54 protein-coding genes, 1 tRNA gene and 2 pseudogenes are annotated in these 56426 nt (G+C 37.4%); 19 read left to right on the top strand and 38 right to left on the bottom strand.

Annotated elements, in window-relative coordinates:
- Positions 1-389 precede the first annotated feature (389 nt).
- The 12 genes from AN486_RS08785 to AN486_RS08730 all read right to left on the bottom strand — a co-directional run bounded on the left by AN486_RS08785 (position 390) and on the right by AN486_RS08730 (position 13424).
- Positions 390-1058, bottom strand: coding sequence for a dienelactone hydrolase family protein (locus AN486_RS08785; protein WP_053539991.1), 669 nt, complete (start codon positions 1056-1058; stop codon positions 390-392).
- Positions 1059-1210: 152 nt separating this feature from the next.
- Positions 1211-1864 carry a phosphoribosyltransferase gene (locus tag AN486_RS08780; protein ID WP_053539992.1) on the bottom strand — a complete coding sequence of 218 codons (654 nt, stop codon included), beginning with the start codon at positions 1862-1864 and terminating at the stop codon, positions 1211-1213.
- A 16-nt stretch (positions 1865-1880) separates the two neighbouring features.
- The gene (locus AN486_RS08775; RefSeq protein ID WP_027404129.1) at positions 1881-2819 is read right to left on the bottom strand and encodes a ribose-phosphate pyrophosphokinase; all 939 of its coding nucleotides are present in this window, start codon (positions 2817-2819) and stop codon (positions 1881-1883) included.
- Between the two features lie 10 nt (positions 2820-2829).
- On the bottom strand, positions 2830-3582 hold the full coding sequence (locus tag AN486_RS08770; protein WP_290600201.1) for a photosystem reaction center subunit H: 753 nt from the start codon (positions 3580-3582) through the stop codon (positions 2830-2832).
- 562 nt (positions 3583-4144) lie between these two features.
- A complete protein-coding gene (locus tag AN486_RS08765; RefSeq protein ID WP_290600199.1) occupies positions 4145-6745 on the bottom strand; it encodes a tetratricopeptide repeat protein in 2601 nt (866 codons plus the stop codon).
- 114 nt (positions 6746-6859) lie between these two features.
- Positions 6860-7300: a hypothetical protein gene (locus AN486_RS08760; protein ID WP_290600197.1), complete on the bottom strand. Its 441-nt coding sequence runs from the start codon at positions 7298-7300 to the stop codon at positions 6860-6862.
- A 656-nt stretch (positions 7301-7956) separates the two neighbouring features.
- Positions 7957-8121 carry a hypothetical protein gene (locus AN486_RS08755; protein WP_290600195.1) on the bottom strand — a complete coding sequence of 55 codons (165 nt, stop codon included), beginning with the start codon at positions 8119-8121 and terminating at the stop codon, positions 7957-7959.
- A 248-nt stretch (positions 8122-8369) separates the two neighbouring features.
- Positions 8370-10052, bottom strand: a complete 1683-nt coding sequence (locus AN486_RS08750) for an NAD+ synthase (protein WP_290600193.1) — start codon at positions 10050-10052, stop codon at positions 8370-8372.
- Between the two features lie 65 nt (positions 10053-10117).
- Positions 10118-10480 (bottom strand): four helix bundle protein, encoded by a 363-nt coding sequence (locus tag AN486_RS08745; protein ID WP_039200180.1) that lies wholly within the window; start codon positions 10478-10480, stop codon positions 10118-10120.
- Positions 10481-10649: 169 nt separating this feature from the next.
- The gene (locus tag AN486_RS08740; RefSeq protein WP_290600191.1) at positions 10650-11396 is read right to left on the bottom strand and encodes an NUDIX domain-containing protein; all 747 of its coding nucleotides are present in this window, start codon (positions 11394-11396) and stop codon (positions 10650-10652) included.
- On the bottom strand, positions 11366-11956 hold the full coding sequence (locus tag AN486_RS08735) for a nicotinate-nucleotide adenylyltransferase (protein WP_190383783.1): 591 nt from the start codon (positions 11954-11956) through the stop codon (positions 11366-11368). The genes AN486_RS08740 and AN486_RS08735 overlap by 31 nt, the downstream gene beginning before the upstream one ends.
- A gap of 82 nt (positions 11957-12038) precedes the next feature.
- Positions 12039-13424, bottom strand: coding sequence for a nicotinate phosphoribosyltransferase (locus tag AN486_RS08730; RefSeq protein WP_168467325.1), 1386 nt, complete (start codon positions 13422-13424; stop codon positions 12039-12041).
- Positions 13425-13876: 452 nt separating this feature from the next.
- On the opposite strand from AN486_RS08730, the gene AN486_RS08725 reads away from it, so the two are divergent.
- Positions 13877-14164 (top strand): hypothetical protein, encoded by a 288-nt coding sequence (locus tag AN486_RS08725; protein ID WP_053540000.1) that lies wholly within the window; start codon positions 13877-13879, stop codon positions 14162-14164.
- A 2-nt stretch (positions 14165-14166) separates the two neighbouring features.
- Positions 14167-14583 carry a PIN domain-containing protein gene (locus AN486_RS08720; RefSeq protein WP_053540001.1) on the top strand — a complete coding sequence of 139 codons (417 nt, stop codon included), beginning with the start codon at positions 14167-14169 and terminating at the stop codon, positions 14581-14583.
- A gap of 55 nt (positions 14584-14638) precedes the next feature.
- Here the strand turns inward: AN486_RS08720 and AN486_RS08715 are convergent, their stop codons facing one another.
- Positions 14639-16048 carry an aspartate ammonia-lyase gene (locus AN486_RS08715; RefSeq protein WP_290600187.1) on the bottom strand — a complete coding sequence of 470 codons (1410 nt, stop codon included), beginning with the start codon at positions 16046-16048 and terminating at the stop codon, positions 14639-14641.
- A gap of 1173 nt (positions 16049-17221) precedes the next feature.
- On the opposite strand from AN486_RS08715, the gene AN486_RS08710 reads away from it, so the two are divergent.
- Together AN486_RS08710 and AN486_RS08705 are read left to right on the top strand one after the other, a co-directional pair.
- Positions 17222-18610 (top strand): HAMP domain-containing sensor histidine kinase, encoded by a 1389-nt coding sequence (locus tag AN486_RS08710; protein ID WP_290600185.1) that lies wholly within the window; start codon positions 17222-17224, stop codon positions 18608-18610.
- Positions 18611-18949: 339 nt separating this feature from the next.
- A tRNA-Lys gene (locus tag AN486_RS08705) sits at positions 18950-19021 on the top strand.
- 100 nt (positions 19022-19121) lie between these two features.
- Here AN486_RS08705 and AN486_RS08700 read toward each other — a convergent pair.
- From AN486_RS08700 to AN486_RS08610, 19 genes and pseudogenes are all read right to left on the bottom strand, one after another.
- Positions 19122-20195 (bottom strand): glycosyltransferase family 1 protein, encoded by a 1074-nt coding sequence (locus tag AN486_RS08700; protein WP_290600183.1) that lies wholly within the window; start codon positions 20193-20195, stop codon positions 19122-19124.
- 102 nt (positions 20196-20297) lie between these two features.
- Positions 20298-20837 carry a PIN domain-containing protein gene (locus AN486_RS08695; protein WP_053540006.1) on the bottom strand — a complete coding sequence of 180 codons (540 nt, stop codon included), beginning with the start codon at positions 20835-20837 and terminating at the stop codon, positions 20298-20300.
- Positions 20830-21177: a hypothetical protein gene (locus AN486_RS08690; RefSeq protein WP_039201226.1), complete on the bottom strand. Its 348-nt coding sequence runs from the start codon at positions 21175-21177 to the stop codon at positions 20830-20832. Before AN486_RS08690 ends, AN486_RS08695 begins: the two co-directional genes overlap by 8 nt.
- Positions 21174-21437, bottom strand: coding sequence for a hypothetical protein (locus AN486_RS08685; protein WP_039201225.1), 264 nt, complete (start codon positions 21435-21437; stop codon positions 21174-21176). Before AN486_RS08685 ends, AN486_RS08690 begins: the two co-directional genes overlap by 4 nt.
- Positions 21438-21461: 24 nt before the next feature.
- A complete protein-coding gene (locus AN486_RS08680) occupies positions 21462-21797 on the bottom strand; it encodes a XisI protein (RefSeq protein ID WP_137909152.1) in 336 nt (111 codons plus the stop codon).
- Positions 21785-21961 (bottom strand): XisH family protein, encoded by a 177-nt coding sequence (locus AN486_RS08675; RefSeq protein WP_242032361.1) that lies wholly within the window; start codon positions 21959-21961, stop codon positions 21785-21787. The genes AN486_RS08680 and AN486_RS08675 overlap by 13 nt, the downstream gene beginning before the upstream one ends.
- A 365-nt stretch (positions 21962-22326) precedes the next feature.
- On the bottom strand, positions 22327-23220 hold the full coding sequence (locus AN486_RS08670; protein ID WP_290600181.1) for a glycosyltransferase family 2 protein: 894 nt from the start codon (positions 23218-23220) through the stop codon (positions 22327-22329).
- Between the two features lie 183 nt (positions 23221-23403).
- Positions 23404-24660: a glycoside hydrolase family 99-like domain-containing protein gene (locus AN486_RS08665; RefSeq protein ID WP_190383791.1), complete on the bottom strand. Its 1257-nt coding sequence runs from the start codon at positions 24658-24660 to the stop codon at positions 23404-23406.
- Positions 24653-25528 (bottom strand): class I SAM-dependent methyltransferase, encoded by an 876-nt coding sequence (locus AN486_RS08660; RefSeq protein ID WP_277875732.1) that lies wholly within the window; start codon positions 25526-25528, stop codon positions 24653-24655. The genes AN486_RS08665 and AN486_RS08660 overlap by 8 nt, the downstream gene beginning before the upstream one ends.
- A gap of 256 nt (positions 25529-25784) precedes the next feature.
- Entirely contained in the window at positions 25785-26150 is a 366-nt protein-coding gene (locus tag AN486_RS08655) for a hypothetical protein (RefSeq protein ID WP_290600180.1), read from the bottom strand.
- Positions 26117-26980 carry an acyltransferase gene (locus AN486_RS08650; protein WP_290600179.1) on the bottom strand — a complete coding sequence of 288 codons (864 nt, stop codon included), beginning with the start codon at positions 26978-26980 and terminating at the stop codon, positions 26117-26119. Before AN486_RS08650 ends, AN486_RS08655 begins: the two co-directional genes overlap by 34 nt.
- Before the next feature lie 9 nt (positions 26981-26989).
- Entirely contained in the window at positions 26990-27823 is an 834-nt protein-coding gene (locus AN486_RS08645) for a class I SAM-dependent methyltransferase (RefSeq protein ID WP_190383795.1), read from the bottom strand.
- Positions 27824-27925: 102 nt separating this feature from the next.
- The gene (locus AN486_RS08640) at positions 27926-28777 is read right to left on the bottom strand and encodes a methyltransferase domain-containing protein (RefSeq protein ID WP_190383796.1); all 852 of its coding nucleotides are present in this window, start codon (positions 28775-28777) and stop codon (positions 27926-27928) included.
- A gap of 212 nt (positions 28778-28989) precedes the next feature.
- Positions 28990-30330, bottom strand: coding sequence for an ABC transporter ATP-binding protein (locus AN486_RS08635; RefSeq protein ID WP_190383797.1), 1341 nt, complete (start codon positions 30328-30330; stop codon positions 28990-28992).
- Between the two features lie 58 nt (positions 30331-30388).
- A complete protein-coding gene (locus AN486_RS08630; protein WP_290600204.1) occupies positions 30389-31228 on the bottom strand; it encodes an ABC transporter permease in 840 nt (279 codons plus the stop codon).
- A gap of 403 nt (positions 31229-31631) precedes the next feature.
- Positions 31632-32399 carry a Uma2 family endonuclease gene (locus AN486_RS08625; RefSeq protein WP_053540013.1) on the bottom strand — a complete coding sequence of 256 codons (768 nt, stop codon included), beginning with the start codon at positions 32397-32399 and terminating at the stop codon, positions 31632-31634.
- Between the two features lie 680 nt (positions 32400-33079).
- Positions 33080-33886, bottom strand: a complete 807-nt coding sequence (locus AN486_RS08620) for an ABC transporter permease (RefSeq protein ID WP_290600178.1) — start codon at positions 33884-33886, stop codon at positions 33080-33082.
- Between the two features lie 117 nt (positions 33887-34003).
- Positions 34004-34675 (bottom strand): Uma2 family endonuclease, encoded by a 672-nt coding sequence (locus AN486_RS08615; RefSeq protein WP_053540015.1) that lies wholly within the window; start codon positions 34673-34675, stop codon positions 34004-34006.
- 342 nt (positions 34676-35017) lie between these two features.
- Positions 35018-35161: pseudogene (locus tag AN486_RS08610) on the bottom strand (Uma2 family endonuclease); the annotation flags it as partial.
- Between the two features lie 108 nt (positions 35162-35269).
- On the opposite strand from AN486_RS08610, the gene AN486_RS08605 reads away from it, so the two are divergent.
- The 5 genes from AN486_RS08605 (at position 35270) to AN486_RS08585 (ending at position 38360) form a co-directional block, all read left to right on the top strand.
- A complete protein-coding gene (locus AN486_RS08605) occupies positions 35270-35461 on the top strand; it encodes a DUF2862 domain-containing protein (RefSeq protein WP_053540016.1) in 192 nt (63 codons plus the stop codon).
- Positions 35462-35546: 85 nt separating this feature from the next.
- Positions 35547-36647: an ArsA family ATPase gene (locus tag AN486_RS08600; RefSeq protein ID WP_290600177.1), complete on the top strand. Its 1101-nt coding sequence runs from the start codon at positions 35547-35549 to the stop codon at positions 36645-36647.
- Between the two features lie 92 nt (positions 36648-36739).
- Positions 36740-37774, top strand: coding sequence for a chlorophyll synthase ChlG (gene chlG / locus AN486_RS08595; RefSeq protein ID WP_290600176.1), 1035 nt, complete (start codon positions 36740-36742; stop codon positions 37772-37774).
- Positions 37775-37977: 203 nt separating this feature from the next.
- Positions 37978-38193, top strand: coding sequence for a hypothetical protein (locus AN486_RS08590; protein WP_168636546.1), 216 nt, complete (start codon positions 37978-37980; stop codon positions 38191-38193).
- Between the two features lie 17 nt (positions 38194-38210).
- Entirely contained in the window at positions 38211-38360 is a 150-nt protein-coding gene (locus AN486_RS08585) for a hypothetical protein (protein WP_233455532.1), read from the top strand.
- Positions 38361-38902: 542 nt separating this feature from the next.
- Here AN486_RS08585 and AN486_RS08580 read toward each other — a convergent pair.
- From AN486_RS08580 to AN486_RS26650, 3 genes and pseudogenes are all read right to left on the bottom strand, one after another.
- Positions 38903-39535, bottom strand: a complete 633-nt coding sequence (locus AN486_RS08580; RefSeq protein WP_190383806.1) for a bifunctional 4-hydroxy-2-oxoglutarate aldolase/2-dehydro-3-deoxy-phosphogluconate aldolase — start codon at positions 39533-39535, stop codon at positions 38903-38905.
- Positions 39536-39561: 26 nt separating this feature from the next.
- Positions 39562-39666: pseudogene (locus tag AN486_RS08575) on the bottom strand (ATP-sensitive inward rectifier potassium channel 10); the annotation flags it as partial.
- A 523-nt stretch (positions 39667-40189) separates the two neighbouring features.
- Complete coding sequence (locus AN486_RS26650; RefSeq protein ID WP_199924287.1) at positions 40190-40333, bottom strand: hypothetical protein; 144 nt, start codon at positions 40331-40333, stop codon at positions 40190-40192.
- 155 nt (positions 40334-40488) lie between these two features.
- On the opposite strand from AN486_RS26650, the gene AN486_RS08565 reads away from it, so the two are divergent.
- The 5 genes from AN486_RS08565 (at position 40489) to panD (ending at position 44893) form a co-directional block, all read left to right on the top strand.
- Entirely contained in the window at positions 40489-41667 is a 1179-nt protein-coding gene (locus AN486_RS08565) for an MFS transporter (RefSeq protein WP_053540021.1), read from the top strand.
- A gap of 159 nt (positions 41668-41826) precedes the next feature.
- Positions 41827-42618, top strand: a complete 792-nt coding sequence (locus tag AN486_RS08560) for a DUF4231 domain-containing protein (protein ID WP_290600174.1) — start codon at positions 41827-41829, stop codon at positions 42616-42618.
- Positions 42619-42821: 203 nt separating this feature from the next.
- The gene (locus AN486_RS08555; RefSeq protein ID WP_053540023.1) at positions 42822-43010 is read left to right on the top strand and encodes a hypothetical protein; all 189 of its coding nucleotides are present in this window, start codon (positions 42822-42824) and stop codon (positions 43008-43010) included.
- A 717-nt stretch (positions 43011-43727) separates the two neighbouring features.
- Positions 43728-44246, top strand: a complete 519-nt coding sequence (locus AN486_RS08550) for an inorganic diphosphatase (RefSeq protein ID WP_027404163.1) — start codon at positions 43728-43730, stop codon at positions 44244-44246.
- A 257-nt stretch (positions 44247-44503) separates the two neighbouring features.
- Positions 44504-44893 (top strand): aspartate 1-decarboxylase, encoded by a 390-nt coding sequence (panD, locus tag AN486_RS08545; protein ID WP_027404164.1) that lies wholly within the window; start codon positions 44504-44506, stop codon positions 44891-44893.
- A 52-nt stretch (positions 44894-44945) separates the two neighbouring features.
- Here the strand turns inward: panD and AN486_RS08540 are convergent, their stop codons facing one another.
- The 3 genes from AN486_RS08540 to AN486_RS08530 all read right to left on the bottom strand — a co-directional run bounded on the left by AN486_RS08540 (position 44946) and on the right by AN486_RS08530 (position 47850).
- Positions 44946-45983 carry an anthranilate phosphoribosyltransferase family protein gene (locus AN486_RS08540; protein WP_053540024.1) on the bottom strand — a complete coding sequence of 346 codons (1038 nt, stop codon included), beginning with the start codon at positions 45981-45983 and terminating at the stop codon, positions 44946-44948.
- Between the two features lie 109 nt (positions 45984-46092).
- The gene (locus AN486_RS08535) at positions 46093-47022 is read right to left on the bottom strand and encodes a LysR family transcriptional regulator (protein WP_168636551.1); all 930 of its coding nucleotides are present in this window, start codon (positions 47020-47022) and stop codon (positions 46093-46095) included.
- Between the two features lie 387 nt (positions 47023-47409).
- Positions 47410-47850 (bottom strand): ubiquinol-cytochrome c reductase iron-sulfur subunit, encoded by a 441-nt coding sequence (locus AN486_RS08530; RefSeq protein WP_168636552.1) that lies wholly within the window; start codon positions 47848-47850, stop codon positions 47410-47412.
- Positions 47851-48722: 872 nt separating this feature from the next.
- Here AN486_RS08530 and AN486_RS08525 point away from each other — a divergent pair.
- The 5 genes from AN486_RS08525 to AN486_RS08505 all read left to right on the top strand — a co-directional run bounded on the left by AN486_RS08525 (position 48723) and on the right by AN486_RS08505 (position 55916).
- Positions 48723-50096: a CmpA/NrtA family ABC transporter substrate-binding protein gene (locus AN486_RS08525; protein ID WP_168636553.1), complete on the top strand. Its 1374-nt coding sequence runs from the start codon at positions 48723-48725 to the stop codon at positions 50094-50096.
- Positions 50097-50361: 265 nt separating this feature from the next.
- Positions 50362-51201 (top strand): nitrate ABC transporter permease, encoded by an 840-nt coding sequence (gene ntrB, locus AN486_RS08520; RefSeq protein ID WP_053540027.1) that lies wholly within the window; start codon positions 50362-50364, stop codon positions 51199-51201.
- Between the two features lie 427 nt (positions 51202-51628).
- Positions 51629-53635: a nitrate ABC transporter ATP-binding protein gene (locus tag AN486_RS08515; protein ID WP_053540028.1), complete on the top strand. Its 2007-nt coding sequence runs from the start codon at positions 51629-51631 to the stop codon at positions 53633-53635.
- Positions 53636-53925: 290 nt separating this feature from the next.
- Entirely contained in the window at positions 53926-54768 is an 843-nt protein-coding gene (locus tag AN486_RS08510; RefSeq protein ID WP_039200832.1) for a nitrate ABC transporter ATP-binding protein, read from the top strand.
- 566 nt (positions 54769-55334) lie between these two features.
- A complete protein-coding gene (locus tag AN486_RS08505) occupies positions 55335-55916 on the top strand; it encodes a Uma2 family endonuclease (RefSeq protein WP_290600169.1) in 582 nt (193 codons plus the stop codon).
- The last annotated feature ends 510 nt before the right edge of the window (positions 55917-56426 follow it).

Genomic DNA, 56426 nt, shown 5'->3' with positions numbered 1-56426 from the left:
ACTCTTGCCTCTTGCCTCTTGCCTTTTGCCTTGCCATAACGACAATTTTCAACGCTCACCTACTTAGACTGGGAATTCATTCCCAGGCGGGCTATGGGTTTTACGTTAATGCTATTAGGGACTTCCAAGAAATAAATTATCCTGATTAACGAACCACAGAGGCGCAGAGGACACAGAGGAATAAGGGTTTGAGAGATTTTTGCGTTAGGTGGTTGAGTATTTTTTTATTTGGAAGTCCCTTAGACTGGGAATTCATTCCCAGGCGGGCTATGGGTTTTACGTTAAGTTGACACCAATGAAGCTCTTGCTTTACCCCTACGTTTAGAATCAAACAATCAAGCCGTTTTGAGTATAGTATAGCAACTTACGTTAATAGAGGATTTAATCTTTTACCTGAGGTAGTGCGTAAACCATTCACTCGCCAGTTGTGCTACTGCTGCTAATTTACCTGGTTCTTCAAATAAATGGGTGGCTCTAGGAATAATCTCCAGCCGTTTTACTGAGTGCAACTGTGCCAGTGCATCCTCATTCATTGCTATGACGGGCGTATCGTAACCGCCAACAATGAGCAGTGTTGGTGCTTTGACATGAGATAATGCTGAACCCGCTAAATCAGGTCGTCCACCACGGGAAACAATAGCTTGTACTGCCTCTGGACATTCTGCGGCAGCAACCAGGGCTGCACCTGCTCCTGTACTAGCACCAAAGTAACCTACTTTGAGGTTACAAGTATCTGGGTTCTGTTGTAACCAATCCGTAGCCCCAACTAACCGCGATGCTAACAACCCAATATCAAAGCGTAAGTGTCTGGTTCGCAAATCAATTTCTTCTTCTTCAGCAGTGAGCAAATCAATTAATAAAGTTGCTAGTCCCGCCTGTTGTAAGACTCCGGCAACATAGCGATTACGAGGGCTGTGCCGGCTGCTACCACTGCCATGAGCAAACAATACTACACCCATAGCACCATTTGGAATCATCAAATTCCCCTCTAAGTTAACCTTACCTGCTGTCACTGACACCAGATGTTCTTGGGGGTGCTGTGTTAATGTTCTATCCATCACCTCAACCTCCATTTACGAATTATTAGCTACTAAGTAGGTGAACACAATAAAACCAAACTGTGTAAAGAAATGTAAAATCGCCCAAACCCTCTTCACTCTTGCCTCTTGCCTCTTGCCTTTTGCCTTGCCATAACGACAATTTTCAACGCTCACCTACTTAGTAATTTTTGCCTTGTCAACAGTTCACATACCTCTGTGTCGGTTGTTTGCTGAAAATCTTCGTACCAAATACCGATGGCACACAAATCTTCTGGCATCATTACGCACACAACCTGATCTACTTCTGCTTGCAGTTCTTCACAGGTAGATGCTGCTGCAACTGGAACTGCAACCACCAGTTTACCGGGCTGTTGCTTTTTCAATGTAGCGATCGCTGCTCGGATAGTAGCACCCGTAGCAATGCCATCATCAACTAGAATAATAGTATGATTTTTGACTTTCAGTAGGGGGCGATTACCCCGATAGGTATGGCTACGGCGGTCTAATTCCCGCATTTCGATAGCTGCTACTTGATTAATAGTTTCTGGGGAAATCCGCAACCAATCAACGACATTCTCATTAATTACACGCACCCCTCCGGTGGCGATCGCACCCATGGCAAGTTCTTTGTGTCCAGGTACACCGAGTTTCCGCACCAAGCAGACATCTAATGGGGCATCAAGTTCCTTTGCTACCTCATAAGCCACAGGCACACCGCCACGGGGAAGCCCCAATACTAAAACATCTGCACGATTGGCATACTCTGTTAACTGGGCAGCTAACAGTTTACCGGCTTGCGTCCGATTACGAAATCTTTGCAACATATTTTATACCTCTTTATTAAAATAAATCACTAATGGAGTCCGGAGATTTGATCGTAAATCGTTGAATAGCATTAGCAATTAAAGGCGCAACTGAGACAATTTTTAATTGCTGCCAGTCGGTTTCTTTTGGTGTTACGGTGTCTGTGACAAAAACAGCCTTGATGCTGGGGTGACTTAATTTCGCCCGTGCATCCTGGACAAATAGCCCGTGAGTAGCAGCAATAATTATTTCTGGACGGGCTTGGGCTGTGAGTAGTGCTTCAATACTCCTAGCAAGCGTGCCGCCTGTGGAAATCATGTCATCAATTATTAAACAGGAACAATCTTTTACATCCCCGACAACACGAGTTACTGCTGTTTCCGTGCCACTTTTGCGGTGTTTGTGTAGCACCACTACCTCACTATTCAGCCATTGAGCATACTGGGTTGCCATTTGGACGCGCCCCGTGTCTGGCGATACAACTACAAAGTTAGGGGGCAAATGATGGCGGATAGCTTCACAAAAAATGGGTACAGCCGTCAGACTATCTACAGGAATCCGAAAGAAACCTTCAATTTGTGGGGTGTGTAAATCCAGTGTGACAACATGATTAACCCCGACAGCTTGTAATACTTCAGCTACCATACTGGAAGTAATTGGCTCTCGTCGTCCTTGGCGTTTATCTGCACGGGCATAGCCAAAGTAAGGGATAATTGCCGTAATTTGAGCGGCAGCAGCCCGCCGACAAGCATCTGTAAAAGCTAAAAGTTCTACTAGATGGTCATTGACAGGTGGGGCTGTGGACTGAAGGATAAAAACAGCCTTTTGGCGTACCGACTCCAGGAGTTGTACATTTACCTCACCATCTGGAAAGCGTTCGACTACAGATTTACCTAAGGGGATATTGAGTTTTTGAGCAACTGCGGCGGCTAAATCAGGGTTAGCTGTGCCTGCAAAAAGGATAAAATTGTCCATAATCACGACGTTATTTGGTGATTTGCCGCCAAGCAGCATCTAAAGCCGATTTTGTGCGCTCAGTCCCACGGGAAATACTCTGTTGCAAACTATGCCATTGTTCTTGCAAAAACTCCGTAGCCTCTTCTAAGGCGTGATGTGGATGATCAGTAGAAGCTGCCACTTCGTCGCTAACTTCTTTAATTTTGACGCGGACAACTTCGGGTTTATCGTTGGGGGAAATGAGATGATGTAGGCGATCGCCTATAATATGTACAAGATGTTGTACTTGTTGAGATTTCTCACTAAGGAAACCCTGCAATCCTTCTGATTCTCCTTGAAGTTGGTCTTGAACACCTTCGCGGATAATTAGTTTATTGGTGCTAATTTCCTCGATATCTTCGGGATACAGAACTGCACGTCCACCAAAAGGAACTGCAATTTCTCCAGCCACAATATAAGCGGCGATTTCTCCAGTTTGCCAATCAAATAAAAAATCTTCCACCCAACCTTGAGTTTCACCCAGCGCAGATTCAACCGTAATTTGATGCAAGCGGTGAAGATTGTCTGGAATGTCTGGCACTGGATGATAATAAATTGACACCGCACCCATACCTATTCCAGCAATTCCCTGTACTGGTAAATAAGCTTCCTCACCCGAAAAATAGGCAATACGCCCGGAATCATCCAGCCAGACTTCTTCTAACTCAGCAAAACGAGCAGATGTCGAGCTATCTATGGCTATTGAACCGATAATTTGACTACGACGCACAACATTGAGCATATTTCCCCTCCCATACTCCCTATTTCTGAGGAGTTTGATTAATACAACACAGCGGCTGATCTTTTGCCACCTTGTTGTTTGGAACTTGAACTCTACTTTGAGGGTAGCAAGAAAATCGGAGAAATTGTTCCATCAATTTGTAGAAAAAATGTAGAAGGAATTAATCCCAGGAGAACAAACTTAGTTATTAAGCAATAAGTAGTGAGACAGAATTAATTACACAATGTCATTGCGTTAGCGTAGCGTGGCGTTAGCCATATGGAACGAAGTGAAATGAAGCAATCGCAACGGTTGTGATTGCTTCTCTTCGCTCGCAATGACTGTAAATATTTTTGTCCAATTACTTAACATTCCTTAATTACAAAAAAAGGGAACAGGGGACAGATAAGAAACAAAAGTTACTGAGTTCAAAGCTCAGTCAAGAAAAAGATGTGAAATATTCGCATATTACAAAATGAAGTGCGGAATATGGGAAATTTAACTGTTAAATAAAAATTTATCTTTGTAATGCAATACAATAAAACTGTATAGTGATACTTTATTAAAGTTGAGTAAGCTGTTGTTAATGTCGGAACAAACGCCAGGAAAAGATAATAATACGTTTAATTAATAGCTGTACACGATGCAATAGTAAGGTTAACACAACTGATAGGTTATTCAACAAACGTATATAAAAGGGAAGAGGTATGAGTTGCTGTTGTAAAATTTGCAAATTGTTCCGAACGGTTATTGTAGTGGGGTGATTAGTTTCTAGCACTCGTTCAGACATAGCTAAAGCTTCAAGGTAGAGAGGTTCTGCTTCACTGTATCTTCCTTGGCTATTGTAAAAAAATGCTAAATTGTTTAAGCTAGTAGCAACATAAGGATGGTCGCCTGTAAATAGCCGCTTTATCATTTCTAAAGCTTCAAGGAAGAGAGGTTCTGCTTCACTGTATCTTCCTTGGTTATGGTAAAGATTTGCTAAATTGTTTAAGCTAGAAGCAACATCAGGATGATCGCCTGTAAATAGCCGCTTTGTCATTTCTAAAGCATCAAGATAGAGAGGTTCAGCTTCACTGTATTTTCCTTGATTACAGTAAAAATTTGCTAAATTGTTTAAGCTAGAAGCAACATCAGGATGATCGCCTGTAAATAGCCGCTTTGTCATTTCTAAAGCATCAAGATAGAGAGGTTCTGCTTCACTGTATTTTCCTTGATTACAGTAAAAATTTGCTAAATTGTTTAAGCTATTAGCAACATCAGGATGATCGCCTGTAAATAGCCGCTTTCTCATTTCTAAAGCATCAAGGTAGAGAGGTTCTGCTTCACTGTATTTTCCTTGGTTATGGTAAAAAAGTGCTAAATTGTTGAAGCTAGTAGCAACATAAGGATGATCCTCTGTAAATAGCCGCTTTGTCATTTCTAAACCATTAAGGTAGAGAGGTTCAGCTTCACTGTATTTTCCTTGGCTATAGTAAAGACTTGCTAAATTGTTCAAGCTAGTTGCAACATCAGGATGGTCGCCTGTAAATAGCCGCTTTGTCATTTCTAAACCATTAAGGTAGAGAGGTTCAGCTTCACTGTATTTTCCTTGGCTATAGTAAAGACTTGCTAAATTGTTTAAGCTAGTAGCAACATAAGGATGATCCCCTGTAAATAGCCGCTTTGTCATTTCTAAACCATCAAGGTAGAGAGGTTCAGCTTCACTGTATTTTCCTTGATTACGGTAAAGACCTGCTAAATTGTTTAAGCTAGTAGCAACATAAGGATGATCCCCTGTAAATAGCCGCTTTGTCATTTCTAAACCATCAAGGTAGAGAGGTTCAGCTTCACTGTATTTTCCTTGATTACGGTAAAGACCTGCTAAATTGTTTAAGCTAGTAGCAACATAAGGATGATCATTTGTAAATACAATTTGACAAACTTTTACTAATTGCTGATACCAAAATTCTGCTACTTGATATAATCCTTGTCCTTGATAAAATCTTCCTAACCCTTCAAATACCCAACAGATTTCATCAGCAACCATAGATACTGGTAAATTATTCTCTGCTACTGTTTCTTGGTTAATTTCATCTATTAACCGTTTTCCTAAATCTTCCCAATGAACAACAACTAACTGGAAAATTTCAATATCTTGAGAAGTGGGTGATTGAGGAAGTCCTTTAGCAAAGGCTATCATAGGAGTAATAAAAGTTCTTTCGAGAATTGGCTGCTTTTCTCCAACTTCTGCTAACTGTTCTTGCAAAAACAACCGCACTAAATTATGAATTGTATAAGCTTCTGGTGATTCTTGTCCTGTTTGTAAAAAGTTAACTTGATAAAGTCTTTTTTTAGAGGTAGTTAATTCTTCTTCTGTCCAAATTAGTTGTTTTTCCTCATTCTTTACTTCAAACTCAATCACCCAAACTACCAAATCCCAAAGAATAAACTGAGGAGAAAATAAACTTAAAAATGCTCCCAGATATTGAGTTTGAGTATCCAGTGTTTCCCAAGTTAAATTAAAAGCGGCTTTAATTCCTAATTGATTTTTATTGATAGTTTCTCTCTTTTGTAAAGCTGTTTCCGCTAACTTACGTTTTTGCAATCGTTCTAACATTTGAGCTAGAGAAAGTCCCAAATCTTTTGTTAAATAACTTCCGACTAAAATTATCCCCAAAGGTAAATTTCCCAAAAACTCACATATTTCTGTAGCGGTTTCTAGTTCATCGTCAAATCGCTGATGATTTTTTCCCAATTGCTTTTGTAAAAGTTTTAATGCTGCTTCTTGTGATAGAACCTCTAAAGGTAGTTCTTGAATATAATTAGGGTCTAAATGTTGTTGTCGAGTAGTTATCAAAACCCGAAAGCGTTTTTCTTTGGGAACAACTTCTCGTAACTGTGTTAAATCAGTTAAATCATCAACGACAATTAAAACAGGTTTTTGTGTTTTTGGATATTGTAACCAACACCAATCTACCTGTTGTTTGAGAGTTAGCGGCTTTTCTCCCTGAGTTTGGGGAATTTCTAGACCGAATTTTAATGTAAAAAGTTCAAATACTTCTGCTGCGAGAATACGTTGTCTAGCATTAAACCAAATTATGCCATCATAATGATCTTGATATTGTCTAGCGTATTGAGTAACTAATTCAGTTTTACCCAAACCACCCATTCCGGTTATTGCTACATAATTTCCCCATAGCAAATCTTCATGGATAGTTGTCAGTTCTGTTTCTCGTCCAACAAAATGAACAGAACCAGGATAGGGTATATCTTTAGTGGGGGTTAACTTTGTCCGTTTCCCGTCGGACGAGTGCTGTCAAATATTAATCGTGCTTCCGCTTTGGTCAATTGTCTGATTTTGCGCTACGTTCATAGCTTTTTGGAACTTTTGATTAAAAATTGTCCCTTGGGGTTGTTGAGAATTTGCAAAAGCTGCTTGAATCTCTTTAAGAAATTTTTCTAAATCTTTAGGTGGGTTAGTTTCTGCTAACTGGGTTAATTCCTGAATAACTTGACTAATATTAGGGTCTGCTTTCGCTGCGGTTTCTATTTCCATTACAGCTTGATTATAATTAAGGAGTTGTTCTGGTGCTTGTTCAATAGCTGCGAAAGTTCCAGGTAGTCGCTGTTTCAACACTTCCAAAAACTGCTGAGTTTTGTGAGATAAAGTGTCTCCAATGTTTTCGCCAACTTTTTCCAATGCTTTAGTAGCAAGTACCGTCGCAACAGCAATACCACCAGTTGTTAATGGTTCCATTTGTAATATTGGTTAAAGTATCATTTTGAGATAGTATAGCATTTATACACGACCTGGTAATTCTGCTTTACAAAAATAAATTTTAATTTTTAAATAGATATCTTCAAAAAAGAATGTAGAGACAATTCATAAGTTGTCCCTACAAGAGTTTAAGTCATTGAAACCTTTATAAAAACCCACTTTCCGCACTTCATTTTGTAATACGCGAATATTTCCATAATTTTATTTTTTATCGTTTAATAAAACACATATTTTATCCATCATTTTAGGTATTAATATTGAACAATTTAACCCTTGTTAGGAATAATTCTTGAAAAGATGGATACTACATTGTGAAGTGCGGAATATGGGTAAAAACGTTCCATAAGGTGTAGAGACGTTCCATGGAACGTCTCTACAATCTTTACCAAAAAAGTCTAATGAGATACAAAATTATCTGCGTTCATCTGCGTTCATCTGCGTTCCACTCTAACCCGTAGTACATCACATCTCTAAAGCTTACCATACATAATTTTTGTTAAATAAAATTATAAATCTGTTATTTAATCCAATAAAACTGTAAAACTATACATTGCTTTTGTATAGTTATACATTAATTTTGTATAGCAATACAATCTTAATGTTAAAAGAAACAAAAATTAAAGATAGTAGTCTATTTAATTAGTAGCTGTGTTAGCTATAATATTTTCCCGCCGTTTATCTGCATCACACACAGCAATGAAAATCTGTAACATACCAATTCTAGCTTCAGGAAAAACTAACAACCTCAAATAAATTTGTTTATTTGCGTTGATAATAGAGTGATTAGTTAAATTATTCATTAAATTAAATTTTCTAACTTTAACTATTGAATTATCAAAAGATGTAAATCATACCAACTTTTAGTATTTTATAGCTATACTTAAACAAAAAAATTCTTTTTTAGGCAAATAGTAGCTAAAACAAAGATTGTCACCTTTCCTAAATCAAATACAACCACCCCATAAATATATACTTATCCTCCTTTTTCTTCCTCTGTGAACTCTGTGCCTCTGTGGTTCGTTAAAAAAACTCCAGTAAAAATAAAGTCCTATATATTCCGCAACACAGACCAACTACTAGCAATAGGCATTCTCCAACCAGTCCCAAAAGCACGGTCAGTGATTTTTAATCCCGGTGCAGCTTGTCGGCGTTTAAACTCTGCACGGGATAATAATTGTAATACCCTATCTACAATTGCCGATTCATGACCTGCGGTAATAATTTCTGCTGCTGATTGATGTTGATGAATCAAACGGTCGAGAATATCATCTAAAATTTCATAAGGTGGTAGGGAATCTTGGTCAACTTGACCCGGTTTAAGTTCCGCGCTGGGTGCTTTGGTGAGAATATTTGCGGGAATAACTTCTTTTTGTTGATGGGAATTTAACCATTTACAGAGGGAATAAACGCGGGTTTTAGGAACATCAGCAATCACCGATAAACCGCCATTCATATCACCATAAAGAGTGCAATAACCAACAGCAACTTCCGATTTATTGCCAGTAGATAAAAGCAGATAACCGAACTTATTAGAAATTGCCATTAATAAATTACCACGAATTCGAGATTGGAGATTTTCTTCCGCAATCCCAAATTCTGTTCCAGCAAATAACTCACCAAGAGATTTATCAAAACTTTGCATTAATTCCCCAATAGGTAAAATCTGGGTTTGAATATCTAAATTTGCTGCTAATGCTAAAGCATCACTAATAGAATGTTCTGAACTATAGGGAGAAGGCATTAACACACCAATCACATTTTCTTTTCCTAATGCCGCAGTCGCAATGGCAGCTACTAAAGCAGAATCAACTCCCCCACTTAAACCTAACAATACTTTAGAAAAGCGACATTTACCCACATAATCTTTAACTCCCAAAACCAAAGCATTCCAAATTTCCTCATCTTCAGATTCATCAATGGGCGAAATATGACCTAATTGTAAATCCCGTTTATCGGCATTAAATTCAACGGTCAAAAAATCAGAGACAAAACCTTTAGCACGACAAACAATTTCACCTTGTTTATTTAAAGCAAAACTGCGTCCATCAAAAATCAAATCATCATTTCCGCCAACTTGGTTTGTATAAATAATTGGTTGTTGAAAATTAACTGCACTATGTTTTAACATCGCTTCTCGCAGATGTTGTTTACCAACAGTGTAGGGTGAAGCAGATAAATTAACAATTAAATCAACTCCTAAATTTGCTAAATCAGCAATGGGATTAACTGCGTAACTCCGCTTACCCCAAAATTCCTCATCATTCCATAAATCTTCGCAAATTGTCACACCAATATGAAGATTATCTAATTTAAAAGAATTGGCTTGTAGTCCTGGTTCAAAATAGCGTTTTTCATCAAAAACATCGTAAGTTGGTAATAGCCTTTTATGGAAAAATTGCTGGATTTTGCCATTTTCTAATAAAGCCATACTATTAAATAAATTTTTCCCTCCAGAAATGTGCGCTTGGGAATTTTTAACCACAGTTCCCACCAATACAGCTAAATTTGCAGGTAAATCTTCAGCTAATTTTTGCAATGTTTTATCTATTGATTCCACAAAACTAGGATTTAATAATAAATCCCTTGGTGGATACCCACAAATAGATAATTCAGGTGTTAATAATAAACGAACATTTTCTGATGCTGCTTGTTGTGACATTTCCAGGATTTTTTGAGTATTTCCTAGTAAATCACCAATAATAGGATTAATTTGAGCGATAGCGATTTTCATGATCATAAAAAAGGGAATAGGCAAGAGGCAAGAGGGAATAGGCAAGAGGTGCGTGGTACAATCGTTTATAACTCTAATTTTTTGATAAGAGCAATAATCATTCGAGTTTCTTCGTGAAGCAATTTAATAATCAAATCAATTTCATTCAAAGTACATAATCCGATTCTTTCTGATACAATAAGATGCGTTTCCAACTCATTAATTGAACCTTGACTTATATTTAAAAATCTCGCGTAATCTCTAGACGATCTTCTTCCATAACCCTCTGCAATATTAGCAGGAATAGAAACAGATGATCTTCTAATTTGTTGAACCATGCCATAAATTTCTTCTTTAGGAAAGTTTTTAGTTAAAAAATAGCATTTTTCAGCTATATCCATACCTTTCTGCCAAATAAGTAAATCTTTAAAATCATTTATTTCCGCCATTTTAACTTCCTCTTTCAACCTAATATAATATCTTAAATTCCTCTTACCTCTTGCCTCTTGTCTTCTTACTTATTGCCTCTTGCCTTCTTGCCTTCTTACTTATTGCCTCTTGCCTTCTTACTTATTGCCTCTTGCCTCTTGCCTTCTTGCCTCTTGCCTCTTGCCTTCTTCAAATAAACACCAAAGGTTTATCTTTAAATGGTGCAAAAGCCTCTTTATCAAACCTATACAAACTTGCAGGACGACCGGCACCTCGTGATACTTTAATGCCAGTATCGCATAAAAAGCCCAATTTGAGTAACCGCGCTCGAAAATTAGAATAATCGGCAAAACATTCTCCTAAAACTGTAGTGTATAGTTGATACAAATCGTTTAAAGTAAAAGTTTCTGGTAAGACTTCAAAAGCTATAGGACTATATTCTAATTTGTTTTTTAATCTTCTATGTCCATAGGTAATAATCTCATTATGGTCAAATGCTAATTGTGGTAATTGTTTGACGGGATACCAAGCAATACCCGCCACTTTATCGGCAATTAATTCTGCTTCTTCAAATCTGACTAAAGCAAAGTAACTAACTGATAAATAACGGACTCCATAGCTATCAATTTTTTCCCTGGGGTCACGGTTTGGACCACCAAAAGTATAAAGTTGTTCTAAATAAAGATTATTTACCTTTATTTTCTCAGCCATAATCCGATAAGCAGCATCTTCTAAAGATTCTCCTTGACGAACTAAAGTACCAGGAAGACTCCAATCATTTAAAAATGGTTCTTGCTGTCGCATGACCAAGAGAACTAACAACCGATTTTGAGCAGTATCTACAGAAAAAATCACATTATCAACACCAACTTTAAAGTCAGCTAAAGGTTGTTGATTTATGGAGTTTAGAATCTTTTTTTGGTTACGTATTGGCATTCGTACAAATGCTGTTGATGAATATAGGCAATGACGGGAGGTGTGAGAGTATTAATATCTCCTTGTTCACGAAAGGCGGTAGAGGAAACATCTAAACCAATTAAATTTGCAATTTTAATTTTTCCTCCGATTTGTTTAACTTTTTCTAAACTAGAATCATCTATTATATATCCTGGTCTGGGAATTACCAGTAATTGCACTTGTTGTAATAAATCTTCAACATGATACCAGCGCGGCAATTGATTGACTAAATCAGCCCCAATTACTAAAGTATATTCAATATCTTCTCCCCATTTTAATTTTGCTTTACCTACAGTTTCTAGAGTTTTCCAACTACTCAAATCTTGTTCTAAGGCAATATTTTGGTTAGCAACATTGATATCTTTAATTAACAGTTCTAACATTGCTGCCCTGTGCGGTAAAGGCGTTTGTTGGGATTTTAGAGGATTATCCGCCGCCCATACAGCCACCCAATCATAACGTTCAGATAACCATCTGAGAATTATTAAATGTCCAGCAGTTGGAGGATCAGCACTTGTACCAAATAAGGCTATTTTCATGATTTTTGATTCTGCTTTTTTGCAATTTTTAGAGTAATTTAAACGAACCACAGAGACGCAGAGGACGCAGAGGTAAGAGAAATTATATTAATTTATCTCTTTTTTTCGTTTTATTTGTCAATTTCTGTAATGGTTCTGATATTTCAATTTTGACGGAAGTGGGATTTTCTATTCTTCTTGTTTCTGCTGGTAAACTAGCAACTGATGCCGCAGTTCGTTGACGAATGATTGTTAAAGTTTCTGGTGTTTGTAATTGTTTACCTGCTTTGATTACTAACTGTAATAAAGATTTTTCATGGTCAGATTTTTCTTCTGTTAAGCCTAATCTATCTTTATGTATTTTACCATCTAAGAAGGATCGAAAAATTTGTTTTTTACCTGGATAAGTGAATTTACCACTTGATTCTTTCATGACGGGAATTCCTTCAATGTCTACAAGTTTATAAACTCCATTGACTGGTGAACCTGTAACTAATTTTGTGCCTAATCCATAACTATCAATTTCTGCTCCTTCTTGTTTAAGTCGGCTAATTTCCCATTCGTCTAAATCACCACTGGCGAATATTGAGATATTCGGTAAGAGCGATCGCACTTGTTTTGATAAACTGACTAAATCCCCAGAATCTAACCTGACTCCAGATAATTCCATTTTTCCAGCATTGACCTTTTCTGCTAATTTCTCCGCCGCAGCAACGGTATCATAAGTATCAATTAATAATGGCGCACCGGGAAAATATTGATGAAATGCCGTAAAAGCCTGTTCTTCACTCCCTTCTAACGCTGATAAAGCCATAACTAAAGCGTGTGCCATTGTCCCACTTGGTTTTTGTCCTAGTTGTAGCGCCGCTAACACATTGGAAGTACCATCTAAACCACCTGCCAAAGCCGCCCGCGCTGCCCATAAAGAGGCTTGGGGACTAAAAGCCCTGCGTGTACCAAATTCTAAAAGTGTGGCTTTTTCTCCCGCTATATCCCTTAATCTTGCGGCTTTGGTGGCAATTAGAGTTTGATAATTCAGAGTATTTAAAAGATATGTCTCTACTATTTGCGCTTGCCATAAGGGTGCTTCTATTCGCAGTATAGGTTCATTTGCAAATATCGCTGTTCCTTCCGCAACTGCCCACACATCTCCAGTGAAGCAACCTTCCCGCAAAAGCTGCCAAAAACGCTCATTTGCGTGGGTAAAAATTCCCGTTGACTGCAAATCAGCAATTTGACTGTCATTAAACCGGAATTTAGTCAAATATTCCAAAGCTTGGGCTAAACCCATAGCTATTAAATAGCCAAAACCATCAGGTAAGCGTCTGACAAACAATTCAAAACTCGCTTGCTTCTGTTCTATACCTTCACCAACATAACAAGCTGTCATTGTTAGCTGATAAAGGTCTGTTAGTAAGCTGTAATCCTCACAACTGAGATTTAATTCGGGATTTTTCCTTTCATAGTCTATATCTAGGAAAGTTGTCATCTGAGATGCCCCTACCAAGAATGTCTCTTTATTTATGGTAGTATTTACCATAAATAATGTCAAGCCTTGGCTAATAAATAATGACAAATTCCCCAAAAGCCTATATTCGTAAGGGAGTTAGGCTATTTTTTACAATTAATTTATATTTCTTAATAGTACAGATAGTCAATATCAAGAAGTTGAATAAGATTTACAGAATAATTGACCGCGGATAATAAGGGATGAATTAATGAATGGATTTTATGATTCCGTGCAGCTTTACATATAATAAGTTTAAGGGTTTAGCCCGAATTAGACTAACAAATAGTTTTTGTGTTTGCATGGGGAATAATTGCGTTATTATATAACAATAGAAACTAAATTTATATAAGAATAGGAAAACCAAGAAGAAATTAATACCAATTTCTTTGAAAACAGATAAAAGTTATTTCGATAGAAGGATGATATCAATTATGGATTCTGTAAGTCTCACCCACGAACAATTATCTCAAGCTATTAATGAACTTCCACTGGCAGCACTTCCTGAATTAGCTGATTTTATTGAATCTTTACTTTTTAAGCTTAATTTAACTCCTGCGGCTATTAATAATGAACCAGGGGAGAGTAATTTTTTATTAAGTATTGCTGGTATAGGAGAGTCTAGTGAATCCAATTTATCAGACAGAGATACAGAAAACGGAGAACTGGAAATTGTTCCAACTAGAGGTATCAAGGAATTTAATCATGAGGTAAATAAATAATTATGACGGCTATTTTAGATATAAGTTTCTTAGTGGCAATTGTTGATATTAAGGACGAAAATTATGGGCGTATCCTTGATGTTATAGTTGATTCAAAGGAAGTATTGGTTTTACCAACAACAGTTTTACCTGAAGTTTGTCATTTGCTTGCTTCTCGGTTAGGATATCCGACAACAAGACAGGTTTTAACTGAATTAGCTAATAGTAATGTCATTATTGAAGGGATTGATAAAACTGATTTAAAAAGGGTGATGGAGATTCTAGACCAATATACTGATAGTAAGTTAAACTTTGTGGATGCAACGATTGTTGCTATTGCGGAAAGGATGAATATTACTAAGATTTTTACTTTAAATAAACCTATTTTTAGTATTATTAGTCCACTACATTGTGCTGGTTTTGAGATATTTCCTGAATAGGCTATCAATCAGATCCCTGACTTCTTAAAGAAGTCGGGGATCTTGTATTTTGTACTTATTTTAAAGGAACAATTGCACTCATTTGGTCTAAATCCAGGACTGTTGCTAATTCTGTTTCTGTCATTAAACCTTTTTCGAGAACTATTTGCCGGAGAGATTTACCTGTTTCTAAAGATTCCTTAGCTACAGCCGCAGCATTCAAATAACCGATGTGGGTATTTAAGGCGGTGACTAATGCTAAACTGCCTTCAGCATAGGCTAAACAACGTTCTTTGTTAGCAGTAATTCCTTGAATACAGCTTGTGGTTAAAGCCGAAATTGTGTTACCTAAAATCTCAATGCTGTGAATTAAATTATAGGCAATGAGGGGCATCATTACGTTTAATTCTAATTGTCCAGCTTGGGCGGCAAAAGCGATCGCATTATCATATCCCATTACCTGAAAACATACCATTGATGTCATCTCTGCCATCACAGGATTATATTTTCCGGGCATAATTGAAGAACCAGGTTGGACTGGAGGAAGTTGAATTTCCTTAAATCCGGTTTTGGGACCAGAATCCATTAACCGTAAATCGTGGGATATTTTCACCAAATCCTGGGCTAAATTCCGCAACGCCCCAGAAACATTCACAAAAGCCCCCATACTTTGCATAGCAGCCATTAAATGGGGTGCTGGTTCTAGGGGAAATTCCAATAATTGCGACAGGATATCCACAACTCTTTGCCGATATTCTGGGTGAGTATTCATACCTGTTCCCGCCGCACTACCACCTAAACCCAACACCATTAAATCCCCAGAAGCAATGTAAAGACGGTTTTGGTGTTCTGAGAGAATTTGCGCCCAAGCCCGAAAATTATCCCCTAATCGCACGGGTACAGCGTCTTGGAGGTGAGTTCTCCCCGATTTGACGATATCTTGAAATTCTGTAGCTTTGGCTTCTAAAGCCGAAATTGCCTGTTCTAAAGCTGGTTGTAAAGTGCGAGAAAGTGCCAGTAAGCCACCAATCCGAATAGCTGTAGGGATGACATCATTGGTAGACTGTCCGTAGTTTACATGATCATTGGGGCTAACGAGTTTATAATTACCTTTTTGATCTCCCAGAATTTCTAAAGCGCGATTTGCCAAAACTTCGTTAATATTCATGTGGTGAGAAGTTCCCGCACCAGCTTGATAAACATCAACGACAAATTGATCTCGTAATGCACCTGCTAAAATTTCATCAGTAGCTTGAATAATAGCCTTGCTGATATCTGCGGGAATACAATCCAATTCTCCATTGACAATAGCGGCGGCTTTTTTAATATATAAACCAGCATCTATATAAGTGGATAAAGGTTTAATCCCGCTAATGGGGAAATTTTCGATCGCCCTTTGGGTTTGAATCCCATAATATACGTTATTGGCAATTTGGCGATCGCCCATCGAGTCTTTTTCAATCCGAAAATCTGAATTGTTAGTCATATAAATGGAGAATGGCAACGGAAGAACAGGGAACAGGCAAAAAACTTATTTTTAACTCAATTGAGGATTGCTATATTTCCCACTTATCATAATACACACACCCGTGATTAAAAACGCCAAGGCACTGCAAAATCCAGCAAGTACAGATGTTATTGTTGCTGGAAATACAAAACCAAAAATATTCATAAAATAGTAATATAGATACCCGCTAACATGGCTTATTTTCCTAATAAGTAATTGGACAAAAATATTTACAGTCATTGCGAGCGAAGGGAAGCAATCACAACCCTTGGAATTGCTTCATTTCACTTCGTTCCCTATGGCTAACGCCACGCTGCGCTAACGCAATGACATTGTGTAATTAATTCTGTCTCACTACTTAAAGAAATTGCCGGAGAACGAAATACTGTCATTGCTAATGCCCAAGCAATCAAAACTCAAGGTAAAATTCCTTGGCTCTACCGTTCCCTTTATGTAAAACAATATTTATTGTAGGTTGGGTTGAGCCGCGAAACCCAACAAAATCCGGCTCTTGCGTCTCTTTTATGGTGATTGAGGATTGATTATAACAAAACCCTTAGAGGATACTTTAAAAGTGGTATTCCGTAATTTTTATCACATTGTTACCCCCCTTTGCAAGGGGAAAGGGGGGTAACAAGAAAAATCTGGTTCCCTCCCCTTGTGAAGGGGAGGGTTAGGGAGGGGTAAAACATTATGATTTTGTAAATAATTGCAGATTTATCAAGATTAGTATTAATTTTTAACAATGCAGTAAAATAGCGTTATGGGATTAGCTGTAACTTAACGTACCTGTTTACAAACCGTCACAAGGGTTGTTATCAGCAATACACAATATTTGGTATGCTCGCTCATACTCATGTCATTTCTTCGTTAAGAGGGTGTTTGAAAAGTTATGGTTGATGTATCAAATATTTTTTACCCCTCCCTAACCCTCCCCTTGTAAAGGGGAGGGAACTGGATTTTTATTGTTTCCCCCCTTTACAAGGGGAAAGGGGGGTAGCAATGTGATGAAAATTACGGAATACCACTTTTCAAACATCCTCTAAGGAATAGGTAATAGGCAGATGGAAAAATCAGTCATGAGTAAGTATTATTTCCACTTACCTCTTCCCCGATGATCAATTATCCATTATTTCTTTCCTAAACTATTGCATGAATCTAAATCGAGTTAAATCCATCCCCAAATGGACACAATTACCATCTCCACCCATATTTTGTTCAGAAGTATCTATGCAATTGGGTGGAGATACATCCGTTGCCCAATTACAACAGCAGGTAGAATATTTACAAATCCAATTAGAGTTAGAAAGACAGGAAAATATTCAAAAGATACAGCAAATTCAGAAATTCCAAGGATTGCTACAATATATTACTGAACATATCCGCGATAGTCTGGATGATCGCAAAATATTAACAATTATTACTCAAGAATTAGTTGATTTATTACAACTTAATCGCTGTCAAATTGAACTTTATAATCCCTGTTTGACTGCTGCTACAGTTACCTACGAATATAGTGCGAGTTTACCCCATTTTCAAGGTTTAACCACAAAAGTTGCTGATTTCCCCCGAATTTATCAATCTCTATTGCAAAAACAAATCTGGCAATCTATAGAAATTGTTCCCGGACATGATTCTGGCTTACAGATGATGAGTCAATTGGCTTGTCCGATTTTTGATTATCAAGGTGTTTTGGGCAATATTTGGCTAATTCGGCATACAGAGGCAAAATTTGGAGAATTAGAAATATCTTTTTTACAGCAAATAGCTAATCAATGTGCGATCGCCATCTGTCAATCTCAACTCTACACCAAAACCAAAGCCCAAGTTCAAGAAATTGCAACCCGAGAACATCATTACAACGAATTTATCAGACATCTTGCCCAAGAATTACGCACACCGATTACTAATATTAATCTTGCTGTGCAAACCCTAGAAAGTCTCATGACACCACCGGGGATTATAGATATAGAAATAGTATGCCAACTATTACAAATTCTCCATCATGAATGTGGACGAGAAGATAAATTGCTTACCGATCTTCTTACCTTGACATATCTGAAAATCGATCCTGAACCTCCTAATTTAATTACTATTGATTTTTCAACTTGGTTATTTTCCATGGTTGAATCTTTTCGAGATGTTACCAATTGTCAGCAACAACAATTACACTTAGATATCCCCAGAGAAATTCCTCCTTTATCCACAGATATCACCGAGTTAGAAAAAATTATTACCCTGCTACTCAACCAAGCTTGTCAATGCGCTCCCGCAGGTGAATCAATTACAGTTACCGCCGATGTGAATGCAAACACGGTAGAATTAAAAATCATTATTTCTGGTGTAGAGATGCCTCACCATAAACTGTCACAAGTTTTTCAGCCATTTTACCGCATTCCCAAACATTCCCCCTGGCAAGCACAGAACACCGGCTTAGAATTGGCATTAGTAAAAACAATAGTACAGCGTTTAGGTGGATTTATTCAAGTTATGAGCATGAACAATCGCATTACTTTTATCATGCAATTCCCACTGTTGTAGTTGTTTAGTGTCTTCAGCAATCTGTTGATAAATTTCGTGATTCAACAATTAATAAAGGCACCTCTCCCTAACCCTCTCCTAAGAGGAGAGGGAAAAGGAATAAGTAATTGGACAAAAATATTTACAGTCATTGCGAGCGAAGGGAAGCAATCACAACCCTTGGAATTGCTTCATTTCACGTCGTTCCATATGGCTAACGCCACGCAACGCTTACGCAATGAAATTGTGTAATTAATTCTGTCTCACTACTTATTAATCAAACCCCAGGAAAATTAACGATTTTTAAACCATGCAACACTAGCGCAAAAGTCAAAAGTCTGATATCATGATCTAATAAGCGGGTGAGTAGCTCAACGGTAGAGCAGTTGACTCTTAATCAATTGGTTGCGGGTTCGATTCCCTCCTCACCCATTAAATAAGATGTTAAAGAAATAAGCATGATCAAATAAAGGACATTTGAAGGACAATCAGATCCCCGACTTCTTTAAGAAGTCGGGGATCTGCTACTCTGCTACGATCGAAGATATTCTTTTAAAACCTCAACTGTAGCTTTTCCAGTTTTTTCCCAACTAAATTGATTTGCTCTTTTCAGACCTTTTTCTGAAAGTTGTTTTCTCAGTTCTGAATCATTAATAATTGCTTGCATTGCTGCTGTAATCTCCCTCGCATCATAGGGATTAATTAAAATAGCAGCATCTCCCGCAACTTCTGGAAGTGAGGAAATATTAGAAGTAATAACTGGTGTACCACAAGCCATTGCTTCTAAAACCGGTAAACCAAATCCTTCCCACAGAGTAGGGAAAACAAGTGCTAATGCTTGATTAATAATTATTGGTAATTCGTCATAGGAAACATAGTTAAGGAATTTAACAAGATGACTTATTCCTAATTCTTGAGTTTGTGCTTCTAATAATGGAGAGTAACGTTGATCATAGGGTCCGGCTAACCATAGTTCATAATCATTTTTGTGAGGTAATGCGGAAAAAGCGGTAATTAGTCTTTGGAGGTTTTTGTAAGGGTCTTGACGACCAATATATAGGAAGTAATTGCGGGTAGGAAGGTTCAGGAATTGGAAATGTGAGTTATCTCCCGCCAAGAGAATTGGTGTAATTTTATTACTAGGAATTTGGTAAAATTGGGTGATATCATTGGCTGTTGATTCTGATATACAAATAATATGTTCTGCTTGTTTAAAAACTTCAGGAGTATAGTATTTATGGTATGTCGTCAATGGTGAAAAGCGTTTAGGAAACCGCAGTGGTATCATATCAAATGCTGTAACAACAAACCGACAATTAGTATATAAAGGTGCCTCGGGAATAGGGGAAAATAAAAGTTGGGATTTGAGGTTTTGATAGATTTTTGGTAATTGGAATTGTGTCCACAATAAACGGCGTAAATGTCCTTTCAAACCTTGTTCTGAGGTTAGGTTAGTAGGAGTTTGATAGCAGTTATAGTTAGGGAAAGATTGGGAAGTTAAAAGTATTGGCTCAAGTTTTTGTAAATGAGGTAAAAGATTAAGAGCGTAGGTAGTTGTACCTGTAGGTTTGGTAAGTAAGAATGAAAGATTAGTGAGTAATTGCATTTTTAATTTTTAGTTAGTTCAGTTATTAATATTTTTTATTCATACAAATTCAGTTTTAAATAAGCCCATATAATTTTTATTTTCTTTTTTTTATTATAAAGATTACAGAATTTCAGGAATATTACCTTGATTTAGCCAATTAATCATTAAATAAGGATGAACAATGTGAAATTCATGGATAGGAGAATTATAAATACTATGTCTTTCAGGAATGATAAGTTCAATATCTTTATTTAAAAAATCTTTAAAATTAGCTGTCACTAATAGATTAGCTCGACCAGCTAAAGCTGTTTCTAAAACGTGCTGATCTTCTATATCACTAATAGGAATAACACCTGATCCTCCTAATGTTAATTGAGGCTGAATTTGAGCATAACTGCGGATAACATCTACATAAAAAGACGCATCCTCAGCCAAGGGAGTTAATCTTAATAAAACTTCTTCTAAACGATTTAACATTCCCCAAGAAATCACAAGTTCTACTTTTCCCATATAACAGCGACCATAACGAACTGTATCAACTATACTTTGACAAGCTGATAGCTTGCGTGGTGTAGCCATATTTTGATTTTCTTTGATATCAGCTAATAATGCCGCACACCAAATATTGAGATCAAGACATAAGCGTAAATGATTAGACATCACGAGTTAACTCAACTGAAGCACAGAGTAAATCATCTTCAGTTTCTAAAGAATTTAACCAATTTTTATCTATATTTTGGGCAATTCTTTGTTGAGCGAGTTTGTATTGATGGTGCAATAAAACTCTTGTAATTTCTTGACTAATTTCTTGCCACTGTGCTTCAGAAGCAACCCCATTTAACTGTAAGAGTGCTGACCAAGCATCATGAGGTAACATAGCTCCTAGCTTGATTGAAGCACTGGCTATTTGGGATATTGAGCGATTTTCCATTTTTGATAATACACTAATTCGCTCTGCTGTTTCTACGTCTAGGTCTGCTGAGATGGTTTTTTCTGTCATTGCTCTATTTTTCTCATGAGTTCTATAAAGATTATAACTTTTAATTGGAATTGTGTCCATAATAAGCGGTTTAAATGTCCTTTCAATCCTTGTTCTGATGTTAAGTTAGGAGGAGTTTGATAGCAGTTATAATCAGGGAAAGATTGGGAAGTTAAAAGTATCGGCTCAAGTTTTTGTAAATGAGGTAAAAGATTCAGAGCGTAAATAGTTGTACCTGTGGGTTTGGCAAGTAAGAATAAAAGATTAGTGAGTAATTGCATTTCTCATTTTTAACGAGTAGGATATTACTGTACTGCATAAGGTGTAAATTGCCGTTTAAAAGCAGAATGAAAACCAAGGACAATATCTGAATTTGGTACACCCATTTGCACTAATCTTTCAGCTATAGATTCTTCGGTTCCGTTGTACTGAATCCAAATTTTGCCGTCTTCAATGTCAAAGTGCATCACTGGTCCAAACACTCGTTTATCGCCTTGCCATCCGATATAATTGAGTTGGTAATGGTCATGTTCACTATCAAATATTAGTTGTGCTTTGACTGTATCATTTGTGGTACAAATCTGGGCGTGTTCTGTTAAAATTTGTGTGATAAATTGTCTATACTTTTCTATTTTATCCATTGTCGAACCTCCTCCTGTTTAGGATCAAGTTTAACTGCTTCACTAATGTGAATGGTTAAGGGGTCATGGGTAATATTCCATCCTCCTTTTATTAAAGCATTTTTTACCTGTTGGTGAAAAATGTCTTTTGCCATTGTTTTTGTGTGAATATGAGTTAAAATCATCTGTATTTTAATATTTAGTTTTCTTTCTTCTCCTAGTTTATCATAATTTGATTAAGTAGGTGAACACAATAAAACCAAACTGTGTAAAGAAACGTAAAATCGCCCAAACCCTCTTCACTCTTGCCTATTGCCTCTTGCCTTTTGCCTTGCCATAACGACAATTTTCAACGCCAACCTACTTATATGATTTTAAGGTGAGAAGTGATCCTGACAGAAGAATTTTTGTTATTTTCTCATTAGTCATTAGACATCTCCGAGAATTAAATGTACGTGACTTGAAACCCTTGTAGAGACGTTCCATGGAACGTCTCTACAATATTTTTCGGAGATGTCTATTAGGAAGATATTTGTTAGTGATTACATTATTACTTATACATAAAAATTAATTTGAGAATTTCCACACTATAGGGATTAGATGTTTTGAGATATTCAGATAAAAACTTAAATAGTAAATATATTCTTAATAGCAATATCTCCCACATCGGACGATGTTTATGATAGTAGTAAATCTGGCTACGTCTATATTCTACAGCCATTTTATTAGATATTTTCTTAACAGAATATCCTCTAATATGAATTAGAGATACATGAGGAGTATATAGAATTTTATAACCTTCATTTCTAACTCTCTGACACAAATCAGATTCTTCAAAATACATAAAGAATTTTTCGTCGAAACCACCTAATAAATTAAATAAATCTGCTCGAATAAAAAATGCTGCCCCGACGACAATATCTACTTCTTTAATATCTTGAAAATCCTTCTCTATAATATGTAAATTATTTTTATCTTCAGCATTTTTATGTAATTTTCTTGCTGCAAATTCTCCTTTAAGGCTAATTTCCGGTGAAAAAGAAATTTGGAAACTTCCATCTGGAAAAAGTAATTTAGGTCCAATAATTCCTACATCTGTATTTTCGGACATTAATTCTATTAAATGAGGTAAAATATTACTTTCAACTATTGTATCAGTATTTAATAAGAATATAAATTCACCTTTAGCTACTTTTGCACCAGCATTATTTCCTGCTCCGAAACCAACGTTTTTTGGTAGTTTAATTAGTTTGATATTAGGGAATTTATCATTAAGAATATCTACACTATTATCTTGAGAGTTGTTATCTACTACAATAATTTCACAGTTATCTCTAGGAATGAATTTTTCTAGAGAGTTTAAACAATCTATTAAAACATCTGCACCATTATAGTTAACTAAGATAATTGAAATTATCACCGATGTATACCGCTGTTTTATCATGTTAATATTTGTTGATGTATCTAAGCATAAATTTCAATATATAAATCTTGATATAGCAATTTGAGTTAAAATGTAAGAAAAATACGGAGATAAAAAGTACTTACTTACAAACCTTTCAGCCATTTTTTTTACAAATAATTTAGGATTGCTATATCATAGAGAATGATAGATTATCAAGAAAATTTATTTTCCAAATGAATTGAGACGACCTATGATTTTAATAGGTATGCGTAAGACAGTTTTGAGCTTTGGATGTGCAGAAAACCAGGAGCGTATTTGTGTAAACAGCATAGAAAAATGATAGGATACTACCTCACTTGTGTCCGTTAAAAACTTACGCTTTTCCATCTTAAATACGGCCTTATCTGGGAAATCTATTAAAGTAGATGAGTTAGATGCAGCACGTAAAGTTGCTTCTAAAAACTGATGACCATACTTTCTATCGGGTTCAAGGTGGCATCCTTCAGCCCATTCATTCCAGGCATTAATAAATACAAAACTTTCCTGATTTTTATGGATGTTTTTTGTTAACTCAATTGATTGAGCTAACCAATATTCATAGTTTGAAGGTGTACCATTAGGAACAATTAAAGCGCGGCTACCGCGTCTGGCTGTATTGTCCCATGATGGAAAAACAGTTTTAAAAATAAGTTGGTTTTCAATTCTCCTACTTAAATAGGACTTAGCTATTAATTCATAAGGAATAACATGACCCAAAAACTTGTTGTAAAAACTGACATTATCATTTGATATGCTAATACCATCAAGATTATGAGGAGGAAATTCAACTCCACTATCAAAACCAAATTGACTGTAATCTGTATTTCCATGTGTTAGAGCAGCACATAAATGCAGTTCCTCAATGCCCACACTTCGTGCATACTCCCGCCAAACAGCAAGTGTTTTATTGGCATTTGGTAGTTGCTGGGGTCTATAGACAATGATGAATGGGGCATCATTTATTCTGATATAGCGAGAATCTTTTATAACAGGGATAAGATCCTTGATGAAATTTAAATCATCTTCATCCGTATAATTCTGTGCAATCAGTATTTGATGTTCTGCTGCATCCCAACGGCGGGTCCAATTTTCGTTTGCCCAACAGATACAGAATGGCATATCACTTTTTGGATCAGCCAACATATCATTAAATGGTTTTTCTAATAGACGTTTGCCAGAGAACCAATAATAATGATAACAAAACCCTTCGATTCCAAATTCCTTTGCTAATTTTATCTGTTCTTGTCGAGTTTCTCGTACTCGTAAATCGTAGAAGCCAAAATCAGCAGGTAGATGTGGTTGGTAATGTCCATTATATAATGGTTCAGCTTTGGTAACATTTGTCCACTCTGTAAATCCTTTCCCCCACCACTCATCATTTTCAGGGATAGGATGAAATTGTGTTAGATAAAATGCGATAAGTTTTGGATTTTTAGACATGAATTCCCCAATTTTTCAGATATAATTGTAATTTGTTTTTTTGGTTTTGTGAAAGCACTTTACGCACAATACTACGCAAGAAACCAGTCAAGCCATAGGTTTTATTTAAGATCCCAAAAGGAATTATCTGACATGAAGGTACAGGAACTTGAGCAAGTTGTATAGAATTACCTTGAAAGGCTTCAGGAACAACATGAAGTACAACCTGATAAACACAAGCAAAAGGGTTAGACAGAATTTCTTTCTTGAACCCTTGGGGCAACCGTGACCAACGCTCGGCAAACTCAGTTTGATCTGGTGATCGGACTACAAAACTAACATCAATAATTTTTAAATGTGCATCTTCAATCAAGTTTTGGATATTTTTTATACCAAAAAATCGTATATGAGTGCGATCTAATAAACCCCATTCACCATACTCAAAATCTCCATCCCACAAGCAACCAGCAATAACAGCGTGTCCTATATGGGGCAATGAAATAACAATAGATCCACTATCGTTTAATAGCGTAGTCATGTTTTTAAGACATTGCAAGGGATCGTATAGATGTTCTAAAACATCGGCCGCAACAACAACATCAAATTTTTGATCTTCCGCAAAAATTTTGTTCCACTGCGGGTCATTTAAATCCGCACTAATCACATTAGGACAAAATTCTTTGAGTTTTGCAATATAATCAGGATAAACTTCAATCGCTGTTATTTTGCATTGATTGATATCTTGCAAAACTTGTAAAATTGATCCTGGTCCTGCACCAATTTCCAAAACTTTGTTGTGCTTGCCTACAAATCTTAATACATTAGCTGCTGCTGTATCAGAGTCAGGATCAACTGCATAGGTATAATTAAGCTGCTTGTCTTGAATCATATAACTGAATAAACTAAGATTTCTTTTAAATTTACAAGAAACACTCTAAATTTGCGATCATTTCTTCGGCATTGTAACATCTTTGGTGTTTATAGCAATTCCCATTCAAGTGAGGTACATCATGCTTGGGGCAAGGTGCCTGCACTAGAAGGGTTTTATCTTGTATCTCTGTACCTTTTAAAACCGGAAACTGCTGTATATAATAATTAGCAATGAATTATGATATTATACTTAATGAATGTAATTTTCATAACTTTCAATTTCTAGCTTTACTGATCTTGATTAACCACTGCTGTCCAGGAACTTCCACAAAATCGTAAATTACTAAAGATATCGCCAAACATAAGCCTAATACTATGAAGTAAATTCCTTGAGGAAATACAATACCAATACTAGCTAGATTTTGATAAATTGCCATACCCGCATAATGTGAGATATACAGGGCATAGCTACTTTTGCCAAGTTTCACTATTAATTTGTGACTTAGTAGACTTGACGCAAAAGTCTTCCCAGAAGCTAAAGTAAAAATCAACAAGGTGAATCCAGGAGTGTAAACTGGATAAATAACTACTCCGACAGTTAAATTATTTACTTGGTGACAAGGTACATTAGCAGCACACATGTCACCAGCAATAAGTTCCGAATATTCCCTTTCGGTAATCTTTCTCTTTCTCTTAACCGGAGAAAAAAACAGCCAATAGAACAACCAACCCAAAACTCCAAACATCTTAAGAATGGTAAAAGATATACAAAATATGTAAAAGTATAACTTCTGACTTCTTTTTCAGCTAGAACTGTTCCGCCTAAATTGAGACTGCTTTTGTACCACAAAGGAAATATATCAAAGGGAATGTTCATTACCAGAGAAAATATTCCTGCTGTTATCAGGCAAAGTAATCCATAAATTATTACCGAAGTCCAAAGAAGAAATCTTTCGCTTTTGATTTTCTTGAATAGACTAATTACAACCGGAAATCCTATATAAAAAATGGCTTCAGCAGTAAGTGACCAAGCTGGAGGATTCCAAAAATATAGCCAGGGATTTAGCGCTGGCACAAATACTGCTACTAACAATAAATTAGCCAACCAAGAAATTCCGAGAATTGGTGAATCAATAGAGATTCTATATGCTATTCTCGCGCTCTCAGGTGAACTCATTAAAAAGAGTAGACGTATTGGAATCATTGCAATCATGACAGTCACGAAGGCTGGAGCTAATCTCGCAAATCTAGCCCAGAAAAAATACCTCAATTTGATAGTTTGCAGTTTTTCTAGATAACTGTAACTAAGAATAAATCCACTCAAAATGAAAAACAATGACACAGCAGACATTGCTGCTGGTCGCAAGATTGTACTCACGTTAGTAAGTCCAAAGCCGGGACTAAAGTGGTAAGCACAGACAACAAAAGCAGCGAAAAAGCGAATTCCGGTCAACTCTACTAGTTCTTTCATTAAATTTCATCATATTATTGGTTCAAATTTATTACCTCGATTCAAATATTGTTGTTCCAATTTAAATTCTTCTGCTTCAAATTGAGCATTACCTCTCCGCACTGTAATCACCGAATGTTCAACTTGTAAGCTTGCCACTAAGTCAGGTCGAGATGCACACAACATGGAAATTTCTATCAACAAATTAGTCAACGAAGGGCTGCTTGCCGGGAAATACTTGCTATTTTGCCACTCATCCCCTGCCCAATGAGCCCAGCCCCAATCTTCAATAATATAAATCCCTCCAGGTCTTAACATTGGAAAAAGTGTTTCAAAAGAGGATCTCGTTTCAGCATAATAATGTGATGCATCATCTATAACTAGATCAAGCTGCACTCCACCAAATTCAGCATCCACAATTTGTATTAACCGCTTACTGTCCGCTTGATTTACACCGTAGTAGGTGCTAACTTGCCTTCGTAACCCATTTTTAGTAATAAACTTATCTAAAGGTTCTACAGGTTCTGTGGAGTATTCAATACCAACCAACTTTAAAGGACTAAATAACAAGGCATACAAAGCTATGCTACCTCCTTTATAAATACCAATATCTACAATTTGCTTGATACTCTCTGAGTCTCGCATAGCAACAGTGTTTGTTACTAGGTTACGAGTCTTACCGAGCAGGAATCTCTCCTCTGTTGTTTGTAAACGCTTTAAATCCTCTGGATTATGGGTCATGAAGAACTCAGTTCCGGCGAGAGTAAAACTTGCACCATCAATCCAAATAGGGTACTGTCTAAAAGTAGTTATCTCAGATATTTTTCTGAGTAAATTATTCTTAAAGAAATGCTTATAATTCATTTTTTTCATAGTTGTGATTTACCAATTCTAAGAGATTTCCCACTTCTTTTTTGCCACTCCAACTCACATAAGGCATATTGTATTTTGATGATAAATTATACCTTATTTTGTTGTAAGCTCCTTAAATTTAAACCAAACCTTTCTGAGCTTCCAAAACTTACTACTCTCCATAGCTTTTATACATTGCTGAGATTGTTCTAAATCAGATTTATAAACCTCTAATTCAGATTTATAAACCTCTAATTCAGATTTATATTGTTGGGCATAATATTCTGTCTGATGAAGTTTACTTTGCAAATTTGCTAGATCAGATTGAGAACGCTGCAACTGAAACCGATATAAATCTGTTTGTCCTCTTTCCGTTAAAATCTCAAGATAACGTTCGTTAAAATGCTGAGATTCAATCACTAATTCTTTATTATCAAGTGGCTTCCTTGCTATTAAAACAGAGTCATGCCAAACATTACTACCATCAGCATAATCTTCATCTTTCCACTGAGTAAATGTCTCTAAGACTTCGAGTTTAGCAAATTCTGCTATTGCTCTCATACCATCTGGATAAAACCTCCAGCAATCTACTGGATATCTGTGTTCGTAACCGCTCGAAGGTGCAACAAGACAGCATATTCCATCAGACTTTAAGACTCTAGCAATCTCCATTATTGTGATCCAGAAATATTCAATATGTTCTAATGTCTGTCCAGAGATTAGGACATCAACAGAACCAGACTGTATTTCATCCCATCTATAAGGATTACTGATAACAATATCTACATTTTCTCCTGCTTCTACATCTACTCCAAAATATTCCCAGTTTGGGGACTCGAAAATAGGACTGTAAGATCCTCCGATATTTTGACTACCTAGATCAAATATAATGAGTTTGTCCGATTGCTTATCTTGGAGGTATTTATCCTTAAAGGACTGCATTTTATCTATTGAACTTTGGTGCATATACTCTCTCTAATTAATTTGATTTAATTTCAACACTTCTACCTCAGGGGAAACGCATCTTATCAATAAGGGCAATTTAATCTCAATAATGACCAAAATATTCGCATTAACGACCGTTATTGACAATATTTTAGTCCATCACTATGACTCTGAAAAAATCAATCAAAGGATAAATTGGGATTTATTGGTTTATACATTAAATCGGTATTTTGTCAATAAAATTTAGATGCGTTTCCCCTGACTTCTACCTCCATCCTAACATCCACAAGAGCGGTAATTTTTTTATTTGTATTCGGAGGCAGCACCTGAAATACTAACGCATTATCAATCCAATCTAAGGTTAAAGTCTCATAGTCCTGAGCTACTGCAACTGTCACACTGTATGAACTTGGTCTTAAAGGCAAACTAAATTTAAATTTAGTTTCCAATTCTTCATTTGGTTGTAATTCATCAATTTTAATGTTCTCTTCATAAGTATTACTACCAATAATTTCGTTTCCATTTTTATCACAAATAATGAAACCTATCATGCAACTTTCGAGATGTTCATAAACTTTTATTCTTACTAATAGCACAACCTCTTGATTAAATTCAAAGATAGAACTTTCACCAACATTGTCATCTAAATTATTCAGTAACTTAATACCTTCAATTCTAGCTTTTCCGCTTCCTCTGCGGAATAAATTTCCAGGATTTTTATCAATAGGTGTTTTATCATAAGTAGGCGACAAATGTGATTTATTATCTTGGGTTACATCTAGAAATTCCCTATTTGGCTCTTGTTCCAATTTTGTATCTATCTGTGTTAAACCCATATCTAATTCTGTCGCTAATTTTAAATATTTTTTAATTATTATATTTGGTGAACCAGTGCTAATTATTGCCCCATCATGAATCATGATTGCCCAATTACATAATGTTTTTATTGTACTAGGATCATGGGAAACAAATAAAGTTGTGACTCCAAAATCCATCAATGCACGCATTTTGCGGATACAACGATGTTGAAAGAACATATCCCCAACCGCTAAAGCCTCATCAACAATTAAAATATCTGGTTCAACATTTACTGCTACAGCAAAAGCTAACCTGACAAACATACCACTAGAATAAGTTTTTACTGGCTGATCGATAAAATCCCCAATATCGGCAAAAGCAGCTATATCATCAAACTTATTTTCTATTTCTTCCTGACTTAAACCTAGAATACGTCCATTAAAAAATACATTTTGCCTCCCAGTAAACTCAGGATTAAAACCACTTCCTAATTCTAATAAAGCCGAAACTCTGCCATTAACTAATACTTGTCCTGTAGTTGGTGTTAGTGTCCCCGCAATAATTTGTAGAAGTGTACTTTTACCAGATCCATTTTGTCCGATAATCCCAAAAGTTTCGCCTTTACAAATATCTAAGTTAATATCTCTTAAAGCCCAAAACTCCTGTGCATAGGATTTTCCAGGTAACAACAATTCTTTAAGCCTATCTACAGGACGAGCATAACGCTTAAAGCACTTTGATACATTTTTTAGGGAAATTGCAATTTCTTCTCCCATGCTTTTACTGTTAATCCTCACAAATTAAAAACAATAACCACAGTGCCATTCTTAATGTTCACAATACATCAGCAAATGCTGGACGCAATCGCTTATAAACTGTAAACCCACAATAAAATATCATAACTGATATCGCCGAAGCTACACCCCACTCACTCCAATGCTGTACCTCCCCCACTAAAACTATATCCCGATAAACTTCTGCTATAGCTGCCATGGGATTTAACCAAAACACCCATTTTCGGAAGGCTTCAGGAATTGCTGAAGCCGGATAGATAATCGGTGTCAAGTACATCCACACATTTAATAATACTCCCATTGTTTGTGGAATATCTCTCAAAAACACTGTTAGCCCCGCTGTCAAATAACCCAACCCAGCAGTTAATAATAACTGTGTCAGCCAAACTAAGGGTAACAGAGCCAAGGTAGTATGTAAAGTATGAGTCGTGATAGCTACGAAAAATATCAACGCCATTAAACCAAAGGAACTTTCAATAAACGTTGATAAAATTGGCACTAGAGGTAACAATGCCAGAGGAAATACCACCTTCTTAACTAAATTCGGCTGTCCTATTACTGAACCAGCAGACTGCATAAGTCCACCTGTAAAAGCAATCCAGGGTAATAACCCCGCAAATAGCCACAAGCCAAAGGTAAAATTATTTTCTGGTAAACCCTTTAAAGTATGCAGTTTCACCTTCAGCACTATGGAAAATACATAGGTGTAAATTAGTAATTGTGATAACTGATTAAGTAGAGGCCACAAATTGCCTAATACAGAACCTTTATACCTTGCTTCCAAATCCCGACGGACTAAAGTTCTCAGTAAGTCGAATTTCCCCCACCATTTTTCATCTACTGGTAGAATCCGCCTTAGTTTGACTATCTTACGTATAATCTCCACAGTTGATAACAATTTTTAATTCCTTGTGATTAGTATACACCTCGTTTTTTCCTAATTCGTTTTTTCCTAATTTATACTATCAGGATCTACACCGAGCGAACTGACAAGTCAGTGCTTGCGCTATCGCAAACGTACTGCTTCTTTTGCTGTAATCATTTTTACCATCTCCTATTTAGCTGATAATTTTAGGACTTACGCATTGATAGAAAGTACCAAATATGGTCTATAGTTTTCGGGCGTTCCTACACGATTTTTAGTGATGCCTCCGGCAAGCGAAGCTATCGCTATCAATCGGAAGTTAATCGCCAAAAGCCTGAAACGACTGATTTTCGTTCATTCACGTCATTGTAAATTTGTACAGTGCGTAAGTCCTGAAATATATCATAAAGATCATTAGTTATAAAATATCGGCTTCAATACCTAACTCCCTTAATTTTTGCGCTAGAATAGCTGCTTTATTCTCTGCGTCATCAGCCCTTTGACGTTCAGATTCAGCCCTTTGATGTTCAGATTCAGCCCTTTGACGTTCAAGTTCAGCCCTTTGATGTTCAAATTCAGCTTTTTTAATCTCTTCTAAATTAGCTTCTTCTGGTGTAGGGACTAATTTTCCTTCAACAGTAAAATATCTTAACTTATCTTCCCAAACCCCTAGATATAAACCTAACTCCTGACTCCAATACCAGGCATTTTCTGATGCTGGAATAGTTTTATACTCACTGTCTGTTAATCGCCATCCTACCAATTCTAAGGTATTCGGGGAAAACCAAAAATACTCAGGGGTGCGGAATTGATTTTGATACAACTGTTTTTTCAATCCCTTATCTACCTTCGCTGTAGAATCAGAAAGTAATTCAATTATTACATTGGGATATTTACCATCTTCTTCCCATATTACCCAAGAAAGACGTGGACGTTTTTCCGTATCTTTAACTAAAAAAAAGTCTGGTCCTCTAAAGTCTCGATTTTTTAACTGTTGTCGGCTATAGTAAACGCTAAGATTTGCACCAATAAAAAAATCTTCTCTATTACGCCATAACCATTCTAAACAAGTTACTAATATTAATAGTTGTGTATAGTGTAAAGAGCTTTCCATTTCTGGTTCGTCGCTGAGTAGTTCAGTGCAATCTGGCATTAATGCTTCTATTTCTTGTGCGGTTAAAGCCATAGATTTTATTAGGATAAATTACTATCTTTGGTTAATTATAAACTATCAGGTTCTAGTCTAAGGAACGCAAATTTAATAACCTGCAATTCTGATGTAACCTGGAATGGTGCGTTACGCTGTCGCTAACACACCCTACTTTTGCACCTTATTTAATTCACATTCCTAAGTAGGTTGGTGTTGAAAATTGTCGTTATGGAAAGGCAAAAGGCACTCATGCAAGAGGCAAGAGTGAAGAGGGTTTGGGCGATTTTACATTTCTTTACACAGTTTGGTTTTATTGTGTTCACCTACTTATGCAATTACCAAACGATAGCTATGTTAGAGGGTGTTTGAAAAGTTATGCTTGATGTATCAAATATTTTTTACCCCTCCCTAACCCTCCCCTTGTAAAGGGGAGGGAACTGGATTTTTATTGTTTCCCCCCTTGTAAAGGTGGGACTAAGGGGGTAGCAATGTGATGAAAATTACGGAATACCACTTTTAAAACATCCTCTTAGAGGTTGTTTGAAAAGTATTAGATCAAACCGATAATCTCCAAAAACCTAACCCCCCTGCCCCCCTTCCCTACGTTAGCGCAGCGTGCCGAAGGACGGGAAGGGGGGTTTCAAAGCCTCTCCCCGCTTCGGGGAGAGGTTTGGAGAGGGGTTTGTTTATACATTAAAAACTTTTCAAACATCCTCTTACAGCAAATCCATAAATTGATGCCGCCACAGGTGAAAACAAGTCCATCCCAAGGCTAAAATAATGATGCCACTCAGTAAAGCCCCCCAAATCAGACCTAAATCTGGTGGAGAACCTGATAATGTAATCTGACGGAGACTTTCGATGATTGGGGATAAGGGGTTCAAACCTAAAAACTGTTTTACCGGCTTGGGAACAATAGCTGCTGGGTAAAAGATCGGACTGCTAATCCAAATTACAAATACTACCAATTCATAAAAGTAAGGTAAATCCCTGAAAAATACGTACAAAGCACTGACTAAAAAACCGACTCCTGTAGAAACTAAAATTAATGCTAAAAATGGAAATACTAAAGCGATGACATTGATGAGACTTTTGGAATTAATCAATGTCATAATTGCTAGTAACGGAAATGCTCCCACTGAAAATTGAAAGACATTGGACGAAATCATTGATACCGGAAAAACACTAACTGGTAACTGAATCTTATTTAATAATGCACCATTGCCGACTACGCTGGTTAAAGCTTGGGATGTGCAAGCGGAGAAAAAATTAATTACTAACAGTCCTGTCAGCGCTGCCAGCATATAGTTAATGATGGAGTGACCATAGTAGGATGCAAAGGTAGCACCAAAGATGGCAGTATACAACCCTGTCATAATCAATGGGTTCAATAGTGACCAATAAACTCCTAGAAAAGACCCCCGATAACGGACTTTCAGCGTCCGTCCAACTAAGACGTGCAGGAGTTCGCAATAACGCTGCACTTGTAACCAATTTAAATTATCTTTCAGGGAAAGTGTCATTCTTATAGCACCATTACACACCGGAAAAAAGTCATTTTGGCATTCTATACCATACGAGTGCAATTGTTGACGATTAATTTTCAGATAAGTGAAATTTTATCTATCTCAGGTAATTACTTACAAACTATCAGAGTCAATACCTAACTCCCTTAACCGTTGAGCCAAAATTGCTACTTTAGCCTCCGCATCATCAGCCCTTTGGCGTTCACTTTCAGCCTTTTCTGCCAATTCTGTAGGTATGAGTAATTTATCACCTGTATCAAGACGGTAAAATCTTAAAAGCTCCCCTTCCACTTCTAGACGCAATCCCAACGGCTGAGATAAACTATCGGTAATGGGTTGATAAATCTCATCCTGTAAACGATACCCCTGTAACTTTTTGTTAATCCATTCTCCTTTCGGGTCAAATAACCAATATTCTAAAATCCCTAATTGTTCATACAATAACTTCTTTTGCTCTTGATCCTGCCTTTGAGTTCCGGCACTGGTCATTTCCAAGACAACTTGGGGAACTTGACCTTCTTCCCAGACCTTATAATTATCTCTACCTCCAGGTGGCACATCAAAAATTACCATCACATCTGGTGCTACTCTTAATTTCGGAAAACTTTGAGCATAGTATAAAAATTGATTTGCGAGTACCGTTGCTTGTCTTCCTGCTAGGTACTGTTTTAAAACTTCTAAAGTAGTTAAAATCGCATAGAGATGTATATAGGTTTCTGCCACGGGTTCTCCATCAGAGCTAGGATATTCGATGGTGACATCGGTTAACTTTATGGTTGTAGTCATAGTTTTTTCCTAATTAACCACACTATCAGGATCTAAGTAGGTGAACACAATAAAACCAAACTGTGTAAAGAAACGTAAAATCGCCGAAAACTTCTTTACTCTTGCCCATTGCCTCTTGCCTTGCCATAACGACAATTTTTAACGCCAACTCACTTACGCCTAGCGATCGCAAATAAGTAGTGAGACAGAATTAATTACACAATGTCATTGCGTTAGCAAAGCGTGGCGTTAGCCATATGGAACGAAGTGAATTGAAAATGTTGGGTTTCGTTCCTCAACCCAACCTACGTATTTTTGCTTTTTAGTCTTAACCGAACAGTATTGTATCAGGATCTATTCCCAGCGATCACGCCATAACCACTCTAAGCTAGTTACCAATAATAGGAACTGCATATAATGCAAAGAACTTTCCATTTCCGGCTCATCACTTAATAAACGAGTCGCATCGGGCATTTGTTGTTCTAGCTGTTGGGCTGTAACAAACATAAGAGTATACCTACTTGCTTACTGATTTAATTTTAAGCCATGAACAATGAAAACAGAGTGCCAGATTCAGCTACACTGAGATTTGGATTATTTTATTTTAACTAGATCATGGACATCGGACAGAAAGTTAAGGTGATTCGTTTGCGCGATCGCGTATCCTCTACTATCGCTCAAAAACTCGGCAAAATTGGCACTATCGAAGGCTACAAAGTCACAGATGGTAAAGGAATTGGTGTGGTAGTCAAGTTTGACGACAACTCCTCCACTTGGTTTTTTGAAGATGAAATCAGACCAGCTTAGTCAAAACAACTTATAGCAGAGGCTAAGAAGATTGGTTGAGTGCTAAGTTGTTATTGACAAGATCGGCAAAATTGGAAATTAAGTAATGGCCTTGATACTGACGTTTTTGGGCAAAAACGGCATCGCTCGCAGTAAGATAGCGATCGCCGCAGCCATTAGTTTGGCAACACAAGGCAAACGGGTACTCCTAGCAGGACTAGCAGATCCAACATTGTCAATTCTACTCAATACTACTCTGACTCCTGACCCCCAGGACATCTCTCCCAATCTCCAAGCAGTACAGTTTCAAGCATCTGTACTGCTAGAACGCAACTGGGAAGAAGTGAAAAAATTAGAGGCTCAATATCTCCGTACACCAATTTTTAAAGAGGTTTATGGGCAAGAATTGGTAGTATTACCGGGCATGGACAACGCCCTCGCTCTCAATGCGATTCGTGAATATGATGCCAGTGGCAAATATGACGCGATTATTTATGATGGTACGGGCGACGCTGCCAGTTTGCGAATGTTGGGAATGCCAGAATCTTTAAGTTGGTATATGAGAAGATTCCGACAATTGTTTGTTAACTCCGATTTAGGGAAAACAATTTCCGAATCTCCTGTAACGCAACCTTTAATTAGCAGCCTGTTTAATTTTAATTGGACTGCTGATAATTTCTCTCAACCCACTAACCAAGTTAATAATTTCCTCGAAGAAGGTAAAGCTGCCTTAGCTAATCCTCGGCGCGTTGCTGCTTTTTTGGTGACAACATCAGAACCCATTGATGTGGCAAATTCCCGTTATTTGTGGGGAAGCGCTCAACAAATTGGTTTAACTATTGGTGGAGCAATTTTAGTTCCTGGTGGAGAAAATACCAATTTATCCGAGGAATTTGCACCTCTACCTGTGAGCATAGTTCCTGATGTTGTCAATGGTGAATGGCAACCTCTGATAGATGCTTTACCCAACTTTGTCGAGCAAGCATTACAAGCTAACCAACCAATTGAAATTGACGTACATAATCGCCAAGTACGCTTATTTTTGCCTGGGTTTGACAAAAAACAAGTCAAGCTTATTCAACAGGGTCCAGAAGTCACCGTAGAAGCCGGAGATCAAAGACGTAATATCTTCCTTCCCCCGGCTTTAAGTGGGAAACCTGTCACAGGTGCAAAGTTTCAAAATAGTTATTTGATAATTTCTTTTTAGGGATTGGGGACTGGGGATTGGGGACTGGGCAATAATTACCAATTACCCATTACCTATTACCAATCACCTATTACCAATTACCATTACACCTTATGTCTGAATCAACTCCCATTAATCCCAATTCGCAGCCGAATGAGGCTGTAGAATCTCCAAATCCAGAAGTTACAATTACAGAAGACCGCAATGCAAAAACTCGGCAATTGCTGGGAATGAAAGGTGCGAGTGCTGGGGAAACTTCTATTTGGAAAATTCGCTTGCAATTGATGAAACCGATTACCTGGATTCCCCTAATTTGGGGTGTGGTCTGCGGTGCGGCTTCTTCTGGTAACTATACCTGGACTTTAGAAAATGTTTTGAAGTCTGCCCTGTGTATGTTGCTTTCTGGTCCGTTGTTGACTGGTTATACCCAAACCATCAATGATTATTATGACCGGGAAATTGACGCGATTAATGAACCTTATCGTCCTATACCTTCGGGGAGAATTTCGGAAAAGCAAGTAATTAGCCAATTCGTGCTTTTAGTATTATTAGGATATGGAGTGGCTTACACCTTAGATTTATGGGCAGGTCATTCAGTTCCTAATGTTTTACTGTTGTCTGTTTTTGGTAGTTTCATTGCCTATATCTATTCTGCACCACCATTGAAATTAAAACAAAATGGTTGGTTAGGAAATTATGCTTTGGGTGCAAGTTATATTGCTTTACCTTGGTGGGCTGGTCATGCTTTATTTGGGGAATTGAATTGGACAATTGTGGTTCTGACTCTATTTTACAGTTTGGCTGGTTTAGGTATTGCCATTGTTAATGATTTTAAGAGTGTGGAAGGCGATCGCCAATTAGGATTACAATCATTACCAGTTATGTTTGGCATCCAAAATGCGGCTTTGATTTGTGTCGTCATGATTGACTTATTTCAAGGTTTGGTCGCAGGTTATTTGGTGAGTATTCACGAGAATTTATATGCAGCGATTCTCGTATTATTAATCATTCCCCAAATCACTTTCCAAGATATGTATTTTCTTCGTGACCCCATAGCCAATGATGTCAAATATCAAGCCAGCGCTCAACCATTTTTGGTTTTGGGAATGTTGGTGACAGGTATTGCATTAGGTCACGCCGGCGTTTAATTGTAGGGTGTAATCAGTCGTAAAAACCCCTATCCCGTCTGGGAATGAATTCCCAGTCTCATAGCGAAAGTCATCTAAAGATGACTAAAAACTGGGTAAATTTATTAGTCCGTTTTAACGGACTTTAGCTATGAGACAGGGAATTTATTCCCTGGCTTAAGGCTTAAGTTGATAGATATCAGCAATGCGCTCAATTCCTAATTATGAAAAAAATAGAAATAGAACTAGATCAAGAAACCTATGACAAAATACAACAATTAACCCAGACTAATCATTGTCAAATCTCAGATTTAATTAAAGCCATGATTGAGCAACTTACTCAACCAGAAATTCTCAACGATTCATTTATTGGCAAATGGTCAGATGATGCGGAATTAGTTGATCAACTAATTGAAGATATGTTAAAACATAGACCCTAAAAAATAATAAATTAATATTGAAAAATAAAACTTTAATTGATACAGATATTTTATCGGAAATTCGCAAAGGCAAAAATCCCCAAGTTATAGCTAAAGCCATTGCTTATAAAACTAGTTTTAAAAATCATACCATATCTGTAATTACGGTTTCAGAAGTTATCAATTGATGTATCGCTTTTCTGTAGCTATGGAGAATGCGATCGCTATTCTCTCATCAATATTTGTAGGTAAATTTAGGCTTTTAGCAATGAAAAGTCAATAATTAACCAATATATTCAATTTCACCTAAGTCATTGATTAATATAAGTGATCCCACAGATAAAGATGAAAGGATGTCACTAATTTTTTCCATCAGAGGAACTAAGGGACTTCCAAATAAAAAAATATTCAACCACCTAACGCAAAAATCTCTCAAACCCTTATTCCTCTGTGTCCTCTGCGCCTCTGTGGTTCGTTAATCAGGATAATTTATTTCTTGGAAGTCCCTAAATGATTAGGATGAGTGCTAGAAGCTGATAAGTCAGCGCTTGCGCTATTACTACTCATCTATCGTTAATAATTTGGGCGTTGCTGATTTTAGGGATGAAAATAATTTTGCATACGTTCAAGACTCTTGTAGAGACGTTCCATGGAACGTCTCTACCTCCAAAAATCATACGCCAATTCAGCAACGCCATAATTTGAAGGGGTTTAGCAATGCGCTTTACCTCTAATGTAACCTCTGCATGAGGATTCTGGCTTGTTCACTGATAGCTTGCCAATTTTCCTGTAATACTGATTCTGTGGGGAATAATTCGCCACTTAACCCCACCGCTACTGCACCCACTTGTAAAAAATCTTGAGCATTTTCTAATGTTATACCCCCCGTAGGAATTAGGGGAATATGCCCAAGGGGTCCTTGTAAACTCTTGATATAGCTAGTTCCGCCCACTGCTTGTACCGGAAACACTTTGACACAACTTGCACCATGATTCCAAGCGGTAATAATTTCTGTGGGTGTCAATGCACCGGGAATAATGGGGATATTTGCGGTTAATGCAGCTTGAATCATATCTATATCCGTGTGGGGACTGAAGAGAAATTGCGCCCCACAGGCGATCGCCTCTTGTAACTGTTGAACATTAAATAAAGTCCCCGTACCAATCATACAGTTAGGTAATTTAGCACGGAGTTGGGCAATTAATTCCGGTGCGCGATCGCTATTCCAGGTAATTTCAATTAACTGCATTCCTCCAGATGCTACAGCTAAAGCCATTTTCTCACCCCATACCATCTTCGGGGCGCGAATAACAGCGATCGCTCGATGTAATTTTAACTGTGACAACCAAACTTGATTAGACATTTTTACCGTAACTTAAACAGCATCAATTAAACTGGTAAGACATCGTGAAAATGCGTATAGTCACAGTAACGATGTCCATCAGGCGTATGGTACATAATATCTACAAATTGATGATTCCACAAAATCTTATTATACTCAACATGGTTGAAATATGGACTTTTGGAAAATTACGAAAAACCTAGATTTGTAGGGATTTAGCTCTTGCTTTACCCCTAGTAGTTCGTCAAATTTATTTTGACGGGTAATGAGTTTCATCAATCCCAATCAGCAAAACCTGATGTTAGCTTAATAATGCTGAAGTTATCCCATACAGAGGACTGGACTCATCAATAATGTGCATTACCGTCCAAGATAAAGAAAAAAGCATCTAAAAAAGAACCTGGTTTAGCATTAGGGACTTCCAAGAAATAAATTATCCTGATTAACGAACCACAGAGGCGCAGAGGACACAGAGGAATAAGGGTTTGAGAGATTTTTGCGTTAGGTGGTTGAGTATTTTTTTATTTGGAAGTCCCTTAGCAATACAATTTCCTCCTAACCAATAAGGGAACACCAAAAAATAAATTACCCAATTTTGTGGGATGGGCATCCTGCCTGTCCTTGATGATTAACAGGCTTTTCAGCCCGCACCACAAGAAATTTTTGGGTATTTTTTTAATTGGAAGTCCCTAAGCGATCGCAAACTGCTGTAATAGCTACATAAGCGCCACAAATCGGCAAAAAAAAGCCAATCCAAGGAATCGTCAGTAACAGATGGGAAGGATCATACCAATAGGAATGCCATGCACCCATACCCATAATTTTGAATTGTCCATTATGGATTTGAATATGAACTCGTGAATGCAAGTGTTTTTCTGGCTTGCAAAGAAATCTCTGTAATTTAAATTTTATGAGCAGTAAGTAAAAGTCTGGTCAATGGTAAGATGACTAAAGATAAATATATTTAATCAAAAATGAATCGAATTTTTTGGATTACCGCCTTAATTGCCTTTATTAATTCCCTGAGTTTTACAATTCTCATCCCCATAATTTATCTTTATGGTAAACAATTTGGTTTAAATGATTTCCAAACCAGTTTATTATTCTCAACATATTCTATTGCTCAGTTTTTCGCCACTCCTGTAATTGGTAAACTCTCCGACAGATTTGGGCGGAAACCATTATTAATAATCAGTTTAGCAGGAACAGTAATTGCTAATACTATCGCAGGAACTGCCACAACAGCAATATTACTATTTTTCGCCAGATTTTTAGATGGTATCACAGGTGGAAATGCTTCAGTTGCCCAAGCCGTTATTTCTGATGTTACCAGCCAAAAAAATCGCGCTCAGGCATTTGGGATTTATGGTGCGGCGATGGGATTAGGATTTATTGTTGGTCCAGTTATGAGTTTAGTAGCACAGCAAATTTCTTTAGGAACGGCATTTTTAGTTTCCGGTGCAGTTGCTATGATAGCGATGTTAATGACAATCTTCTTATTACCAGAAACCTTACAAAATAAATCTCCAAAGGCTACGAATATCTTTGATTTAGGGTTAGAAAATTTAATTAAAGGATTTGCCATGCCAGGAATTGGCATTTTATTATTCATTAACTTTTGCACCGGGACAACATTTACCATGTTCACCTATGCCTTTCAACCATACTTTATCCAAGTTTTACATCAAAATAATAAATCTTTAACACTCTTATTTTTAGTTTTTGGCACATTAGGAGTAATCATGCAAACTTGGGGAGTATCTGTCCTCAGTCGTAAATTTAATGTTGTCAAGATATTATTTTTAGGCTTATTTGTTCGCAGTTTATCATTTTTGTTAATGCCTGTTTGGCCTAGCATCAATTATTTTATTGTAGTTAGCATCCTATTTGCGCTTTTTAATGCCCTAGTCCAACCCATGATTAGTACATTGATTTCTCTCAATGCTCGACCACAAGATCAGGGAACTGTATTAGGATTAAACGCATCCTATTTAAGTATTTCCAACGGTATTGGTCCAGTGATTGCGGGGATGATAGTTCACCAATCCCAACCCATTACCTATGGCTATCCTTTATATCTAGCAGGAGGTTTAACATTTTTGGTTTTAACCTTAGCCATAGGTACGCGCAAAAGATATAGCACGGCTATTTAAGCGTTAAATTATACTATTGACAATATTGACAGTTAGTACAACTTGTCAATATTGTTACTTTCGTGTAATATACATCATTGTTTGTAAAATTACTATTTTGCAACAACTTTTCTCAGTGACGAATTCAACATTATCCCAATAACTACACCAGGCAAAAATATGTTGTTTTTTTTCAAGTTGATTGATTACTTATTAGGCGCAGTTGCGATAACATCAGGCTTCATTATTTATGTTGATTCTAGTAATCCACAATATGTAACTGCTGCCTCCGTTGCTTTAACTGTTTCGATTGGTTTATTTCTTTTCAATAGACAATCGGTAAATAATGCTAAAAAGGAATCACAAAAAACTGAGCTTTCCAAAAAAGCTGAACTCTATACATCTCTATTAAGCAATGGTACTACATTGGACTATAATACAGTTTTGCCGGCACGAGCCAAAGCTTTAGAATATTCGCAAGAGTTGATTGACGACTATAAAAGTTCTCGAAATCTTGCCAGAACTCTTTACTATGTTTTGCAAATTTCTACCGTTATTTTGTCAGGTGTAACACCAATTTTAGTGTTGGTAGATAAATTAGAGGCAGGACAAAGTTGGTTAAAATGGCTGCCTGTTATTTGCCCAGCCGTTGCTTCCATTGTTGCTAGTATCGTTACCTCATTTCCTTTTGAGAAAAATTGGATGGCTGCTAACAAAGCCGTTGAATTATTAGAAGCTGAACAGGAAAAGTTTATTTTGGGAATTAGCCCAGCCTATCGTTGTTATGATATTTCAGAAGAAGGTAAACAACAACAAAGAGTAAGTCAGGCAATAGAACTATTTATTAATCAAGTGAATAATATTCACCTCCAACTAGTTCAACCAAACAGTGATTCAGAACAGGGAAATCAAGAAAAACAAGAGTCTCCACAATCTGAAGAATCAACTACAGCACAAAAAGTAGCTGTATAGTTTTGGTGTAATCACCAATTTAGGGGCGCAGGACATATCAATTTCTGGGCGCAAGCCCTGCGCCCCTACGGAATTTCTGAATGATCAAAAATGTCAGTTATCCCTGACATTACGCTTTATTGTAAAAAAATAGTTAGAATAGTATAGACACTCTTTTCCAGAGAGTCAACCTACTCGTGATTCTGAATTAATTGCAACTTTGTATGAATTTAAATAGCCCGTCTGCCAATTCTTCCGATACATATTCCCAGCGTTTGGCAGACATCGTGGGAACACTGATCGCTTTGATCACTCTCACTTTACCAGTATTTATCATTGCCCACTATTCTTCTGTTAATGTTGAAAACAATCAACCATCCTTAACTTACAATCTACCTATTCGTGGAGATTAGAATATACAGCAGAATTTAAGACTTAAAGCAGAGGATTAGGGGTAGGGAGTTTTCTTCTTGAGCCTTTTTTGTGGGTCATTTAGAGAACTCCACAAAAAAAATGATCCAATTTTGTGGGATGGGCATCCTTGCCCGTCCTTGATGATTAGCGGGCAATTCGTCCCGCACCACAAGAAATTTTGGGATATTTTTTTGATTGGAAGTCTCTAATAAACCTGTGCTGCATGAGTTGTCATTGCGAGTGAAAGGAAGCAATCTCTTGACAACCGATAAACCACCTAACGCAAAAATCTCTCAAACCCTTATTCCTCTGTGTCCTCTGCGCCTCCGTGGTTCGTTAATCAGGATAATTTATTTCTTGGAAGTCCCTCACTAAATTATTGGGTCTGACGCACCCTACAAGAGATAAAATCCACATTACATATTGAGTAGGGTGTGGTTCGGCAAGCTCACCAACCACGTCAGATAGAGGAAATCTGTTTTTTACCAAATTATTGGGTCTGACGCACCCTACAAGAGATAAAATCTACATTACATATTTAGAAAACTTTGTCAATGCGTAAGCACTAGGATCATCTTTTTTGTGGATTTCTCTTATGAAATTTACCAGTATTTTAGAAGGAATGTTGAGGAAGAGATCCACAATGTTTTAAGATCTTACACTGGGAGCGAAAATGGCTGCTACCGCTGATTCACTTTTAGTAAAGGAGTTTTATTGTGGATTTATCTTTGATTCCCGCCCAACCAAAGCCAGGTGTAATTAATGTCCTGATTGAAATTGCTGGTGGAAGTAAAAATAAATACGAATACGATAAGGATTTACAAGCGTTTGCCCTAGATCGGGTTCTCTATTCTTCAGTTAAGTATCCTTATGATTATGGTTTTATCCCCAATACCTTGGCTGATGATGGCGATCCGTTAGATGGTATGGTGATCATGGATGAGCCAACATTTCCCGGTTGCGTTATTGCCGCTAGACCGGTTGGTTATTTGGAAATGATTGATGGTGGCGATCGCGATGAAAAAATTCTTTGTGTTCCCGATAAAGATCCGCGCTATGCTCATGTATTGTCCCTTAAAGACATAGCCCCTCATAAACTGGAAGAAATTGCCGAGTTTTTCCGTAGTTATAAAAATTTGGAAAAAAAGGTAACACAAATTCTCGGTTGGCAGGATGTTGATAAGGTAGCCCCCTTAGTAGAAAAGTTCATTCAAGCAGCTAAAGCTAAAGCATAATAGACTATGGGTGATGGTAATGTGAATTACTCATTACCCACTAAGTAATTGGACAAAAATATTTACAGTCATTGCGAGCGAAGGGAAGCAATCATAACCCTTGGAATTGCTTCATTTCACTTCTTTCCATTCCCAATGACATTGTGTAATTAATTCTGTCTGACTACTTAAACCGATTATTCTGGAATAATTAGTAAGAACCTACTGATCTCATTCCCCCATCTCTCACTGGTTGCAAAAAAAAAATTTAAAATCAAATGCAGCGCACTCTCTTATCAGCAAAAATTCATAACTGTACACTCACAGCGGCAAATATTAATTATGTGGGCAGTATCAGCATTGACGAGGTTCTCTTGGCAAAAGCTGGTATATTCCCTTACGAGCAAGTACAAGTAGTGAATATTGCTAATGGCGAGCGTTTTATTACTTATGCCATATCCGCTCCAGCTAATTCAGGAGCTATTGAATTGAATGGAGCAGCCGCACGTTTAGGCGTAGTTGGCGATCGCTTGATTATAATGACTTACGGGCAGTTTACTATGGAAGAGTTAAAATGTTACTCTCCTACTGTTGTCATTGTGGGTGAAAAAAACCAGCTATTAGAAGTGCGACATTATGATGATCTGCTTAGTAAGCGGATTAATTAGGAATAGTAGGAGTCACCGAGTCAGGAGTTAGAAGAAAGAATGGATTATAAATTTAACTCAGCAACATCTTGATTTGGTGCAGTTTAGCAGCTAATAGACCACTGGTAATTAATTCGGCGGCTTTGTCTATACCAGCTTGCATATCTGGACAAATCCCACTGCGCCATAGGTAAAAACCACCATTCCAGAGGGCTGTTTGCATTAATTCGCTGGCTTTTCCTATCAAAACCCCTTGCATATCTTGAATGAGTTCTTCTGTAGTAGTTAGAGGAACATTTTTAGTAGTAAAGCCATATTCACGGGGTGAAAGTTGCAGACGGGTTAATGTTTCTGGATTTGATGAAGATAAACCGACAATGGCTGTGCGATCGCGTGGTAAGTCACAACTACCTTCTAAGCCCTTAACAAAAGTATATTTTGTCATCCCACGTAATCCTAAAGCGGCTTGAAACATTGCTTCCGTGGGTGGATGAACAAAACCGGCAATAATATGGGCTTCCCCCATGTATGGACACCAAATTAACTCCATTGTTGCTAATGGTGGACGTTTCCCCAATTGATCACGATATTCCCACAGAGTTTGATTTAAAGGAAAATGTTTGGGTGTGTAAATAAAGCCAATTCCTGTTTCTTCAAAAATCCCCTGGGTTTGTTCCAGTGATAAACCAGTCCAATCTATTCCTAAACCTTGCCAAATCTCGATTAAAGGTAAACCATATTTTGTGGGTAAGCGATCTCCGCCGTGCATAATTACAGGTTGACCCGCAGTAGCTAATAACAAAGCCGTAATGATATTGATGGGTGCAGTACGGGTTCTGCCATCATGGGGCATACCCAAAACGATGACAGGTTGGGCTATTGCCGACAATTTTGGACCTAGTTCATAGTAAGCATCTAACATTCCTGCTAACTCTTCCCCAGTAGGGCGCTTAATCCGATGGGCAATTAAAAACGCGCCAATTTGTGCTGGTGTCGCCTCAGATAATAACATCATTTTTGTCGCAGTAGCTGCTTCAGCACGGGTTAAATGATCTGATGTGTGACTTCCACTACCTACTTTTTGGATAAATTCCCGAAATTTATTAGTCATTTGTTAGTTGTTAATTATCAGTTGTTAGTGGAAAAAGGCAATTTTAAAGGAAAAGTGCTGTATAGGCTCAAATTGATCATGAAACTCCTTCCACAATTCTCTTTTACTCCTAACTCTTGCTAGAATTTCCAGGAATATTATCCTTGACAAGTTGCCAAAAATATTGTATGGGAGGAATGTGGAGACGATCTTGAGTTGTTACCATGACTACCTGACGAGTCAGGGGGGAATTATGACGTAAATTACTATTTTCACAGAGGGAACGGACAGCCAGAGTGGGGTCATATCTGGCTTCTATGAGTGCTGACTGGGGAAGTAAGGCAATGAGTTCTCCTTGACGAACTACCCCCCGAAAGGCATCTAGGGTATTTACTTCTAAAGCTGTTTTAAGTGTAGTTTTCATCTGTTCAAATTTATCTTGAATCAGACGTTGCATTCCATAACCATCCTTAAATACTACTTGAGGATAACGAATTAACTCTAACCAGGGGATAGATTCATATTCAGCTAGGGGATGATTGGCTGCGGTGAGGACTTCTATGGGTTCTTCGTATAGGAATTCTATAGCCATTTCTTTGCCTGTGATCAGAAAGCGATTGTGCATGACAATTGCTAAGTCTACCAAACCATCTTTGAGGACTTTCAGAGAGCGATCGCTTCCTAATGATGTAACTCGCAATTGGACATCTGGATAATGATGACAAAACTTTTGTAACACGGGTGGTAAGTAAGAAGCACAAACTGAGTGTATTGCCGCAATACATAGTTCTGGTTGCTTTCCTCCAATTAAATCTGTTAATTCCTGTGTAGCCAACTCCCATTCCTGGCAGATTTTATGTACACGAGGAAGTAATCGTTCACCACCTAACGTTAATTTGGCATGGGAGGTTCTATGAAATAGTTCTATCCCTAAATCTGCTTCTAATGCCTGAATTTGCCTACTAATGGTTGATTGAGTCACACCACATTGTTTTGCTGCTTGTTGAAAGCTGCCAGTTTGAACAATCGCCAAAAAGGCTTGCAACTGCTCTAGACGCATTTTGATTTAACCTAAGTATAAAATTATAGCTCTTATTAATTTAACGGGTTATTTGTATAATTTTAATTTAATTTAATTAATTGTCTAGTATTTAATTTACATAACCAAATTAGCAAAAATACTTGCGAATACTGAATTGATGTGTTGTATAGCGATTTATATAGCAGGGAACAGGGAGAAGAATGTTTTTCTGACTCCTAACTGGGCGCAAGACCTGTACTAACTGGGCGCAGGACTTGTACTAACTGGGCGCAGGACTTGTACTAACTGGGCGCAAGACCTGTACTAACTGGGCGCAGGACTTGTACTAACTGGGCGCAGGACTTGTACTAACTGGGCGCAGGCCCTGCGCCCCTACTTCCTGCTATATAAAATTCTTTAGGAAGATCAAGTTGCTTGGACTAAGACAGAACTACCTTCAATTTTGGCTTGGTAGGTTTTCAGTGGTTTTTTAGCGGGTCCGTCTTGTGCCTTGCCATCACGAGCAAATTTTGCTCCATGACAGGGACAAACAAATTTGCTTTCTTTGGCTTTCCAGTCGATCGTACAACCTTGATGAGTACAAGTTGGATTCACAGCAATCAAATTTTTTGCGGTTTTAGATGTGCCAACCACTAATACTGCACCAATTGGGGAATTTTCCACCAATAGTTGACCAGTTTTGTCTAATTGTGCCACCGTACCCACCTTTTGCCAGCCTTTAGTAGCAGCATTAGATCCAGGATTAGCTGATGTACTGGTTTCGGGAGAACAGGCTGCAATTGCGATAGGTAAGGAACTAGCTAAACAACCTAATCCCACCCAATTTATAAATTCACGACGTTTCATATTTGCTGGTAATCAGTATGTGATTTTTCGTCTATTATCACTGGCAAAGGTTGATCCTGTCATTGTTTAGCTATAATCCCCTTCCTATAACTAAGTAGGTGAACGGAAAAAACTGTAGACGCGGAGCGGCTTCTCATACAGCACCTCCTGCTGTTATGAGGTACAAAGTTTCATCGCCAATCCTGTAGGGGCGCAGGGTCTGCGCCCTTAATTGTATTGCATTCAACCTGCAACTGCTGTAAGAGTAATATGTAACGAAAAGTAAAGTTGCCCAAAACCTCTTTTGGAGTTCCCTTCCCATCACGACAATTTTTAACGCCAACCTACTTATATATACACAAAGCCAGTTTTACTCCTGACTCCTGAATTCTACTGTAGTAATTCTCCATTATCAAAAATGGTTATCATCAAATTTATCTATGGATGAAGATGTCATTCTATAGTTAACATCAGGATGGTCTATTTCTCTCCTGTTTTATGTGATTAAATCAACCTAAAATTACGGAAATCATAGTTGAGAATAATCGTTATCATCAATCAAGCAATATATATTAATAACTTGTCACAAAATTAAGTCCAGACTATAAATTTTTACTTATATGTCTAATCTAATATTTATTTAATAATTACCTTGCCAAGTTGATCCATTTCCCAAAAAAACCTGTAAACTGATTTTAATTGGTTCAGAGGTTGTTTTCCATCTTACCCAAAAACCCAAAGTAATTAAACTTTGCCCCCATACCTAAATCAGCTTTTTTATCTAGAAAAGGCAATTCTTTTATGGCATTAGCAAGAAAATATTATGATTTTGCTTGAATTTTAATGTCTAATTATGGCTAAAAAATAACTTTGTAAATGTAGGAGATTTAGTTATGTCCGACTTTTTGAATCAAATTACTCGCCGTAAATTTATTGTCACTGCTGGAGTTTCTGCCAGTGCCGTATTACTGAAAGGCTGTTTAGGAAACCCACCAGAAACCACTGGTAATTCTGTAAAATCTGGTGTTCAAGCAGTAGCTAATATTAGTGCCGAACAAAAACCAGAAACGACAAAAGTTAAACTTGGATATATTCCCATTGTTGAGTCTGCACCATTAATAATTGCTTTAGAAAAAGGCTTTTTTCAGAAATATGGGATGTCAGATGTCGAAATTTCTAAACAAGCTTCTTGGGGTTCAGCAAGAGACAACGTAGAAATTGGTTCTGCTGGTGGTGGTATTGATGGTGGTCAATGGCAAATGCCCATGCCACACTTAATTACAGAAGGAAAAATTACTAAGGGTAATAAACCAATACCCATGTATGTTCTTGCCCAGTTAGTTACTCATGGTAATGCCATTGCGATCGCCAACAAACATTTAGGGAAAGGTATTAGCTTAAAACTCGATGCGGCTAAACCCCTATTTGCCCAACTCAAATCCTCCACACCCTTCACCGCAGCTTTCACATTCCCTCACGTTAACCAAGACTTATGGATTCGTTATTGGTTAGCAGCAAGTGGCATTGACCCGGATACAGATGTCAAATTGCTGACAGTTCCAGCGGCGCAAACTGTCGCCAACATGAAAACCGGGACAATGGATGCTTTCAGCACTGGCGACCCCTGGCCATTTCGTCTGGTTAACGACAAAATCGGCTTCATGGCGGCATTAACAGCCGAAATTTGGAAAAATCACCCCGAAGAATATTTTGCCATGAGAGGTGATTGGGTTGACCAAAATCCCAAAGCCACAAAAGCCTTATTAAAAGGTGTCATGGAAGCCCAACAGTGGCTAGATAACTTTGATAACCGCAAAGAAGCCGCAGAAATTCTCGCCGCTAAAAAGTATTTTGGTTTATCTTCCCCAGCAGTTCTGGCTGACCCATACCAAGGTAAATATGACATGGGTGATGGTCGAACAATTGATGATAAATCAATGGCTGCTTATTATTGGAAAGATGCTAAAGGCAGCGTTTCCTATCCTTACCAAAGTCATGATTTATGGTTCATCACCGAAAATGTGCGTTGGGGATTCTTACCCAAAGATTACATTACCAATGGTGCAGCTAAAGCTAAAGAATTAATCAAAAAAGTGAACCGGGAAGATATTTGGAAAGAAGCAGCTAAAGAATTAGGAATACCCGCTGCTGACATTCCCACTAGTACATCTCGTGGAGTTGAAGAGTTTTTTGATGGAGTCAAATTCGACCCTGAGAAACCAGAAGAATATCTCAAGAGTTTAAAAATTAAAAAAGTAGGTGTTTAATCAATAGACCTGTCTGAAAATGTAGAGACATAAGTAATTGGACAAAAATATTTACAGTCATTGCGAGCGAAGGGAAGCAATCACAACCCTTGCGATTGCTTCATTTCACTTCGTTCCATATGGCTAACGCCACGCAAGACTTACGCAATGACATTGTGTATTAATTCTGTCTCACTACTTAGAACGTCTCTACACGGATTTTTAAAATGCAAATTTAATTTTCACAAAACACCCATTAATCATTCATAAATTAGAGGAAAAATCCATGACCATAGCCCAAAAACGTGCCACAAGCCCTAAATTAGAGAATAAACTTTTATCAAGTTTACAGAAACAACTTCCTGAACTTATCCCCCCAGCTATTGCCCTTTTAATTTTCTTAACTATTTGGCAACTATTTTCTTGGACTCCAGGGGCAACATTACCCGGACCAATTCAAGTTATTCAAGACACTTGGATCTTGATTTTGTATCCCTTCTATGACAAAGGAGGCACTGATAAAGGACTTTTTTGGCAAATCTGGGCTAGTCTCCAACGGGTTGCTATTAGCTATACATTAGCAGCGATTGTCGGTATTGCCTTGGGTGTTTTGATTGGTGTTAATAGAACCATGTCAAAAGCTTTAGATCCCTTGTTTCAGTTATTAAGAACAGTACCTCCTTTAGCTTGGGTTCCTATTTCCCTAGCAGCATTACGCCAAAACGAACCAGCCGCATTATTCGTAATTTTCATCACCGCAATTTGGCCGATTCTCATTAACACTGCGGTGGGTGTAACTCAAATTCCTCAAGACTATAACAACGTTGCTAAAGTTCTGCAACTTTCTAAAAAAGAGTATTTCTTTAATATCTTAATTCCTTCAGCATTACCCTACATTTTTACAGGTTTAAGAATTGCTATTGGTTTGGCTTGGTTAGCGATTATTGCGGCAGAAATCGTGATGTCCGGTATTGTTGGTATCGGCTTTTTTATCTGGGATGCTTATCAAAATAACAACGTTAGTGAAGTAATTTTGGCACTAGTTTATATCGGTGTTGTTGGTCTCATCCTAGATAAACTCATGGCTGCATTACAAAACTGGATTTTACCAAGTGAACAGAAATAGTTATTAGTCATTAGAGGTTGTTTGAAAAGTGGTATCCCGTAATTTTCATCACATTGTTACCCCCTTTCCCCTTGTAAAGGGGGGAAACAATAAAAATCTAGTTCCCTCCCCTTTATAAGGGGAGGGTTAGGGAGGGGTAAAATATTTGATACAGCAATCATAACTTTTCAAACACCCTCTTAGTCATTAAGTAGGTTAGCATTAAAAATTGTCGTTATGGCAAGGCAAGAGGCAAAAGGCAAAAGGCAAGAGTGAAGAGGGTTTGGGCGATTTTACTTTTCTTTACAAAGATTGGTTTTATTGTGTTTACCTACTTAGTCAGTGGTCATTAGTTAATAACAAAGAAATAACAACTGACAACTGACAACTGACAACTGACAACTGACAACTGACAACTGACAACTAACAACTAACAATTACCAAAATTATGTCTATATTTGTTGGCGTTGAGCAAATTGATAAAGTTTTTGAATTAACTGGTGGCGGTCAATATATCGCCCTCAAAGGTATTGACCTCCAAATTAAAAAAGGCGAATTTGTTTCTCTTATCGGTCACTCTGGTTGCGGTAAATCCACGCTTTTAAATATGATTGCCGGTTTGGATTTACCAACAGAAGGTTTAGTCACTTTAGAAGGACAAAGAATTAAAAAACCAGGACCAGATAGAATGGTCGTATTTCAAAACTATTCGCTTTTACCTTGGCGAACAGTAAGAGAAAATATCGCCTTAGCGGTAGATTCAGTATTGCATGGAATGCCCGCAGCCGAACGCAAAGCGGTTATTGATAGACACATAGATATGGTTGGTTTGCGTCCCCATGCTGATAAACAACCAGGGATGTTATCAGGTGGACAAAAACAACGGGTAGCTATAGCCCGCGCCTTGGCAATTCGTCCTAAACTATTACTATTAGATGAACCCTTCGGTGCATTAGACGCACTGACTCGCGGGAATTTGCAAGAACAATTAATGCAAATTTGTGAAGAAAACGAAGTTACCGCCGTTATGGTGACACACGACGTAGACGAAGCCGTTTTGTTATCTGACAGAATTGTCATGTTAACCAACGGACCAGAATCAAAAATTGGCGATATTTTAGAAGTTGATATTCCTCGTCCTCGCAAACGCATGGAAGTAGTAAAACATCCCAGCTACTACACCTTGCGAAGTGAAATGATTTACTTCCTTAACCAACAAAAACGCATCAAAAAAATTCGGGCAAGAAAAACTCCAGATATTGCCCGTCATGGTTTAGAAAAAGTTAATTTAGAAATCGGTTTCTTACCCCTTACAGCTTGTGCGCCATTAGCTATAGCCAAAGAAAAAGGCTTTTTCACCAAACATGGTTTAGATGAAGTTTCCTTAGTCAGAGAAAGCAACTGGCGCGGAGTCGTTGATGGCATCACTGGGGGTTATTTAGATGCGGCACAAATGCCGTCAGGAATGCCAATTTGGTTATCTTTAGGAGGCAATAAAAACGAACCATTACCAGTAGTTACCTCCTTAACCATGACTCGCAACGGTAACGCCATTACCTTAGCCAAACGTTTTTATGACGAAGGTGTACATAGCTTATCCGACTTCAAAAATTATCTCCTAAAAACCCGCGAACAAACACACAGAATGGGAGTAGTTCATCCCGCATCCATGCACAACCTATTACTACGTTATTGGTTAGCAGCAGGTGGAATTGACCCCGACAGTGATGTGGTTATGAAAAATATCCCTCCTGCTCAAATGGTAGTAGATTTAAAAGGTGGAACTATTGACGGTTATTCTGTAGGTGAACCTTGGAATTATCGGGCAGCAGTTGAAGGTTCAGGCTTTACCATTGCCACAGATTTAGAAGTTTGGTTAGGACATCCTGGTAAGGTTTTAGGAGTACGGGAAAACTGGGCAAATAAATATCCAAACACTCATATTGCCTTAACCAAATCATTATTAGAAGCTTGTCAATATTGTGCTGATCCCCAAAATGCCCAAGAAGTTAGACAAATTTTAGCAAGTCGGGATTATGTCAGCACCGACATTGATTTTATCCAAATTGAAGATCCTGATGGCATTAATACCTGTGATTTAGATCATCCCATGCGTGAGTATGCCCATCATCAATTTTATTCTGATTCTGCTATTAATCGTCCTAGCAGAACCGAACAAATCTGGATCATGACACAATTAGCAAGATGGGGAGAAACGCCATTTCCTCGCAACTGGGTAGAAATTGTGGAAAGAGTTTGTCGAGTTGGTGTATTTAGTACCGCAGCTAGAGAATTAGGTTTAGATATTAGCTACACTCGTCAACCAATTCAATTATTTGATGGTAAACCTTTCAACTCTGATGATCCTTTTGCCTATCTCACCAGTTTAGAAATTAAACGCGATTTTTCCGTCGCAGAAGTTGTTCTTGATGCACCGCGTAAAATTGCAGCTTAAACCAGATCCCCGACTTCTACTAAAGATTCATGATTTATTGACATCATCACATTAGAAGTCGGGGATCTTTCATCATAAGACCTCGCGGTAAGTGGGAAACGAGCGGGTCTTTTCCTCGTTTTTCCTCGTTCCCATACTCTGTTCCTCGTTTTCCTCGTTCCCATACTCTGTATGGGAATGAAGTATAGAAGGCTCTGCCTTCATTTTACCAGAGGCAGAGCCTCTTGATAGCATTCCCAGTCGGAGACTGGGAACGAGTTATTAAAAAAATTCAAAACTAAAAATTTAAAATGCAAAACCGCAACTTGAGAACTACCAACACAGCTACTAGCACAATTAGCAGTCAACCGTTTTTACAAATCCAAGATGTTTGTAAAGTTTATCCCACTAAAAATGGACCATTTACAGTTCTCGATGGTGTTAACCTCAACGTTGAACAAGGGGAATTTCTTTGCGTTATCGGTCACTCTGGTTGCGGTAAATCAACTTTATTAAACATGGTTTCCGGTTTCAACTTTCCTACCACTGGACAAGTTTTATTAGAAGGACAACCTATTACAAAACCAGGTCCAGATAGAATGGTCGTATTTCAAAACTACGCCTTACTACCTTGGAGAACAGCATTTGAAAATATTTATTTAGCTGTAAATGCAGTTTATCCAACTAAGCCAGAAGCAGAAAAACGCGCTATTGTCAGAGATCATTTAGCAATGGTGGGTTTAGCTGATGCAATGGAAAAGAAACCTATGCAAATGTCTGGGGGGATGAGACAAAGGGTTTCTATTGCCCGGGCTTTGGCTATTCGGCCGAAAGTGTTGATTTTAGATGAACCTTTTGGGGCGTTAGATGCAATTACTAAGGAAGAATTGCAAGAAGAATTGTTGAAGATTTGGGGTGATAATCGTTGTACAGTTTTGATGATTACCCATGATATTGATGAGGCTTTATTTTTGGCTGATAAGTTGGTAATGATGACCAATGGACCTCATGCAAAAATTGGGGAAGTGATGGAAATTCCTTTTTCTCGCCCTAGAGATAGAGCGAGAATTATGGAAGATCCTCAATATTATCAACTGCGAAATTATGCCTTAGATTTCTTGTTTAACCGTTTCGCTCATGATGATGTTGGTTAGGATATTTTGGGCGAACTAATGTTCGCCTATATTCCTAATTATTATAAATATTAACTTTAATTATGAAGATAAGTAGGTGAACACAATAAAACCAAACTGTGTAAAGAAATGTAAAATCGCCCAAACCCTCTTCACTCTTGCCTCTTGCCTCTTGCCTTTTGCCTTGCCATAACGACAATTTTCAACGCTCACCTACTTATTGAATGAATATTAATTAGTGATAAGTAGGTAAACAGAAAAATTTAAAGGTATATAACGGTATGTAAAGTTGTCTCAATGCGAGATTCTGATTGAGTTTCAGCCATTTTAAAAAATGCAATACCCCTCATTTTTATTTTGTTTACCTACTTAAATCAGTTTCATCATAATGAATATTAATGTTTCTCATAGCTAATTCATTCTAAAATATTCTCCTTTTTTGATATATTATTCACCAAGTGTTATGATTATACTCGTGTTAGCTTGCAGTTTTCACAGATATCATCTAAAATAATATAAAATTTACCACATGAAAAATGTATCTACTGTAGTTATTATCAAAACATGAGATAGCAAAAAAATAAACTATGCAAACTCAACAACGTTACTACACTACTGAAGAATATTTAGCACAAGAAGAACTTGCAGAATTTCGCAGCGAGTACCGAAATGGAGAAATAGTAGCAATGACTGGGGGTTCTCTTAATCATAATCAAATTGCCGGCAATGTTTATGCCTTTTTGAAATTTGCACTGCGGGGTAAAAGTTGCAAACCATATATCAGTGATTTGCGATTATGGATTCCGCGTTATCATCAATATACTTATCCAGATATTTTAGTGATTGATGGTGAACCACTTTTTCAACCGCAACGTAAAGATACTATTCTTAATCCTTGTTTAATTGTTGAGGTTCTTTCTAAATCTACACAAAATCACGACCGCACTGATAAATTTCGTTATTATCGCTCAATTCCTGAATTTCAAGAATATGTGTTAATTAGCCAATATGAAATCAGCATAGAACATTATAAAAAAGCTGAAGATGATGCTTGGTTATTTCGTGCTTATGAATCTGATCAAGATAAAATCTTTTTAGGTTCTATAAATTTGGAAATTCCACTGTTAGATATTTATGAAGATGTGAATTTTAAGTTGCAGGAAGATTGATAAGTAGTGAGACAGAATTAATTACACAATGTCATTGCGTAAGCGTTGCGTGGCGTTAGCCATATGGAACAAAGTGAAATGAAGCAATTCCAAGGGTTGTGATTGCTTCCCTTAGCTCGCAATGACTGTAAATATTTTTGTCCAATTACTTAAAAATGATTTTCAAAGATTTGAATATAAAGGATTGATATTTTCATTAAGAGAACTCCACAAAAAAATGATCCAATTTTGTGGGATGGGCATCCTTGCCCGTCCTTGATGATTAGCGGGCAATTCGTCCCGCACCACAAGAAATTTTGGGATATTTTTTTGATTGGAAGTCTCTAATAAACCTGTGCTGCATGAGTTGTCATTGCGAGTGAAAGGAAGCAATCTCTTGACAACCGATAAACCACCTAACGCAAAAATCTCTCAAACCCTTATTCCTCTGTGTCCTCTGCGCCTCCGTGGTTGGTTAATCAGGATAATTTATTTCTTGGAAGTCCCTCACTAAATTATTGGGTCTGACGC

It is taken from the genome of Anabaena sp. AL93, assembly GCF_001672085.1.
In the GTDB taxonomy this organism is placed as follows: Bacteria; Cyanobacteriota; Cyanobacteriia; order Cyanobacteriales; family Nostocaceae; genus Dolichospermum; species Dolichospermum heterosporum.
Note: the sequence above shows the minus strand (reverse complement) of the source record. Positions and strands in the feature narration are given on the sequence as shown.

What these genes read in the sequence shown, in the direction of transcription:
- AN486_RS08695 (WP_053540006.1), bottom strand. Translation starts at nt 20,837, where the DNA reads ATGTCTAATCATTTACGCTTATGTCTTGATCTCAATATTTGGTGTGCG.
- AN486_RS08590 (WP_168636546.1), top strand. Translation starts at nt 37,978, where the DNA reads ATGAAAAAAATAGAAATAGAACTAGATCAAGAAACCTATGACAAAATA.
- AN486_RS08775 (WP_027404129.1), bottom strand. Translation starts at nt 2,819, where the DNA reads ATGGACAATTTTATCCTTTTTGCAGGCACAGCTAACCCTGATTTAGCC.
- AN486_RS08715 (WP_290600187.1), bottom strand. Translation starts at nt 16,048, where the DNA reads ATGACTAACAATTCAGATTTTCGGATTGAAAAAGACTCGATGGGCGAT.
- AN486_RS08770 (WP_290600201.1), bottom strand. Translation starts at nt 3,582, where the DNA reads ATGCTCAATGTTGTGCGTCGTAGTCAAATTATCGGTTCAATAGCCATA.
- AN486_RS08510 (WP_039200832.1), top strand. Translation starts at nt 53,926, where the DNA reads ATGCAAAACCGCAACTTGAGAACTACCAACACAGCTACTAGCACAATT.
- AN486_RS08685 (WP_039201225.1), bottom strand. Translation starts at nt 21,437, where the DNA reads ATGCAATTACTCACTAATCTTTTATTCTTACTTGCCAAACCCACAGGT.
- AN486_RS08580 (WP_190383806.1), bottom strand. Translation starts at nt 39,535, where the DNA reads ATGTCTAATCAAGTTTGGTTGTCACAGTTAAAATTACATCGAGCGATC.
- AN486_RS08710 (WP_290600185.1), top strand. Translation starts at nt 17,222, where the DNA reads ATGAATCTAAATCGAGTTAAATCCATCCCCAAATGGACACAATTACCA.
- AN486_RS08555 (WP_053540023.1), top strand. Translation starts at nt 42,822, where the DNA reads ATGAATTTAAATAGCCCGTCTGCCAATTCTTCCGATACATATTCCCAG.
- AN486_RS08755 (WP_290600195.1), bottom strand. Translation starts at nt 8,121, where the DNA reads ATGAATAATTTAACTAATCACTCTATTATCAACGCAAATAAACAAATT.
- AN486_RS08535 (WP_168636551.1), bottom strand. Translation starts at nt 47,022, where the DNA reads ATGCGTCTAGAGCAGTTGCAAGCCTTTTTGGCGATTGTTCAAACTGGC.
- AN486_RS08740 (WP_290600191.1), bottom strand. Translation starts at nt 11,396, where the DNA reads ATGCCAATACGTAACCAAAAAAAGATTCTAAACTCCATAAATCAACAA.
- AN486_RS08725 (WP_053540000.1), top strand. Translation starts at nt 13,877, where the DNA reads ATGGATTCTGTAAGTCTCACCCACGAACAATTATCTCAAGCTATTAAT.
- AN486_RS08655 (WP_290600180.1), bottom strand. Translation starts at nt 26,150, where the DNA reads ATGTGTGCTGCTAATGTACCTTGTCACCAAGTAAATAATTTAACTGTC.
- panD (WP_027404164.1), top strand. Translation starts at nt 44,504, where the DNA reads ATGCAGCGCACTCTCTTATCAGCAAAAATTCATAACTGTACACTCACA.
- AN486_RS08540 (WP_053540024.1), bottom strand. Translation starts at nt 45,983, where the DNA reads ATGACTAATAAATTTCGGGAATTTATCCAAAAAGTAGGTAGTGGAAGT.
- AN486_RS08745 (WP_039200180.1), bottom strand. Translation starts at nt 10,480, where the DNA reads ATGGCGGAAATAAATGATTTTAAAGATTTACTTATTTGGCAGAAAGGT.
- AN486_RS08565 (WP_053540021.1), top strand. Translation starts at nt 40,489, where the DNA reads ATGAATCGAATTTTTTGGATTACCGCCTTAATTGCCTTTATTAATTCC.
- AN486_RS08675 (WP_242032361.1), bottom strand. Translation starts at nt 21,961, where the DNA reads ATGATTTTAACTCATATTCACACAAAAACAATGGCAAAAGACATTTTT.
- AN486_RS26650 (WP_199924287.1), bottom strand. Translation starts at nt 40,333, where the DNA reads ATGGGTATGGGTGCATGGCATTCCTATTGGTATGATCCTTCCCATCTG.
- AN486_RS08750 (WP_290600193.1), bottom strand. Translation starts at nt 10,052, where the DNA reads ATGAAAATCGCTATCGCTCAAATTAATCCTATTATTGGTGATTTACTA.
- AN486_RS08780 (WP_053539992.1), bottom strand. Translation starts at nt 1,864, where the DNA reads ATGTTGCAAAGATTTCGTAATCGGACGCAAGCCGGTAAACTGTTAGCT.
- AN486_RS08620 (WP_290600178.1), bottom strand. Translation starts at nt 33,886, where the DNA reads ATGACACTTTCCCTGAAAGATAATTTAAATTGGTTACAAGTGCAGCGT.
- AN486_RS08665 (WP_190383791.1), bottom strand. Translation starts at nt 24,660, where the DNA reads ATGTCTAAAAATCCAAAACTTATCGCATTTTATCTAACACAATTTCAT.
- AN486_RS08700 (WP_290600183.1), bottom strand. Translation starts at nt 20,195, where the DNA reads ATGCAATTACTCACTAATCTTTCATTCTTACTTACCAAACCTACAGGT.
- AN486_RS08525 (WP_168636553.1), top strand. Translation starts at nt 48,723, where the DNA reads ATGTCCGACTTTTTGAATCAAATTACTCGCCGTAAATTTATTGTCACT.
- AN486_RS08640 (WP_190383796.1), bottom strand. Translation starts at nt 28,777, where the DNA reads ATGCACCAAAGTTCAATAGATAAAATGCAGTCCTTTAAGGATAAATAC.
- AN486_RS08680 (WP_137909152.1), bottom strand. Translation starts at nt 21,797, where the DNA reads ATGGATAAAATAGAAAAGTATAGACAATTTATCACACAAATTTTAACA.
- AN486_RS08635 (WP_190383797.1), bottom strand. Translation starts at nt 30,330, where the DNA reads ATGGGAGAAGAAATTGCAATTTCCCTAAAAAATGTATCAAAGTGCTTT.
- AN486_RS08645 (WP_190383795.1), bottom strand. Translation starts at nt 27,823, where the DNA reads ATGAATTATAAGCATTTCTTTAAGAATAATTTACTCAGAAAAATATCT.
- AN486_RS08605 (WP_053540016.1), top strand. Translation starts at nt 35,270, where the DNA reads ATGGACATCGGACAGAAAGTTAAGGTGATTCGTTTGCGCGATCGCGTA.
- chlG (WP_290600176.1), top strand. Translation starts at nt 36,740, where the DNA reads ATGTCTGAATCAACTCCCATTAATCCCAATTCGCAGCCGAATGAGGCT.
- AN486_RS08515 (WP_053540028.1), top strand. Translation starts at nt 51,629, where the DNA reads ATGTCTATATTTGTTGGCGTTGAGCAAATTGATAAAGTTTTTGAATTA.
- AN486_RS08670 (WP_290600181.1), bottom strand. Translation starts at nt 23,220, where the DNA reads ATGATAAAACAGCGGTATACATCGGTGATAATTTCAATTATCTTAGTT.
- AN486_RS08650 (WP_290600179.1), bottom strand. Translation starts at nt 26,980, where the DNA reads ATGAAAGAACTAGTAGAGTTGACCGGAATTCGCTTTTTCGCTGCTTTT.
- AN486_RS08785 (WP_053539991.1), bottom strand. Translation starts at nt 1,058, where the DNA reads ATGGATAGAACATTAACACAGCACCCCCAAGAACATCTGGTGTCAGTG.
- AN486_RS08625 (WP_053540013.1), bottom strand. Translation starts at nt 32,399, where the DNA reads ATGGCTTTAACCGCACAAGAAATAGAAGCATTAATGCCAGATTGCACT.
- AN486_RS08760 (WP_290600197.1), bottom strand. Translation starts at nt 7,300, where the DNA reads ATGGAACCATTAACAACTGGTGGTATTGCTGTTGCGACGGTACTTGCT.
- AN486_RS08720 (WP_053540001.1), top strand. Translation starts at nt 14,167, where the DNA reads ATGACGGCTATTTTAGATATAAGTTTCTTAGTGGCAATTGTTGATATT.
- AN486_RS08560 (WP_290600174.1), top strand. Translation starts at nt 41,827, where the DNA reads ATGTTGTTTTTTTTCAAGTTGATTGATTACTTATTAGGCGCAGTTGCG.
- ntrB (WP_053540027.1), top strand. Translation starts at nt 50,362, where the DNA reads ATGACCATAGCCCAAAAACGTGCCACAAGCCCTAAATTAGAGAATAAA.
- AN486_RS08690 (WP_039201226.1), bottom strand. Translation starts at nt 21,177, where the DNA reads ATGACAGAAAAAACCATCTCAGCAGACCTAGACGTAGAAACAGCAGAG.
- AN486_RS08735 (WP_190383783.1), bottom strand. Translation starts at nt 11,956, where the DNA reads ATGAAAATAGCCTTATTTGGTACAAGTGCTGATCCTCCAACTGCTGGA.
- AN486_RS08615 (WP_053540015.1), bottom strand. Translation starts at nt 34,675, where the DNA reads ATGACTACAACCATAAAGTTAACCGATGTCACCATCGAATATCCTAGC.
- AN486_RS08730 (WP_168467325.1), bottom strand. Translation starts at nt 13,424, where the DNA reads ATGACAACTTTCCTAGATATAGACTATGAAAGGAAAAATCCCGAATTA.
- AN486_RS08505 (WP_290600169.1), top strand. Translation starts at nt 55,335, where the DNA reads ATGCAAACTCAACAACGTTACTACACTACTGAAGAATATTTAGCACAA.
- AN486_RS08660 (WP_277875732.1), bottom strand. Translation starts at nt 25,528, where the DNA reads ATGATTCAAGACAAGCAGCTTAATTATACCTATGCAGTTGATCCTGAC.
- AN486_RS08600 (WP_290600177.1), top strand. Translation starts at nt 35,547, where the DNA reads ATGGCCTTGATACTGACGTTTTTGGGCAAAAACGGCATCGCTCGCAGT.
- AN486_RS08530 (WP_168636552.1), bottom strand. Translation starts at nt 47,850, where the DNA reads ATGAAACGTCGTGAATTTATAAATTGGGTGGGATTAGGTTGTTTAGCT.